The following is a 55,093-nucleotide window of genomic DNA, read 5'->3' as shown; positions in this document are numbered from 1 at the left end:
GAAGCGCAGTTGGGCTTCCCGGCAGTCATCCAGCAGGCGCTGCCGCAACTGGCGCGCAGCCGGGCCGCCGGGGCCGGGGAGCAGAACGCCCGCCTCGATGCCCTGCTGGCGATCATGACCCAGTTGGCCGACACCTGCGTGCTCTACCGCGCCGGCATGGCCGGGCTGACCCGCATGCAGAGCGGCGCCCGCGCGGTGCTAGCCGCTGGCGGCTGCGCCAGCCTCGACGGTCGCCGCCTGTTGCGTGATCTGGAGCGCGACATGCTGCACCTGCGCGCCTCGCCTGGTGGCGCTGCCGATCTGCTCGCTGCCACCCTGTTCCTCGACCGCCTGCAGCATGGCCTGCCGGCGCAGCTTGGGAGTCTGTGAAATGGAAACCCTGTCTTTTCAATTCCCCGCCGGGCAACCGGCCAAGGGCCGCGCGCTGGTGGGCTGTGTCGGCTCCGGCGACCTGGAAGTGCTGCTCGAACCCGGCCAGGCTGGCACCTTGGCGATCCAGGTGGTGACCTCGGTGAACGGCAGCGCACCGCGCTGGCAGCAACTGTTCGAGCGCATGTTCCGCGAACAGCAACTGCCTGCGTTGAACATCGCCATTCATGATTTCGGTGCCACGCCGGGCGTGGTGCGCCTACGCCTGGAGCAAGGCCTGGAGGAACTGAACCATGGCTGAGCAAAACATTGCGCGCCTGCTGGCGCAGCGCAGCTTCACTGAACTCGGTGCCCGCGAGCGTGCTCGGGCATTGCTCGATGCCGGCAGCTTTCGCGAGCTGCTCGACCCCTTCGCCCGGCTGATGTCGCCCTGGCTGCCCAAGCAGGGCATCGTGCCTCAGGCCGATGACGGCGTGGTGGTGGCCAAGGGGCTGATCGACGGCGCGCCTGCGGTGGTCATCGCCATCGAAGGGGCGTTTCAGGGCGGCAGCCTCGGCGAAGTGGGCGGGGCGAAGATCGCAGGCAGCTTGGAGCTGGCAGCCGAGGACAACCGCCAGGGCACGCCGACCCGCGCCGTGCTGCTGCTGGAAACCGGCGGTGTACGCCTGCAGGAAGCCAACCTGGGCCTGGCGGCGATTGCCGAGATCCAGGCGGCCATCGTCGAGCTGCGCCAGTACCAGCCGGTGATCGGTCTGGTCGCCGGCCCGGTCGGCTGCTTCGGCGGCATGTCCATCGCCGCCGGGCTGTGCAGCTACCTGCTGGTCACCCGCGAAGCACGCCTGGGGCTCAACGGCCCGCAGGTGATCGAGCAGGAGGCCGGGCTGGACGAATACGACTCGCGCGACCGTCCCTTTATCTGGAGCCTGACCGGCGGTGAGCAGCGCCACGCCAGCGGTCTGGTCGATGGCTACGTGAGTGATGACGTCGAGGCCATTCGCCGCGAGCTGCATGGGTTGTTTGCCAAGGGCAAACCGACCCAGGAACGCAGCCGTCGTCACGCCTGGTTCCTCGAGCGCCTGCGCGCTGTCGACACCGCCGTCCAGGCCGATGCCGCTGCCGTGCGCAACGCCTACCAGGGAGCATGAACATGACAACTGCACAAGAACAACGCGGCCTGCACTGGTTCCAGGCCCTGGCCGGCGCCGCCCAGCCGCAACCAGGTTTGCCTGCCTCGCTGCGCGTGGCCGATGGCGAACTGGCCGGCCAGGCGGTGCGCTATCTGGCGGTGATCGCCGACGCCAACAACCCATTCCCCCGCGCCCGCAACGGCGAGGTCGGCCTGCTCGAAGGCTGGGGCCTGGCCCAGGCCGTGGATGAAGCCATCGAGGCGGATCGCGATAACCCGCACAAGCGTGCACTGATCGCCATCGTCGACGTGCCGAGCCAGGCCTACGGGCGCCGCGAAGAGGCCTATGGCATCCATCAGGCGCTGGCCGGCGCGGTGGACGCCTATGCCCGTGCCCGCCTGGCCGGCCATGCGGTAATCGGCCTACTGGTCGGCAAGGCCATGTCCGGCGCCTTTCTCGCTCACGGCTACCAGGCCAACCGCCTGATCGCCCTGCGCGATGCCGGGGTGATGGTGCATGCCATGGGCAAGGCCGCCGCCGCGCGCATCACCCTGCGCAGCGTCGACGAGTTGGAGGCACTGGCCGCCACGGTGCCACCGATGGCCTACGACCTGGACAACTACGCCTCGCTCGGCTTGCTGGCGGAGATCCTCGATGTGGAGCAGGTGACGCAGCCGACTGCGGCTGACCTGGCCCACGTGCAGGACGCTCTGGGCCGCGCCCTGGCCGATATCGCCGCCAGCCCGCGTGACCTGCGCAACCGCCTGGGCGCCATCAACCGCGCGGCGTCCAGTCAGGTACGTGAGGCCTTGCGCGCGCAGTGGTGAAACGTAGGGCGGGTGAAACCCGCCAACTCTGAATCACGTGAAATGGCGGGTTGCACCCGCCCTACATAGGAAATACCGATGCACCCGACACCCCGTCCACATGATCTGCTCTGGGGCCTGTGCCCCGAGCAACTGCCACAGGAGGCGCCGGCCTGGGCTCGTGCCGCCCTGGGCGGGCATGTGCCGGTGGTGGTGCGCCGTGCGCCGGCCGAGTCCGGCTGGATCGCGGTGGGTATTCGCGGCGCGGCGCGTGAACAACGCCATGCTACCTGGATGCGCCTGGGCGATATCAGCCGTCTGGTCACCCCGCAGGCAGTCGCCCGCGCCGGGCGCTGGCGCAACCATGCGCAGTCGCATTGGCCGGCGCTGCGTGCCCTGAGTGAGCTGGCGCCACGTCTGGACGCCTTGGGCCTGGCCTGGGGCGTGACTGGCAGCCTGGGCTTCGAGCTGGCCAGCGGCATCGCCGCCGCGCATCCGGACAGCGATCTCGATCTGTCGCTGCGCGCGCCGTATCACCTGCCGCGCGAGTGGGCGCGCACTCTGTGCCGCTTGCTGGACGAGGCGCCGGGACGTATCGATCTGCAGCTGGAAACTCCATACGGCGCCGTGGCGCTGCGCGAATGGGCCAGCGAGGCGCCTCGCGTGTTGCTGAAAACCCAGCACGGCCCGCTGCTGGTCAGCGACCCGTGGCAATTGCAGCAGGTGGCGGCGTGAGCACGCTCTGGGCCTTCCCCGGCCAGGGCGCGCAGCAGCCCGGCATGCTCCATGCCTTGCCCGAGGCGTCGGTGGTGCAGGCCTGTATCGAGCAGGCCAGCGCCGCCCTGAATGAAGATGTACGCCGGCTGGATTCGGCCGAGGCGCTGCAAGATACCCGCGCCGTGCAGCTCTGCCTGCTGATCGCTGGCGTCGCCGCCGCGCGCCTGCTGAGCGAGCGCGGCCATCGCCCCGATTATGTGGCTGGCCTATCCATCGGCGCCTATGCCGCCGCCGTGCTGGCCGGCGCGCTGGATTTCGCCGATGCCGTGCGCCTGGTGGCCCTGCGTGGCGAGCTGATGCAGCGCGCCTACCCCAGCGGCTACGGCATGACCGCCATTCTCGGCCTCGATCAGAGCAGCATCGAACGCCTGCTGGGCGAAGCCGAAGGCCCGGTCTACCTGGCCAATATCAATGCCGAAACCCAACTGGTGATCGCCGGTAGCGATACCGCCATGGCGAAGGTCGCCGAACGTGCTCGTGCGCTCGGTGCTGGCGCGGCAAAACGTCTGGCCATGAGCGTGCCGTCGCACTGCGAACTGCTCGATGAGCCGGCCCGCGAGTTGGCTGCCGCCTTCGCCAAGGTCGAGCTGCGCGCGCCGCAGGTGCGCTACCTGAGCGGCAGCTCGGCGCGCCTGATTCGTGATCCCGAAACCCTGCGTGACGACCTGGCTTACAACATGAGCCGCGTCGTCGACTGGCAGGCCACGCTCGTCACCGCCTATGAACGCGGCGTACGTCTGCACCTGGAACTGCCACCCGGCGGCGTACTGACTGGCCTTGCCCGTCGCGTTTTCGAACCCGCCCAGGCCATCGCCTTCAGCGGTGCCCGTCTGGATACACTCGACGCCATGTTGCGTCAGGAGGTAAGCCGCGACCGCTGAGCCGTAGCGTTTACCGAAGCACAAAAACAACAACTTCGATACGTAAGACGAGGACAACAACAATGATTATCTACGGTGTCGCCTTCCTGGCGTTCTGCACCCTGGCGGGCATCTTCATCGGTGAACTGCTGGGCAAACTCATCGGTGTGCCCGCCAACGTCGGCGGCGTCGGCATCGCCATGATGCTGCTGATCTTTCTCGGGAGTTACCTGAACAAGCGCGGCCTGTTCACCGGCAAGTCGGAACAGGGCGTCGAATTCTGGAGTGCCATCTACATCCCCATCGTGGTCGCCATGGCCGCTCAGCAGAACGTCTACGGCGCCCTCAAGGGCGGGCCGATGGCGATTCTCGCCGGCACCGCTGCAGTCGTGATCGGTTTCGCCCTGGTACCGGCACTGAGCCGTATCGGGCAAAAGAAGCCTGAAACCGACGTTGCCCCCTCCCTGACCAAAGCGCCACGGTGATTGCCATGTACGAATCTTTGATGAAGGTCATTACCAGTTACGGCCTGCTCAGCGGCTTCGCCATCATCGGCATCACCATGTGGGTGTCGTACTGGATTTCCGACAAATTCACCAAGGGCCGTCTGCACGGCTCGGCCATCGCCATCCTGCTCGGCTTGCTGCTGTCCTATATCGGCGGTGCCTATACCGGCGGCCAGAAAGGCCTGGTGGACATTCCCCTGTTCGCCGGCGTCGGCCTGCTCGGCGGCGCCATGCTGCGTGACTTCGCCATCGTTGCCACCGGCTTCGGCGTCAGTGTCGAGGAGCTCAAGCGCGCCGGTTTCGCCGGGGTGCTGGCGCTGTTCGTCGGCGTGTTCACGTCCTTCATTGCCGGCGTGGCGGTGGCCATGGCCTTTGGTTACACCGACGTGGTGAGCCTGACCACCATCGGCACCGGCGCGGTGACCTATATCGTTGGCCCGGTCACTGGCGCAGCGATTGGTGCTAGCTCCGATGTGATGGCGTTGTCCATCGCGGCGGGTCTGATCAAAGCGATTCTGGTGATGGTGGCCACCCCCTTCGTCGCCCCCTATATCGGCCTGAACAACCCGCGCAGCGCGGTGATCTTCGGCGGCCTGATGGGCACCTCCAGCGGCGTGGCCGGTGGCCTGGCGGCGACCGATCCCAAACTGGTGCCGTACGGCTGCCTGACGGCTGCGTTCTACACCGCCCTGGGCTGCCTGCTCGGCCCATCCTTGCTCTACTTTCTGATGCGCGGCCTTCTAGGCTGACCTTTCGCCCGCCTTCATGGCGGGCTTTTTATTTGCCCCTCCGGGGCAAAACGGCCTGTGCCAGGCGGCACAGGCCGTGGCCTCATTCAGGCAGTTGGCAGCCTTTCTGACGCAGCGACTCGATTACCCAGCGGCGGTCGTTCTGTCCGGCAGCGATGCGCTCGAGCTGAGCGATTTCAGCGCGGTTCTTGGCATCGGCACGTTCATAGACCCCGGCGACTTCGTCATAGGGCACGCACAGCAGCCCGTCGTCGTCACCGATGATCAGATCGCCTGGCTCGATGACCATGCCGTCGATGGCAATCGGCACATTGATTTCACCTGGGCCGTCCTTGTACGGGCCGCGATGGGTGATCCCGGCGGCGAACATCGGAAAGTCACCGGCACGGATGGCGGCGGCATCACGGATTGCGCCGTTGATGACGATACCCGCGACACCACGCGTGGCAGCGTAGGCCACCATCATTTCGCCGATCAAGGCGTTGCTCAGATCGCCGCCTGCGTCCACCACCACCACATCGCCAGGTTCGGCGATATCCAGGGCGTAGTGCAGCATCAGGTTGTCGCCCGGGCGGGCCTTGACCGTCAGGGCCGGGCCCGCCAGAACGCCGCCGCGATGCATCGGACGCAGGCGTGAGCCTCCGGCAGTCATCCGGTTCATCGAGTCGCTGACGCAGGCGACAGGGACTTGGCGGAAACGCTCGACCCACTCCGCGCTGACCTTGCGAGCGGCGGACAGCACCCTGAATCCGATGGACATGAATTGATACCTCGTGATGATCGTTATTGTGAGTTTATGAAATGACGTTTCATAAATATCACTGTGAGGTATCGGGACACAACATCCGCATAGTCGATTCTGCTGTTTTAAATAAGAGATTCCTGATGTTCATGCGACGGGAATGGGCATGCGTCCACCAATCATCGAGAGTCTAGAGGCTATTATTGAAATGATGTTTCTTTATGATAGTCTGGGATGAACGTCGCCGGGCTGCCTCCCGGAAGCAGACGAACCAACAAGAACAAGGTACGCACCATGAATCGAAGCATCCTGGCAGCGGGCTCGGCGCCAGCCCCCTCAGCCATGCCTCCTGCTGCTGAGCAGGCCATTGAGAGCCCTCCGCTACGCCCCTTTTCGTCGCTCGACGAGCGCCTTGACATCATTGCCAACGAGCCTCTGGCCGTTACCGCTCGACGCGCAGCGTCGCGTCGTGAGCGGTCTGGCGCGTCGCTCTCATGCCTGCCGCAGCGCCCCATCAAGCGCGCACTCTGCGCAGGACACTGACCCCGTTCGATTACAACAAGACGGCTTTACGCGGTTGTCGGGCCCTGCGTGGCGCATCGGCAACTCGTCAGGCCCGGGCCATACAGACGTTGTCACGAGGAACTGATCATGGGATTCGCCAAACGCTATCTGCTTTCCAGTCTGGTATTGATCGGTAGCGCCGCTGCCGGTGTAGCGCATGCCGCCAGCTGGACCGGCTACACCTATTCCGCCGTCTCCACCACTGCCGCCGTGCAGGGCATGGAGCGGATTTCCCAGCGCATCGACAAGGAAACCGATGGTGACCTGAAGATCACCCTGCATCTGGGCAAGACCCTGCAGATTTCCTCCACGGATATCACCCAGGCCGCCGGTGACGGCATCGTCGACTTCGCAGCCGACCTGTTCTTCTCCGGTAACGTGCAGATCGCGCGCATCCTCAACCTGCCGATGCTGATCAATAACGCCGAGGAGTGGGATAAGGCCTACACGGTCATGCAGCCCTACCTCAAGGAGGGCTTCGCCAAGCAGGGCGTGACTTACCTGGGCAGCTATCGATACCCGCAACAGACACTGTTCACCCGCTTCGCGATGTATTCGGTGAACGACCTGGCCGGGCGCAAGATCCGTGTCACCTCGCCAGAGCAGGGTGCTTTCGTCGAAGCCTTCGGTGGCTCGGCCATTACCCTGGCCGGCACCGACGTGCCCAGCGCGCTGGAGCGCGGCGTGATCGACGGCGTACTGACGGCCAGCGCGGGGGGCGCGAAGAACTGGCACGAGTTTCTGCCTAACAACTACCGCTTGCCGGTCAACTACGCCTTCAGTGCGCTGATCGCCAACCAGGATGCCTACGAAGATCTGTCTGACGACACCCGTGACAAGCTCGATGCCATCGTCCGCGATGAAATCGTCAAGATCGATCAGGGCTTCGTCGAAGACGAAGAGGTACAGAAGCAGAACCAGGCCAAGGCCGGGATGAAGATCGTCGAGGTCGATGCCGCGACTATCGCTGCCGCCCAGCAGAAGCTGGCGCCGTTCTGGCGCGAATGGGCCAGGAGCGCAGGCCCGGATTACGAAAAAGTGCTCGGCGAAGTTCTGCAAGCCCTCGGCAAGTAAGCCCCGGAGCCGACGATGAGCGAAGTAGAACTGCATGCAGGCCGGCCGGTTTCGGCGGGCCGCCTATTCGACGCAATGGCGGCGCTGGTGCGTGGCACTACAGGCCTGGCGTTGATTGTGCTGGTGCTGATGGTGTGCGCTGAGATTGTTTCGCGCTCGTTCTTCAACCACTCCTTGAAGGTCGTGGAAGAACTGGCGGGTTATCTCGTCGTCAGCCTCACCCTGTTCGGCGCCAGCCTCAGCCTGCGCAGCAACAGCCTGTTCCAGGTCGGCTTTGTCCTGCATACGCTGCCGGCCGGCCTGCAGCGCATGCTCAACCTGCTGTTCCAACTGGTGGCGCTGGGGGTGTGCGGGGTGTTGATCTGGCAGACCGGCAAGCTGGTGCTGAGTTCCTATGCGCGCGGCAACGTTGCACCGACCACGCTGATGACACCACTATGGATACCGCAGCTACTGGTGCCGCTGGGCCTGTCGATGATCGCCATTTTCATCATCGAACACCTGATCGTCACGTTGTGCGGCAAGAGGGCTGACTGATGGATGCTGCCATTGCTTTCATCGCTTTGCTGGTGCTGATTGTCGGCGGTCTGTGGGTGCAGTTTGCGGTGGGCGCCGCGGCGCTGATCTACCTGTTCCTGCTCAAGGGCGTGGCCGGCTGGAAGGCGCTCGGCCTGGTCAGTTGGGGTTCTGCCAACAGCTTCACCTTGGCGGCCATTCCGCTGTTCATCTTCATGGCCGAGATTCTCCTGGCCAGTGGCCTCAGTGGCCGTCTGTACAACGGCATCGCGCCGTTCGTGAAGCGCCTGCCTGGCGGCCTTCTGCACACTAATATCGTCGGCAGCGGCGTGTTTGCAGCGGTGGCCGGCGGCAGTGCGCCGACCGCGGCGGCCATGTCCACTGTGGCCCTGCCTGCACTCTCCGCTCGAGGCTACGACCGACGCTTGGTGGCAGGCTCGCTGGCTGCCGGTGGCACTCTGGGAATTCTCATCCCACCGTCGATCACCATGATCATCTATGCCACTTTCACCGAAACCTCGATCGCCAAGCTGTTCGCTGCCGGTCTGCTGCCAGGCATCCTGCTCGGCGCCTGCTACAGCCTGTTGATCATGGCTCGTGCACTGATCGACAAGGATCTGGTGCCACGTGATACCCAGCAGCGCTCGCTGCGGGACTACCTGCTGGCGCTGGGCGACGTGTTCCCCTTCGGTCTTTTGATCCTGATGATTCTCGGCAGCATCTACAGCGGCCTGGCTACGCCGACCGAGGCTGGTGCGCTGGGCGTGGTTGGGGCGATGCTGATCGCGGCGCTGTACCGCCGGCTGAATCTGGCCATGCTGCGCTCGGCCATCTCGCGCACTCTGCTGATGAGCGGCAACGTGCTGTTCATCGTGTTCGTCTCGATGATTTTCGCCTATGCCACGGCGCTTTCCGGGGTGGGCGAGAGCCTCGTCGACTGGGTGGCGCATGCCGGGTTGTCCAAGGTCGGCTTGCTGCTGATCCTGATGCTGGTGTTCGCCATTCTCGGCTGTTTCATGGAAGGCCTGGGGATGATCGCGATCATCGTGCCGGTCATCTTCCCGACCCTGATGGCCTTGGGCGTGGATCCCATCTGGTTCGGCATCTTCGTCGTCGTGCTGGTGGAGCTGGGTCAACTGACGCCGCCACTGGGGGTAATTCTATTCGTGGTGGCCGGCTCGGACTCCGAAACCAGGGTGGAGGACGTGGTGATGGGCGTACTGCCGTTCTTCGCCATCATCCTGGCCTTCCTGCTGCTGCTTATAGGCCTGCCCGACATTGCCCTGTGGCTGCCCAATCTGACTGCTGGAGGTTGAATCATGGCATTTCCCCATCCCGATCCGCTGCTGATCGAGGCCGAGGTATTCACCCAGCTACCCGCTTCGCTGCGCCGGCCCGGCGCGCGATCCTACTGGGCGGACAAGAACCGCCGCGGTGCGCCGGTCGATAGCTTCATCGAGGGGCCGTCGTTCGATCTGCAGGGCAACCTGTGGTTCGTCGATATCCCCTTCGGGCGTATCTTTCGCGCCTCGCCAGCCGGTGAGGTCGAGCTGATGGCCGAGTATGACGGCCAGCCCAACGGCCTGAAGATCGACGCCCAGGGGCGCATCTTCATCGCCGACTTCCGCAACGGCATCATGACCCTCGACCCGGCCAGCGGCCGGGTCGAGACCGCGCTCGGTGATGCCGACACCGAAGGCTTCAAGGGCTGCAACGATCTGCACTTTGGCCCTGATGGTGCGCTGTATTTCACCGATCAGGGGCAGACCGGCCTGCAGGATCCCAGTGGCCGTGTCTATCGCTGGTATCCCGACAGCGGCCGCCTGGATTGCCTGATCGACAAGGTGCCGAGCCCCAACGGGCTGGTGCTGGATACGGCCGGCCACACCCTGTATGTCGCGGTGACTCGGGCCAATGCGGTCTGGCGACTGCCACTTTCGCAGAGCCAGCGGGTAGTCAAGGCCGGGCTGTTCCTACAATTTTCTGGCGGCCGTGCCGGCCCAGATGGTCTGTCGCTGACGTGCGACAATGGCGTGGTGGTCTGTCAGACCGGTATGGGCCTGGTGTGGGTGCATGATGCCCTCGGTATTCCGATCGCTGTAGTGCGTTCGCCCAAGGGGCTGGGCACCACCAACTGCGCGTTCGGCGGGGCGCACGGGCGCACCTTGTACATTACCGAATCCGACTCGGGCTCGATTCTGCGCGCCGAGTTGCCGGTGGCCGGACATCCGATGGCCTCGGGCTGGGGGCGTCGTTAGGCAATCGAAGCACGCGTGCACCGCCGCCCTTGGCGTCGGTGCGCTCCTCATTTGTATGCAACTCGCCACAAGTCTGGCGCATCGGGTTGCCGGGACTCGATAATGCCTGGCAAACCGATAACCGTCTGTCGATGAGGATTTCTCGATGATCAAAACACGCCCCCGCCCGGCTGTCAGTGGCGTTGCTTCGGCCGACCGCGTTCTGACCGTGTTGACGGCATTTCAGGTGGGTGATGTTTCCTTGGGGCTGGTTGAGCTGGCCGAGCGTACCGGCTTGAACAAAAGCACCATCATGCGTCTGACGGTGTCGCTGGAAACCTTCGGTCTGATCAATCGCATGGCAGACGGCCGTTACCAGCTCGCCAGCGAAGTGATGCGCCTCAATGCCGTCTATCAGGATGCCCTCGATCTGGAGCGCCATGTCATGCCAGTGCTGCAGGCGCTTACCGATGAGACCGGCGAAACGGCCTCCCTCTATGTGCGCCATGGCGCCTATCGCCTGTGCCAGTATCGGGTCAACTCCCCGCATCGTCTGCGTCTGCACCTGCAGCCCGGTGACATGCGGCCAATGGACAATGCTGCCGGCGCCCAGGCGCTGCGAACCAGCATCGACAAGGCGCGGAGCCTCACCGAGCCGTTCTATTCCAGCGGGGTCACCGACCCTCATGCGGCGGCCATGGCGCTGCCGATCTTCGGTGCGGGTGATGAGATGGTCGGTGCGCTGATGATCTCCGGGCCTGCCAGCCGGCTCACCGCCGAGCGTGCCGGCATTCTGCGCGAGACGTTCTGCAAGTCTGCGTCCGATCTGGCGCGCAGCCTGGGATGCAAGGCCGAGTTCGCCTGGGGCTGAGGCCTGCTGAGCTGTCACGGTGCGTTGGTCAGGCTGGCCGGCCGCGCACCTCATCCGTGGTCGATGATCCATAGGCCTCCAGACTCATGCCATTGCTTTTTTAGAAACGCCATTTCTTTTTTGCAAAAGGCATCGACCTTTCTTGCTGAATATCCGTTCTTTTGTCGAGCTTACGCAGTTTTTGCGAGTTTTCTGGCGTTATTTTTTTATGTAGATTCGTATTTTTGAAATGCCGTTTCTTTATGGTAGTCTTCTTTTAGCTCCGGTGGGGTCGCCCTGCCGTTGGTGAACATAAAAGAACAAGGTACGCACCATGAATCGAAGCATCCTGGTCACAGGCCCGGCGCTGTCGCCATCTGCCATGGCGTTCGCCGTCGAACAGGGCGTCAAGGTCATCCCGACCCGTCCCTATGCGCCGCTCGACGAACTCCTCGCCATCATCGCTGCCGAAAAACCCGGTGCGGCCATCGTTCGTCAGGGCAAGTTCGGCCGTGAGCTGATCGAGGCCGCGCCCGATCTGAAGATCATCGCCAAGCATGGCGTGGGCTACGACACCATCGACATCCAGGCTGCTGCCGAGCGCAATATCCCGGTGACCATCGCCCTGGCTGCCAATGCGCAGTCGGTAGCCGAGCATGCTTTCTCGTTGATGTTCGCCGTGGCCCGTCAGGTGGCCTGGTTGGATGGGCGCATGCGTGCGGGGCACTGGGACAAGGCCACCGCCAAGGGTGTGGAGCTGTCCGGCAAGACCCTGGGCCTGGTCGGTCTGGGTTCGATTGGTGGGATCCTGCTCGATCTGGTAGCGCCACTGAAGATGCAGGTGCGTATCTTCGATCCCTACCTTAAGAACTTGCCCGAGCGTGACAACGTCAGCCGTGAAAGCGACTTCCAGCGCCTGCTCGAAGAGTGCGACGTCATTAGCCTGCACTGTCCGCTGACCGCCGATAACCGCCACCTGATCGGCGCCGAGCAGCTCAAGCGGATGAAGCCCAAGAGCATCCTGGTCAATACGGCGCGTGGTGAACTGATCGACAGCCAGGCGCTGATCACCGCGCTGCGTGCTGGGGAGATCGGCGGGGCCGGGCTGGACACCTTCGAGCAGGAGCCGCCGGCGGCAGACAGTGAGCTGTGGTCGCTGGACAATCTGGTAGCGACCCCGCACGTGGGCGCCAATACCCAGGAGTCGCAGGATCGTGTCGGCTTGCTGGCGGTGCAGCAGATCGTCGCCCACTGGGCTGGCGAGGCACTGGAGCCGCGCTGCGTGGTCAACCGCCACCTGCTGCCGGACGCCTGATACAAGCCGGGCGCCGCCACTGGCGCCCGTTCCCACAATAACAACAAGGGAAAACCCATGACTGTGCTACTTGCCGGCGACATGCTTCGCCAGGGGCTTCGTGCCCTCATGGCCGTGCTGCTGTGGAGTGTCGTATCCATGGCCAGCGCCGCTGATTATCCGAGCCGCGCCATTTCGCTGATCGTGCCTTATGGCGCGGGCGGCACCACGGATATTTCCGCCCGGCGCCTGGCGGCGCTGGCCGAGCCGCTGCTGGGGCAGCCGGTGGTGGTGGAAAACCGTCCTGGTGGCGGTGGCATCAATGCCATGCGCGCGCTGGTGGCGGCCAAACCCGATGGCTACGCGCTGATCGCCACCACCTCGTCGCCTTTGTTCGTGACCCCGGCGCTGCGCCCTGTCGGCTATGACCCGATCGCCGACTTCACCTCGTTGATGAACTATTCCGGCCCCTATCATGGTGTGCTGGTGCGGGCCGACAGTCCTTATCACTCGCTGGATGAGCTGATCCGTGCGGCGGCTTCGGGCAAGCGCCTGACCTACGGCACTGCTGGTGCTCTGAGTGGCCCGCGGCTGACCTTCACCGCGCTGGCACGCAAAACCCATGCAGACCTGCAGCACGTGCCCTTCAGCAGTGCATCCAGCGTGACGGCGGCGTTGCTCGGCGGGCATATCGACATTGCCCTGGTGCCCGCCTATCGCGATATGGTCAGGAGTGAGCGTCTGCGACTACTCGGCGTCCTCGATGACAGTCGCGATCCGGATTTCCCGCAGGTGCAAACCCTGACCGAAGCCGGCTACGCCATCGAGTTCCCCTCCATCGTCGGCCTGATGGTGCCGCGTGGCGTGCCCGCCGAACGCGTCGAGCGTCTGCGTGCGGCGTTCGCCGAAGCGGCAGGCTCGGAGGCTTTCGCTCGAGACATGGACAAGCTCAGCCAGCCGGTGCGAATCATGTCTGGCGCGCAGATGGATGAAGTGATCAAGCGCAATCTGGTGGTCTACCGCAACCTGGCCGAGGAGCTGAAACGATGAGTGCCAAGCTATCCGGCGGCGCGGCTGCCAGCCCACGGCGTTTCGGCCTGCAGAGTATGGCTGTCACATTCCTACTTTTGCTGGCGCTGGTCGGCCTGCTCGCCCTGCAGAGTCAGGTGCTGGTGTTCGACTTCGGTGACAGCGGCCCGGATGCGCGGTTCTTCCCGCGCCTGGTTCTCGGCTTGCTGGCGCTGGCTTGCGGCCTGCGCCTGTGGGTGCGGCGAGGCAGTCTGGAGGATGCGCCCGGTTCGCTGCTGGATTGGGCGCGTGTGCTGCTGATCGGCCTGCTGATCGCCGCTGCTGTGCTGTTCATGGATGCGCTGGGCTTTCTGCTCTGTGCGGCGGCGGTCGGTGTGCTGCTGGCCTGGGTGCTGGGTGAGCGGCGGCTGCTGCTCGGCCTGCTCCTGCCGTTGGCGGTGGCCGCGTTGGTCACGTTTGGTGCGCGCTACGCATTGAACATTCCTCTTCCCTGACTGGCGGAGCCTGCCATGCTTCTCGAAGCCTTTTATGCATTGTTCGATATATGGGTGCTGGTCGCGGCTGTCTGTGGTGTGGTCGTCGGCATCATCATCGGTGCCATTCCGGGTCTTGGCCCGACCATGGCCATCGCCCTGCTGATTCCGGTGACCTTCGGTATGTCGCCAGTTCCGGCGATCATCCTGCTGCTGGGGGTATACCAGGGCGCGATCTTCGGCGGTTCTATCTCCGCCATTCTGCTCGGCGTGCCGGGTACGCCTTCATCGGCCGCGACCGTGATCGACGGTTACCCCATGGCGCGCCAGGGGCGTGCCGGTGAGGCGCTGCGCGTGGCGCTGTATGCCAGCGTGTTCGGCAACCTGTTCAGTTGTATGGTGCTGGTTCTCCTGGCGCAGCCGCTGGCCGCCTTCGCCTTGGACTTCGGCCCGGCGCAGATGGCCGCGCTGATGTTCTTCGCGCTGTCGATCATCGTCCTCTTCGGCGGTGGCTCGAGGCTCGATTCGGCGATCATGGTGCTGGTCGGCATCGCCGCTGGCATCGTAGGTCTCGACCCCATCGAGGGCCTGCCGCGCTTCACCTTCGGCAGCTTCTCAGCCGAGGATGGTCTGCAGTTGATTCCAGTGCTGATCGGCCTGTTTGCCATGTCCGAAGTGCTGCAACAGGTCTTCGACCGTCGTCGTGGCGAGCTGCTGCAGGCCGATCCGGTGGCGGTGGACAGTGGCAAGGTAGGCTTTGTGGCCATGTGGCGGATGCGCAGCACGCTGCTGTTGTCGTCGCTGATCGGTACCTTCGTCGGCATTCTGCCGGGCATCGGCTCCACCGTGCCGGCCTTCGTCAGCTATAACCTGGCGCGCTCGCGTTCGTTACGCAAGGAGGCCTTCGGCAAGGGTGAAGTCGAAGGTGTGGCCGCGCCGGAAGCTGCCAACAACGCCGTGACCGGCGGAGCGCTGGTGCCGACCCTGGCGCTGGGCATTCCCGGTGATGCGGTGACCGCCGTGATCCTCGGTGCCTTCATGTTGCAGGGTCTGACCCCTGGGCCGTTCCTGTTCCGTGACCATGGTGTGGAGGTCTACGCGATCTTCCTGGCGCTGATCCTGCTGTCGATCCCTTGCGTGATCTTCGGCCTGGCCATGTTCCGTGGCGCGGTGCACGTGATCCGTATTCAGGCGCGCCACCTCTATCCGCTGATCGCTATTCTTTCGCTGTTCGGCGCATATTCGGTGAACAACAGCCTGTTCGACGTTGGCGTCATGCTCGCTGCGGGTGGTGTCGGCTTTACCCTGCGCCGTGCCGGTTTCCCGCTGCCGCCGCTGTTGATCGGCCTGATTCTCGGGCAGCCACTGGAGCAGAGCCTGCGCCAGGCGTTGCTGGCAGGAGGTGGCAGTGCCGACATCTTCCTCAATTCGCCCATCGTCCTGGCACTGCTCGGAGTGACCCTGCTGTGCATGCTCGTGGCGGCCTGGCAGCGCCTGCGCCAGGCGCGTCGCGGAGTCTGACCATGCGCCTGCCCGTTGTAGCGCCGATATGTGATTGCCATATCCATGTGTTCTCGCCGACCCGTGACTATACCGAGGCCAGCTATCAGCCGCCGCGCAAGAGCATCGAGGCGTTCCGTCAGGAGGCGCAGGTCGAGGGCATGCACCGCGCAGTGCTAGTGCAGGCGTCGATCGATGGCAGCGACAACGGCCATCTGCTCGAGGTGCTGCTTAGTGTCACGGATATCGAGCTGCGCGGCGTGGTGATGATCGACGAGCACAGCCAGAACCTCGCTGAACTGGCCGCTGCCGGCGTGCGCGCAATCCGCATTCAGGATCGCACTCGCCTCGGTATCAACGACCTGCTGCGGCTGCCGACGCTGGCCGCGCGGGCAGCCGAGCAGGACTGGCATGTCGAGCTGAACACCGAGCCGCAACGCTATGCAGCGCTGCTGGCACTGCTCGGCGAACTGCCGGCAGGGCAGGCGCTGGTGCTTGATCACTGCGGCCATGTCGCCCCGGGGAGTGCCGAGGATCTGGCTGGTCTGAGCCGCCTGCTCGACAGTGGGCGGGTGTGGGTCAAGCTGGCGCCGACCCGAGTCAGCCGCCAGCCCGGTCGCTATGACGATCTTGCTGCGCCACTGCGCTATCTGCTCACGCACTACACCGAACGCTGCCTCTGGGGTAGCGACTGGCCGCACGTGATGACAGCCGAGCCGTTGCCCCGCTCGGCGGACATGCTGGCGTTCCTGCAGCGCGAGCTGGATAGCCGCCAGCTGCAGGCCTGTCTGGTGGACAACCCGGCCCGGCTTTATCGTTTCTAGATTTTAATTAATAGAACGATATTCTTATTTTAGGATTTTGAGGTCTGGGCCGCCTGGATGGGGTCTGGTTTTCTTCCATCCAAAATCTGCTGACTTTTCCGGAATAAAGCATTTAATTAGCGTTATTGCGCTTTTTTTAGTGATCGATGTGCTTTGAAAGGGTTTTCCTGTGGTCGCGGCCGTGACAAAACAGGAATGGCATTATTGAAATGACATTTCTTTATGATAGGCTTCAGCCTATTCGCGGCAGGCCCGGTCTGCCCCTGGTGAAATAGAACAACAAGGTCCGCACCATGAGTCGAAGCATTTCCCTGGCGGGCGCCTGGCTGCAGCCTTGCCCGCTGTCCATTGGCGCTCCTGCGCCGTGCTGTCAGCCCCACTCCTCATGTGTCTGCTGCCTTGCGCCGCAGTCTGCGTCTGCCGCTGCCCGGCTGGCGCCTGTCTCCTGCTATTTGACGATCTGATCGGCCTGCCTGCCGGTCGTCAGAACGGTGTGCCCGGGTTTTACCGAGCCGCCTTTGCGTAGAGAAAAAGGGCCGAGGCAGTCATTGCCACGGCTATCAGGAAGCCCCAACGAGGATCGCCCCATGATCGGCAAAATCACAAGAAAGCTAACGGCCAGTGCCCTGTTCGCTCTGGCCATGTCGACGCTCCCGGCTTACGCGGATGACTATCCGCGGGGCAATATCGATTTCATCGTGCCGTTCCCGCCAGGTGGTGGCACTGACATCTCCGCGCGTCAGCTGACCCAGCAGATCAGCGAAAGCACCGGCTGGACCTTCGTGGTCGAGAACCGTCCGGGCGCTGGCGGCAACATCGGTCTGGCACAGCTGGCCCGGGCCAAGGCCGATGGCCTCAATCTGGCCATCGGTCAGACCTCCAACCTGGCGGTCAATCCGAGCCTGTACAAGGACATCCCTTACGATCCGCTGAAGGACTTCCGCCAGATCGCGGTGATCTCCACCCAGCCCATGGTCATCGTCACCCGCAGCGACTCGCCGATCAAAGACCTGCCCAGCTTTCTCGCCGATGCCAAGGCCGAACCAGGCCGTCTGCTGTTCGGCACACCCGGCTCGGGCACCGTGGCGCATCTGTCGCTGGAGCTGCTGCAAAGCAAGGCCGGCATCGAGCTGACCCACGTGCCGTACCCAGGCATCGCCCAGGCCATCAGTGATGTGATGGGGGGCGTGGTCGACATCTACATCGGCAGCATGCCCAGTGTACTGCCGCACATCCGCTCCGGTTCGCTGCGGCCGCTGGCCGTCACCTCGGCGCAGCGCAGCCCGATCCTGGCGGACGTGCCGACCGTGGCCGAAAGCGGTTTCGCCGGTTTCGAGACCGCCGACTGGAAAGCCGTGGTCGGCCCGGCCGGGCTTTCCGACGAGCGCGTCGCCCAGCTCAACAGGGTGATCAACGAAGCACTGAATTCGGACAAGGTGCGTCAGGCCATGGAAGCTGAAGGCAGCACGGTGCTCAACGAAGACAGCGCCTACTTCACCAACCTGTTGACCCAGGAAATCGAGCGCTGGCACGACGTGATCAAGGTTTCCGGCGCCACCGTCAACTAAGGCTGCAGTTGCCGGGTGCGGTGTGCATCGCGCCCGGCCTCCCGAGGAGTTCGCAATGTCACAGCGTAACTATCAGGACGCGATCAGCGGCCTGCTGATTGCGGTGTTCGGCTTGGTGATCGCGCTCTATGCGGTCAACCATTACAGCATCGGCAGCATTCAGCGCATGGGGCCGGGCATGTTCCCGGTGGCCATGGGCAGCGTTCTTGCTGTGCTCGGCGCGCTGCTGGCCTTGTTCGCCTGGTGGCGTCCGGGTCTGCGTGAGGGTATGGCGGTGCAGTGGCGCCCGGCACTGTTGGTGCTCGGGGCCATCGGTTTCTTCGCCGTCGCGGTGACTTTTTCCGGACTGATCCCGGCCGTGCTCGGCGTGGTGCTGATTTCCGCCATGGCTGACCGCAAGACCCGTGCGAAACAAGCGTTGCTGCTAGCCGTCGCGCTGGCGCTGCTCGCCTACCTGATCTTCCAGCTCGCGCTGGATATGAATTTCGACCTGTTCTGAGAGGTGTCGGCATGTCCTTCGCTGACAATCTGCTGATCGGCATGGAGACCGCCTTCTCCTGGTACAACCTGTTCTACTGCTTCGTCGGGGTGTTCATGGGCACCTTGCTCGGGGTCATCCCGGGCATCGGTGTGTTGGCGGCCATTTCCATGCTGTTCCCGATGACTTTCCACTTGGAGCCTACCGCCGCGCTGATCATGCTCGCCGGGATCTGGTACGGCACCAGCTACGGCGGCAGCACAGCCTCGATCCTGCTCAACGTGCCGGGCACTCCGTCCAGTGCGGTGACCTGCCTTGACGGCTATCCGATGGCGCAGCAAGGACGTGGCGGCGTGGCGCTGTTGATGACCACCGTGGCGTCGTTCTTCGGTGGCTCGTTCGGCATCATCCTGCTGATGAGCTTGGCCTCGACCATCAGCCACTACGCGCTGAGCTTCTCCTCGGCGGAGTATTTCGCGCTGATGCTGCTAGGTCTGGTCGCGGCTTCGAACATTTCCGGCGGCTCGCTGCTCAAGGGCTTGATCATGGTGGCCTTCGGCATCCTGTTCGGCACCGTGGGCAGCGATATCTATACCGGCACGCGGCGTTTCGATTTCGGCGTGCTCGACCTGGCCGACGGCATCAACCTGGTAGCCCTGGCCATGGGCCTGTTTGGCGTGGCCGAGGTGATCGCCAGCATCGGCAAGGTCGATGGGGGGCAGGTCGACCGTAGCTCACTGCGCCTGGCAGCGATGAAGCCCACCCGTGACGACCTCAAGCGCTCCTGGTGGCCGATGCTGCGTGGTTCGAGCATCGGTTCGTTCTTCGGCACCCTGCCAGGCACCGGCCCGTCCATCGCGGCGTTTCTCGCCTATGCTACCGAGCGTCGTCTTGCACGCGAGCCAGAGCGTTTCGGCAAGGGCGCCATCGAGGGTATCGTCGCGCCGGAGTCGGCCAACAACGCTGCCGATCAGACCGCGTTCATCCCTACTCTGGCGCTGGGCATTCCCGGTAGCGCGACCATGGCGCTGATGCTCGGAGCTTTGATGATCCACGGCATAGCCCCTGGCCCGCAGTTGATGGCAGAACAGCCCTCGCTGTTCTGGGGCCTGGTGATCAGCTTCTGGATCGGCAACCTGCTGCTGGTGATCCTCAACGTGCCGCTGATCGGCCTGTGGGTGCGCCTGCTGATGGTGCCGTACCATCTGCTGTTCCCGGCGGTGCTGATGTTCGTCTGCATCGGCACCTACAGCGTCAACCACAGCGCCTTCGACGTGCTGGTGGTGACCCTGTTCGGCGCCTTCGGCTACGCCATGCGCGTGCTTGGCTTCCCCGCCGCACCGCTGCTGCTGGGCTTCGTGCTCGGGCCGATGATGGAGGAGCATTTCCGCCGTGCCATGCTGCTGTCGCGTGGCGACTTCATGACCTTCGTCGAGCGGCCGATCAGCGCCACCGTACTGGCCTTTACCGTGCTGGTGTTGCTGCTTGGCTTGCGCCCGCTGCTAACGACCTTGCGCAAGCCCAAGCCGGCCTGAGTGGCGTTCGGCGAGGTCGTGCCCTGGGGGGGGCATTGTCACCTGGGGTTTGCCCGCTTCATGCCTTCACGACTGCCGGCTGTACATCCGGCACTCGGCCAATAGCGCCAGCAAGTTGGGGTCGCGCTCCTTGGCCTTGAGGAACACCACGCCGATATGCTGCTGCAGGTGGTACTTGGCCTGCAGCGGAATCAGCTTCACCCGGTTCTCGTACACCGCCGCCACTCGCCCTGGCAGCAGGGCGTAGCCGACGCCGGAGCTGACCATGCTCAGCAGGGTGAAGATGTCCTTCACCTGCATCGCCACCTTCGGTTCGAAACCGGCCTGCTGGAATACCCGCGCGCCATCGCGGAAGGTGGCGTAGCCCTGGGTCAGAGTGATGAATGTGGAGTCGCGCAGGTCAGCCAGATCCACCTCGGTGTGCTCGGCGAAGGGCGAGTCGTTGGGCGCGGCGAGAAAGATATCATCGGAGAACAGCGCCAGTTGCTCGCAGTCTGGGTCGCTGACGCTGTCGTCGAGGGCAATCAGGATGGCGTCCAGCTCCATATTCTTCAGCTTGTACAGCAGGTCGACGTTGGAGCCGAGTACCAGGTCGATGTTCAGCTCGCTGCGGCGCAGCTTCAGGCCCATGATCAGTTGCGGTACGGTCTTCACCGTCAGCGAATAGAGCGCGCCGAGCTTGAAACGCTCGGCACCGAAGCCGGCCGCCTCGCGGGTCAGGCGCACCATTTCCTGGGCATCCTGGATCAGTTTCTGTGCTTTCTCTTCCAGCACATAGGCGCTTTCCAGCGGGATCAGGTTGCGCCCCTCGTGCTTGAACAGCGGGCAGCGCAGCGCACTCTCCAGCGAGTGGATGGCGCGGTGCACGCTGACATTGCTGGTCTGCAGCTCGCTGGCGGCACGCGCCAGGTTGCCGCTGCGCATGAAGGCGAGAAAGACCTCCAGTTTTTTCAGCGTCAGTTCTTCATCGATCAGCATCGGCCTGTCCTTTTCCAGCGATGGCCGATTGTGCCGCATCTGCAGGAATGAGCGGTGTATCGACGTGCGACTTTGCGGGCATTCCCAGATAGTGCGGATGACCTTGGCGGAAGAACTGTGCTGTAGTGCGGTGCTTCGTCCCATCTTCACGTGCTCAAGGGAGCTTCCATGCAATTGATCTACGCCGCCGCTTCACCCTTTGCGCGCAAGGTTCGCGTGCTGGCCGCCGAAACCGGCTTGCTGGCGCGCATCGAACTGCTCGATACCGCCGTGCTGCCGACCACGCTGAACGAACGGGTCAACGCGCTCAATCCGCTGGGCAAGATTCCGGTACTGCTGACCGATGACGGTGAGGTGCTCTATGACAGCCGGGTGATCTGCGAATACCTCGATACCCAGCATCAAGGTACGAAGCTACTACCGGATGGTGCCGCGCGCTGGCCGGTACTGCGTCTGGCGGCTCTGGCCGACGGCCTGATGGACGCCGCCCTGCTGGCGCGCTATGAGCGCGGCGTGCGACCAGCCGAACTGCAATGGCCAGCCTGGCTGGACGGCCAACTGGGCAAGGTGCAGCGGGCGCTGGCGGAACTGGAGCGCCAGATCGACCAGCTACACGGCCCGCTCGATCTGGCACAGGTCGGTGTCGCCTGTGCCCTGGGTTACCTGGATTTCCGCTTTGCCGACCTCGATTGGCGTACCACTCATCCTGGCCTGGCAGCATTCCAGCAGGCCTTCGCCCAGCGCCCCTCGATGCAGGCCAGTGCGCCGGTGTGAATCACAGGCTCAAAGACGGAAGCGCGTCAGCAGTGTGCTGAGCGCCACGGCCAGGCGTGAAAGCTCCTGGCTCGCCGCGTTGGTCTGGTCTGCACCGGCAGAGCTCTGCAGCGACAGGTCACGGATATTGACCAGGCTGTGGTCAACTTCTCGCGCCACCTGCGCCTGCTGTTCCGATGCGCTGGCGATGACCAGGTTGCGCTCATTGATGGTGGCGATGGCCTCGGTGATGCTGTCCAGCGCTTCGCCGGCCGATTGGGCCAGTTCCAGGGTTGAGTCGGCGCGCTCCCGGCTGGCGTTCATGGTGGCCACGGCCTGCTCGGTTTCCGTCTGAATGGCGCTGATCATCTGCTCGATCTCACCCGTGGACTGCTGGGTACGCTGGGCCAGCGCGCGGACTTCGTCGGCTACCACGGCAAAGCCACGGCCCTGCTCGCCGGCACGCGCCGCTTCGATGGCGGCGTTGAGCGCCAGCAGGTTGGTCTGGTCGGCGATGGCGCGGATCACGTTGACCACCTGACCGATATTGCGCACGTTGCTCGCAAGCAGGCCGACCTCTTCACCCGCGCTGCCGATGTCCGCCGTCAGCAGGCGGATCGAATCGATCGTCCGGCCGACCTGGGCATGTCCGTGGCGCGCACTTTCATCGGTATCGCGTGTGGCCTGCGAAGTGCTCACGGCGTTGCGTGCGACTTCCTCCACCGCTGCGGTCATCTCGGTCACGGCGGTGACGGCCTGCTCGATCTCGGCATTCTGCTGACACAGGCCACGTCTGCCGTCTTCGGTGACTGCGTGCAGCTCCTCGGACGAGGACGCCAGCAGGCTGGAGGAATCGGCGACCTGTTGCAGGGTATCGCGCAGGTTGTGGCGCATGGTGTCGAGTGCCTGGAGCAACTGCGCCGGTTCATCCGCGCCCTGGGCAGAGAAGTCGTGGCTGAGGTCACCGGCGGAAATGTCCCGTGCGATGCTGATGGCCTGAGCCAGTGGCTGGGTGATGCTACGGGTGAGCAGCACAGCCAGGCCGATGGTACTGACGATGGCGGCTACAAGAGCGATCAGCACCACCTCGTTGGCGTTGCTGTAGGCTGACTTGCTTTCGCTAGCAGCCAGCTTGGCGCCTTTCTCGTTCTGCCTTACCAAGGCCTGCAAGGCGACGACGACGGCATTGGCATGCGCGCTCAAGTCGCCTGCGACCAGTTGTTGAACCTGAGCTTCATCGCCCACGCTCATCGCATTCATGACCTGCATCTGCGTGTTCATGTAGCGTTCGCGCTCTTCCCGAAAACGCTCGTAGACATGCTGCTCTTCGTCTGAATTGATCAGCGCGACATAGGCCTGCTCGGCTTGCTCAAGGAGATGCTTGCACTCTTCTATTTTCGCCTGATCGGCGGCCCGTTGCTGGGCATCGCGGATGATATGAGTGCGCAGAGTCAAGGCGCGGACCCGGGACATGTTCATGCTTATGTCTTCGAGGGCCAGTATGGCCGGCAACCAGTTCGTTGCGACGTCGTCGGACGCGACGTCCATACGCTTCATCTGCGTCAAGGTGATGCCGCCCAGCAGTAATACCAGCACGGCCAGGAGGGCGAAGCTCGCCGCCGCCCGCGTGCCGATCCTGAGTTTTCTCAACAACATACCAACCTCATAAAAGAGCGCCGCGCCATCCGGCACAGCGTGAAGAGCGTGATGATCAAGCGGATACCCGTTGAATGCCGGGCAGGTCGGCGAGGGCGAAGCCTGGACGACCGAACAGATAACCCTGCAGCCATTCGCTGCCGAGGCTTTGGGCGCGTTGCAGGTCTTCTTCGGTTTCGATGCCTTCGACGATCACGCAAGGGGCCAGCGTCTTGCACAGTTCCAGCAGGTACTTGAGGGTGAGTTCGCCCTGCGCATTGGTGCGGGCGCGCTGGATGTAGCTCTGGTCGATCTTGATGATGTCCGGCTGGCTTTGCTGGATGAAAGACAGTGTCCCGAAGCCCGAGCCGAAGTCGTCTACCGCCACCTGGCAACCGCTGTTGCGCAGATGCGTGACCAGCTCGACGGCGCTGTTATGGCAGGGCGGTACGGTGCTTTCGGTGATCTCCACGACCAGGCGCCGGGCAACGGACTGATCGCCAGCCAGCACCTCGAGCGTGCTGTCCCAGTCCTTATCCATGATGGTGCTCAGGGCCGAAATGTTGCAGCCCAGGGTCAGTCCGGGATGAGCCTGCAGCAGGCCGATCATGGTGTTCAGCACACGGTGGTCGAGGGGGCGGATAACGTGCAGGCGTTCGAGCAGCGGGAAGGGGTTGAAGCCCAAGCCGCCGTTTTCATGGCGTAACAGGCTTTCCCGATAGAGGATCCGCTCGGGGTCATGCGTCGCGACTACCGCCTGGAACGCCAGGCAGAAGTGCCCGCGCTGCAGTTCGTCGTAGAACACGTGGGCACGCTGGAGATCGTCCAGTGAGCCAACGGTAATGGGCGGCATGAGCATGGAGCTACGGTTCATGCCGGTTCCCGGCGGCAGATCAGGCGTTTCGCTTGGCCGTACATCATTTTCTTTCCTTTGGTGAGGCCATTGTCGAGTAAAGCAACGACCGCATCGGCGGGAGACAAGCACTCCTGCTAATGGCGGGTTAAACAGGGTGTGGAGAATTGCGATGCCGTTTGCATCGCTAGTGGTCGGTCAGGCTTGCTTCAGAGGCGTGTGGCCTGACTGGACGGGCCGCGCCGGCTGCCGGCGAGAGCGGAGCTCGGTGGTATTATTGACGACGTAAAGCTGACGCCAGGCCTACGGCGGTTATCGTCCCATCGGCGCGCTGCGGTGGGAAGTGTTCCCGGAAACCAATCGCATGTCCGTGGGCACTGGCACTCAGTCATCACGCGCTACCCGACCAACGCACGAGAGAACATCGATGCATTCGATTACCAGCGCCTGCTTTCGCATCCTGATCAAGGCCTTCGTCGGTCAGGGTGCGTTGCCCGAAGAAGGCCTGTCCGGCTTCGCCCAGCTACTCGCGGGAGATGCGCCGACGCCTGTGTTGCAGGTCTATCGCTTGCTGGAGCAGTTGGTGGCCACGAGCGGCGATGCGGACATGGGCTTGCGCGCTTATGAACACTTCCACCCCTGCGTACTGGGAGTGAAGAGTTACGCCATGATGTCCAGCCCGACCCTGGGGCAGGCGTTGCAGCACATGGTCGATTATCACCCGCTGACCAGCGACGGCTCGCACCTCTTTCTCGAGCAGGACGCCGATGGGCTGCGACTGGTCGGGCTTGAGATCGGTGCGGTCGGTGGGCAGGCGCCTCGTGCCTTCATCGACGCCGGTGCGGCGCTGGCACTTGGCGCGGTGCATTGGCTGGCGCCGTTCGAACGGCCCTTGCCGCTGCGACTGGAGCTGACTTATGCGCAGCCCGAAGACACGCGACAGTTGCGCCGGCTGTTCGGCGACAACCTGCGTTTTGGCGCGCCGCGCAACTGCATGACCTTCAGCCTGACCGATGGTGACATCCCCTTGCCTACGGCGGCGGAGGCCTTGCATCCCCTGCACCTGGAGTACGCCAAAACCTGGCTGGACGAGCAGGTTGACGGTTCGCTTGAGGCGCGAGTGCGCCGAGTGCTCAGCGCGCAGCTCAGTCTCGGTATCAGCCCTGGTCTCAGCGAGGTGGCGGATCAGCTCGGCATGAGCAAGCGCAGTCTGCAGCATGGCCTCACGCGTGACGCGGTGAATTTCACGCGCCTGCTCGACGGCGCCCGGCGAAGTCAGGCCGCCAGCTTGCTGCGCAACAGCACGCGCAGCCTGAAGTACATCTCGGCGCAGCTCGGCTTTCGTGATCAGAGCAGCTTCCACAAGGCCTGCATGCGCTGGTTCGGCATGGCGCCGCTGCACTATCGCAGCGAGCCGTAGGGGCGGGCGGTCAGTTCCTGATCGCCATCTCGGGTCGCATTCTCCGGTTGTTGGACGGTAAGCAGGACAAATGTATTGTTGTCACTTATCATACATCCTACAACTGCGCAGGCGGTTGTGAACCCCGGCCCTGCAGCCGGGCCTCATTCATTGTCCCGATGGCGCCTTGCCCGCCATGCACTGACAGGAGAACGCCATGCTGAGTCTGACTGGCCACAATTACATCGGCGGTGAGCGCCGCGCCGCCGGCACCGTCGAGCATAAGAGCCTCGACGCCAGCAGCGGTGAAGCGCTGCCGTACACTTTCATCCAGGCCACGCCGGAAGAAGTCGACGCTGCCGCCCAGGCTGCTGCTGCCGCTTACCCGATCTACCGCAATCTGTCGGCCGTGCGTCGTGCCGAGTTCCTCGAGGCCATCGCCGACGAAATCGACGCCCTCGGTGACGACTTCGTGGCCCTGGTCTGCCGCGAAACCGCCCTGCCTGCTGCCCGCATCCAGGGTGAGCGTGGTCGTACAAGTGGTCAGATGCGCCTGTTCGCCAAGGTGCTGCGTCGTGGTGACTTCTACGGTGCACGGATCGACCGCGCCCTGCCGGATCGCCAGCCGCTGCCGCGCCCGGATCTGCGTCAGTACCAGATCGGCGTCGGCCCGGTCGCCGTGTTCGGTGCCAGCAACTTCCCGCTGGCCTTCTCCACTGCGGGTGGCGATACCGCCTCGGCTCTGGCTGCCGGTTGCCCGGTGGTGTTCAAGGCGCACAGCGGCCACATGGCCACTGCCGAGTGCGTGGCTGACGCAGTGATTCGCGCCGCCGAGAAAACCGGCATGCCCAAGGGCGTGTTCAACATGATCTTCGGCGGTGGCGTCGGCGAGATTCTGGTCAAGCACCCGGCCATCCAGGCTGTCGGCTTCACCGGTTCGCTGAAAGGCGGTCGCGCCCTGTGCGACATGGCCGCTGCCCGTCCGCAGCCGATCCCGGTGTTCGCCGAGATGTCCAGCGTCAACCCGGTGATCGTCCTGCCGGGCGCCCTGAAAGCGCGTGGCGCCACCGTGGCCAAGGAACTGGCGGGTTCAGTGGTACTGGGTTGCGGCCAGTTCTGCACCAACCCGGGCCTGATCATCGGCATTCGCAGCGCAGAGTTCAGCGAGTTCGTCGCCGGCCTGGCCGATGCCATCGGCGCGCAACCGGCGCAGACCATGCTCAACGCCGGCACCCTGCGCAGCTACACCAGCGGCGTCGCGCAGCTCAAAGGCCATGCAAAAGTCAGCCACCTGGCAGGCAACGAGCAGGCCGGCAACCAGGCGCAGCCGCAGCTGTTCAAGGCTGACGTGAGCATGCTGCTCGAAGGCGACCACTTGCTGCAGGAAGAAGTTTTCGGCCCGACCAGCATCGTCGTCGAAGTCGCCGACAGTGCCGAGCTGACCCGTGCCCTGCAGAGCATGCACGGCCAGCTGACCGCGACCCTGATCGCCGAGCGCGAGGACCTGAGCGCCTTCCGCGACCTGCTGCCGCTGCTGGAAGTCAAAGCCGGCCGTGTGCTGCTCAATGGCTACCCGACTGGCGTTGAAGTCTGCGACTCCATGGTGCATGGCGGCCCGTACCCGGCGACTTCCGACGCTCGCGGCACGTCGGTCGGCACCCTGGCGATCCACCGTTTCCTGCGCCCGGTCTGCTACCAGAACTACCCGGACGAGGTACTGCCGGAGGCGCTGCAAAACGCCAACCCGCTGGGTATTCAGCGTCTGGTCGACGGCGTGCACAGCCGTGATGCGCTGAGCTGATCCGAGCGCTGCAACGAAAAATGCCGTGCCCGTGAGGGTGCGGCATTTTTGTTTGGGTGGCATGCAACCATGCTTGGCAACTGCCTGGGCTTTTTCAACCGTCTGAATGACCATCTTGACCACAGCTCCCGGACGCGATTGCTGCGGCAAGTGGCTGGCGGCTACCGTGAAGGTGCTGAAGCTGGGAGTGATTCTGGTCGCGTCTTCAAGTTTGGAAGCAGTAGTCGAGATTGTGGCCTGGCTTGCAGATGCGTACTCTGCTTCGCGGCCATGACGGCCTCGAATGGAAAAGGATTTCATGCTCAACCGTATTTATCGAATCTCTGCGCTGGCCGTTCTGGTGAGCGCACTGCCTGGCTGCGGCACACTGTTCGGGCGATCGTCCGGCGGCTTTTACGGCCCCGATTACTATTCCGGCACTGCCTACGACTTTGGCCTGCTGTTCGGCTCCGATGACGTCAATCGCGGCTACTTCCCCGCCACGCTCTGGTGCTGGGCATCGATAGCCTGCCCGGTGTTGACGGTTTTTTCGATGCCCGTGGATTTCGTCGTCGATACCGCCATGCTGCCCCGTGATATCTACGAGGCAAAACGATGAGTCCTGCCAGTCTGCGAGTATTAAGGGCCGTTCTTCCCGTACTGCTGATCCTGGGGTTTCACGACCTGGCGCTGGCCAGTTTCGAATATGGCAATCGGCGTCTTGCCGCGACTGCAACGGAATTGCTGGCCCAGTTCGTGTTTGCCTTCGTTGCGCTCACCGTCATGGGTGCCATCTTCATGATCATCGGTGATATTCGCCGCTGACTGCGGCGCAGGTTTGGCGAAGATCGCCGCGAGGATGATCATTCCAGGGATCTCTAGCCTGCCTGCAAACGCCCCGGCGCGGATGGTCAACTAGTAGCCTCGATGATGCACAAGACTCCGGTTCGATACCTGGGCCTTGTGCTTTGCGGCTCAATCGCCGCCTCCACCGCCACCATCTCCCCCGCCTCCCGAGTCGAAGCCCCCGTCACCGAACCCAGGGCTGGAATCCTGTCCGCTCAGGCCGTTGCTCCTCCTTTTGCCCGCGCGTGGCTTGGGCCGTGAGCGTTGCCACGAATAGATGGAAAGCACCACGAATGCGATGGCGATCAGCGGCAGAATGTCCATGCGTCCCCTCCGTTGCCGGGCTGCAATACCAAAAGCTCAGAACGCACAGAGTAAGTCGTAACGGACGCACGGAAACGAAAAAGCCCGCACAGTGGCGGGCTTTTAAAATGGCGCACTCGGCGGGATTCGAACCCACGACCCCTGCCTTCGGAGGGCAGTACTCTATCCAGCTGAGCTACGAGTGCGTTGCGGGTCGCAATGATACGCATCTGGGCGCTTAGCGTCCATCGTGCATGGATGTGCATTATTCCGAACGCACTTTACACTTTTGAGCTTGCTCAGAGCCCCCTGAGCAAGTTTTTTGTCATTCTTTCGTCGATTTAGCCCCTTCGGCTATTGCCCTTTACCTGGCGCGCTCCTAGGATTCGTTTGAGATTTCAAACGCAGTGTTCGGTCATCCCGAACCCTTCGCCAATCAGCGGCTCTTAACTCTTTACCAGGCCCATGCCGTGCTGTTCGCGCGGCGTGGTTCGTGTCCATGACTCCACCCCGACGCCTGGGCGTCGGAATCCGAAGGAGACTGCCATGCAACTGAAAGACGCCCAACTGTTCCGCCAGCAGGCTTATATCGACGGCCAGTGGCTGGACGCCGACAGCGGCCAGACCATCGCCGTGAACAACCCGGCGACCGGCGAGATCATCGGCCACGTGCCGAAGATGGGCCGTGCGGAAACCCGCCGTGCCGTCGAAGCCGCCGAGAAGGCGCTGCCGGCCTGGCGTGCGCTGACCGCCAAGGAGCGCGCGAACAAGCTGCGTCGCTGGTTCGAGCTGCTGATGGAGAACCAGGATGACCTGGGCCGCCTGATGACCCTGGAGCAGGGCAAGCCGCTGACCGAAGCCAAGGGCGAGATCGCTTATGCCGCTTCCTTCATCGAGTGGTTCGCCGAGGAAGCCAAGCGCGTCTACGGTGACGTGATTCCGGGTCACCAGCCGGACAAGCGCCTGATCGTGATCAAGCAGCCGATTGGTGTCACCGCGGCCATCACCCCGTGGAACTTCCCCGCTGCGATGATCACCCGCAAGGCCGGCCCGGCCCTGGCTGCCGGCTGCACCATGGTGATCAAGCCGGCCTCGCAGACTCCGTTCTCCGCCCTGGCCCTGGTCGAGCTGGCCGAGCGTGCCGGCATTCCGAAAGGTGTGCTGAGCGTGGTCACCGGCAGCGCCGGCGAAGTGGGTGGCGAGCTGACCAGCAACCCCATCGTGCGCAAGCTGTCCTTCACTGGCTCGACCGAGATCGGTCGCCAGTTGATGGCCGAATGCGCTCAGGACATCAAGAAGGTGTCGCTGGAGCTGGGCGGCAACGCGCCGTTCATCGTCTTCGATGACGCCGATCTGGACGCTGCCGTCGAAGGCGCGCTGATTTCCAAGTACCGCAACAACGGCCAGACCTGCGTCTGCGCCAACCGTATCTATGTGCAGGACGGTGTCTACGACGCCTTCGCCGAGAAGCTGATCGCCGCTGTATCCAAGCTGAAGATCGGTAATGGTCTGGAAGATGGCACCACCACCGGCCCGCTGATCGACAGCAAGGCCGTGGCCAAGGTGCAGGAGCACATCGAGGACGCCGTGGGCAAAGGCGCCAAGCTGGCCCTGGGCGGCAAGCCGCACGCGCTCGGTGGCACCTTCTTCGAGCCGACCATTCTGCTCGACGTACCGAAAACCGCCGCCGTGGCCAAGGAAGAGACCTTCGGCCCGCTGGCGCCGCTGTTCCGCTTCAAGGACGAGGCTGAAGTGATCGCCATGGCCAACGATACCGAGTTCGGCCTGGCCTCCTACTTCTACGCCCGTGACCTGGGCCGCGTGTTCCGCGTGGCCGAAGCGCTGGAGTACGGCATGGTGGGTATCAACACCGGCCTGATCTCCAACGAAGTCGCGCCGTTCGGCGGTGTGAAGGCTTCCGGCCTCGGCCGCGAAGGCTCCAAGTACGGGATCGAGGACTATCTCGAGATCAAGTACATGTGCCTGGGCGGCATCTAGTCGCTGCTGCACTCGGCCGGACGTCGTTGGCGCAAACGGGAAAATGCTCATTGGCTACAGCCAACTCCGCTTTTCCCGCTTGCGCCGCCTAGCCCGGCCATCGCTCGCGACGCGCCTAGCGTTTAACGTAGCGAGCCCGAATTTCCCCCGCCTCCGGCGGCCCGACGCAGTCGATCATCGTATGCTGCGGCGAACCACCTCCAGAGGCATTTCCTTGCAACCGAGCCGCCCGATGACGGCCATGAGGACACCATGAGCAAGACCAACGAATCCCTGCTGCAACGCCGCCAGGCCGCCGTACCGCGCGGTGTCGGCCAGATCCACCCGATCGTCGCCGAGCGCGCCGAGAACGCCACCGTGTGGGACGTCGAAGGCCGCGAGTACATCGACTTCGCCGGCGGCATCGCCGTACTGAACACCGGCCACCTGCATCCGAAGGTGATCGCCGCCGTTCAGGAGCAGCTGACCAAGCTGACCCACACCTGCTTCCAGGTGCTGGCCTACGAGCCCTACATCGAGCTGTGCGAAGAAATCGCCAAGCGCGTACCGGGCGACTTCGCCAAGAAGACCCTGCTGGTCACCTCCGGCTCCGAAGCCGTCGAGAACGCCGTGAAGATCGCCCGTGCCGCCACTGGCCGTGCCGGCGTGATCGCCTTCACCGGCGCCTACCACGGCCGCACCATGATGACCCTGTCGCTGACTGGCAAGGTCGTACCGTACTCCGCCGGCATGGGCCTGATGCCCGCTGGCGTGTACCGCGCCCAGGCGCCATGCCCGCTGCACGGTGTGAGCGAGGACGAGTCCATCGCCAGCATCGAGCGCATCTTCAAGAACGACGCGCAGCCGCAGGACATCGCCGCGATCATCATCGAGCCGGTGCAGGGCGAGGGCGGTTTCTACGTCAACTCCCCGGCCTTCATGCAGCGCCTGCGTGCCCTGTGCGACCAGCACGGTATCCTCCTGATCGCTGACGAAGTGCAGACCGGCGCTGGCCGTACCGGCACCTTCTTCGCCACCGAGCAACTGGGCGTGGTGCCGGATCTGACCACCTTCGCCAAGTCCGTTGGCGGCGGCTTCCCGATCTCCGGCGTATGCGGCAAGGCCGAGATCATGGACAAGATCGCCCCCGGTGGTCTGGGCGGCACCTATGCCGGCAGCCCGATCGCCTGTGCTGCGGCCCTGGCCGTACTCAAGGTGTTCGACGAAGAGAACCTGCTGGCGCGCTCCAACGCCGTCGGCGAGAAGCTCAAAGCCGGCCTGAACAAGATCGCCGAGAGGCACAAGGTGATCGGTGACGTGCGTGGTCTGGGTTCGATGGTCGCCATCGAGCTGTTCGAGGGCGGTGACCACAGCAAGCCGGCTGCGGAGCTGGTCGGCAAGATCGTCGCCAAGGCGCGCGAGAAAGGTCTGATCCTGCTGTCGTGCGGCACCTACTACAACGTCATCCGCTTCCTGATGCCCGTCACCATTCCTGACGCGCAACTGGAAAAAGGCATCGCCATCGTCGCCGAGTGCTTCGACGAACTGGCCTGAGTCGTTCCTGCTGTACCTGCGCCCGTGGCTCACCAGGCCGGGCGCACCTGAGACCCGCCGCGTGCGGGTCTTTTTTTGCCTGCCGGCTGGGGTAGGGCGGGTGAAACCCGCCAGTTCCTTCAAGGCAGATTGCACCCGCCCTACACGACTGCAGCCTGTGGGAGGGGCTTTAGCCGCGACTCAACGAGTCGAGCTGCTGGTTTACGTCATGGCTGGCGCGCTCCATCTGCGCCACGGCCTGCAGGGTGCGCGCCCAATCCTGCTTCTGCGCGGCATGCAGGGCTTCGTGGGCGGCCTCGTGCACCTGGCGATGCGGCGCTTCCAGTTGCTGGTAGCCGCGCGTCTTGCCGTAGCGGGCGATGGTTTCGCCATCCTGATACCAGCGGCCCAGGCGGCAGCTCTGGTGATTGGCCAGCTCGGTATTGCTGTCCTGGCGCTGTAGGCGTTGATAAACCTCGAACTTGAACAGCAGGTGGTCAAGCTTGACCGCTTCGCAGAAGGAGCCCAGGGCAATGCGCTCGATCAGGGCATTCATGTGCTCGCCCAGCTCGACCATTCGATCCAGGGTGCTGGCCGACTGCGATACGTCACCGGATAGCCGTGAGGCCTCGCTGGACAGTTGGCCGATGGCACCGCTGGCGCGCTCGGTTTCCTGATTGATGCTGGCAACGAGCTGGCTGATTTCCTGGGTGGCCTGGTGGGTGCGCTGCGCCAGGGCGCGCACCTCATCGGCGACCACGGCAAAACCACGCCCCTGCTCGCCTGCGCGGGCAGCCTCGATGGCAGCGTTGAGGGCCAGCAGGTTGGTCTGGTCGGAAATGGCCTTGATCAGCTCGACGATACGGCTGATGTCGCTGACCCGTCCTTGCAGCAGCTCGACACTCTGTACGCTCTGCACGCCCTGCTCGGACATACCGCCGAGGGCGCTGGAAAAGCCGGCGAGCAGGGTCGAGGTCTGCAGGAACACGCCCTGGTGCTCACGCTGCTTTTCGACTTCGACACGCAGTTGTTCCGCTTGTGCGACCACGCCATCACGGGTAGCCGAGAGCGAGTCCTGGAAGTTGTTCAGTTCGCCCTGCAGCTGCTCGCGAAAGCGGCTCATGGCGTTGAGTTGATGCTGCTCCTGCTGCGTCTGGCGCAGCAGTTCGCGGGCATCCTCCAGCTCGCGCTGCATGGCCTGCTTCTCGGTGCTCAGGCGTTCGACCTGGCTCTGCAGATCCTGGTATTGCTGGCGCAGTTTACGGTCGAACATGGGGCTCTACTCCGGGCAGGCAACTAGGGATGACGTTGGTCTTTGTATCGGCATTCCATTATTGAACTGAAGGCGGCGCCAAGCATTGACGCCGAGCAGGGGCGCCTACAGAAAAAGGCCCGCGCAAGGCGGGCCAAAGGGTGACAAGCAACAGGAGTTCGGGAACTTACTTGGGCTCGAAGATCACATACACCTTGCGGCAGGCTTCCAGCACTTCCCAGGTGCCGGAGAAACCGGCGGGGATGACGAAGCGGTCGCCGGCGCGTACGGTCTTGGCATTGCCCTCGGCATCGCGCAGTACGGAAACGCCCTGGAGAATCTCGCAGTATTCGTGCTCGGTGTAGTTCACCGTCCACTGGCCCACGGCGCCTTCCCAGATGCCCGTGCTGAACTGGCCACACGGGCTGCTGTAGTGGTTGCGCACGCTCTGCTCGGGATCGCCCTTGAGCACCTTCTCCGGCGCGGGGCGGTAATGTTCGGCGGCCGTGCCGGCCTGGGCGAAGTCGACGATCTGCTCGATGTTCATCGGTCGGTTCCATAGTGGGCGAAGTGGCGTGCCAGGGGCTGCCGCAGGGGTGGAATCGCAGCAGTCTATGTGTGGAAAAACGAACATGACAAGGGTTTTTCTGTTGTTTTTGTCAAAAATATTGAAAACCCCAGCGCCGCTGGTTTAGTGTGGCGAACAGCTTTGGCCAGTGCGTTGGCCTCACCCGATTTTTGCCGGTGCCTGCCCTGTGTGGGCGCACCCAGGCCCACAAGAGAGGATGCCGGAATGACTGATCTGACCCGTGCCGACTGGGAGCAGCGTGCCCAGAACCTGAATATCGAGACCCGTGCCTTCGTGCATGGTGAATACCGTGCGGCTGAGTCCGGCGCCACCTTCGATTGCATCAGTCCGGTCGATGGCCGTGTGCTGGGTCAGGTTGCCAGCTGTGACCTGGCTGACGCCGAGCTGGCAGTCAAGGATGCCCGCGCTACTTTCGAGTCCGGCGTGTGGTCGCGTCTGGCGCCAGTCAAGCGCAAGGAAGTGATGATCCGCTTCGCTGATCTGCTCGACGCCCATGCCGAAGAGCTGGCCCTGCTGGAAACCCTGGACATGGGCAAGCCGATCGGCGATTCGCTGAATATCGACGTGCCGGCTGCCTCGCGTGCCCTGCGCTGGAGCGGCGAAGCCATCGACAAGATCTACGACGAAGTGGCCGCGACCCCGCACGATGAGCTGGGTCTGGTCACCCGTGAGCCGGTGGGCGTGGTCGCTGCCATTGTGCCGTGGAACTTCCCGCTGCTGATGACCTGCTGGAAGCTCGGCCCGGCGCTGTCCACCGGCAACTCGGTGATCCTCAAGCCGTCCGAAAAATCGCCGCTGACCGGCATTCGCATCGCCCAACTGGCCATCGAGGCGGGTATTCCGGCTGGTGTGTTCAACGTGCTGCCGGGCTTCGGCCACACCGTCGGCAAGGCCCTGGCCCTGCACATGGACGTCGACACCCTGGTATTCACCGGTTCGACCAAGATCGCCAAGCAACTGATGATCTACGCTGGCGAGTCGAACATGAAGCGCGTCTGGCTGGAAGCCGGCGGCAAGAGCCCGAACATCGTCTTCGCCGACGCTCCGGATCTCAAGGCCGCTGCCGCTGCTGCGGCCAGCGCCATTGCCTTCAACCAGGGCGAGGTCTGCACCGCCGGCTCGCGCCTGCTGGTGGAGAACTCCATCAAGGATCAGTTCGTGCCGCTGGTGGTCGAGGCCATCAAGGGTTGGAAGCCTGGCCATCCGCTGGATCCGGCCACCAACGTCGGTGCGCTGGTCGACACCACGCAGATGAACAACGTGCTGAGCTACATCCAGGCCGGTCACGAAGACGGTGCCAAGCTGGTGGCCGGCGGCAACCGCGTGCTGGAAGAAACCGGCGGCACTTACGTCGAGCCGACCATCTTCGACGGCGTGAACAACGCCATGCGCATCGCCAAGGAAGAGATCTTCGGCCCGGTGCTGTCGGTGATCGGTTTCGATGACGAGGCCGAAGCCGTGGCCATCGCCAACGACACCATCTATGGCCTGGCGGCTGGCATCTGGACCAGCAACCTGTCCCGCGCCCATCGCGTCGGTCGCGCCGTGCGTGCCGGCAGCGTATGGATCAACCAGTACGATGGCGGTGACATGACCGCGCCGTTCGGCGGCTTCAAGCAGTCCGGTAACGGTCGCGACAAGTCGCTGCATGCCTTCGACAAGTACACCGAGATCAAGGCGACCTGGATCAAGCTCTGAACGGCAGCTTCAGGCTGCAAGCCACAGGCCGCAGGTAACGGCGGCTGAGGTGTGTGGCTGAGCGATCCAACTGCGGCTGGGCTTCCTCGGGAAGTCCGGCCGTTTTGCTTCTGTGAATATGGACTGTAGGCGCCGCGCTAGCGCATGTGCAGCGCCGCTCGGTTGCGCCAGCGGTCGCTAAGCCCGCCATGACAACAAGGAATCTGACCATGCGTTGGGGTACCTATTTCGCCGTTTGCGCGGCGGTCATCAGTATCGGCCTGGCGCTGGGCGTGACCATGCCGCTGGTGTCGCTGCGCCTGGAAAGCTGGGGCTACGATTCCTTCGCCATCGGCGTAATGGCCGCCACGCCTGCGGTGGGCGTACTCCTCGGCGCCTCGCTGGCCGGGCGCCTGGCGGCGCGTTTCGGCACTACCTTGCTGATGCAACTCTGCCTGCTGCTCGGCGCGCTATCGGTGGCCGGGCTGGCACTGCTGCAGAACTACGCGGTGTGGGTCGCCTTGCGTCTGTTCATCGGCGTGGCATTGACCGTGGTGTTCATCCTCGGTGAAAGCTGGATCAACCAGTTGGCCGTAGAAAAGTGGCGCGGGCGCCTGGTGGCGTTGTACGGCACCGGTTACGCGCTCAGCCAACTGAGCGGTCCGCTGCTGCTCAGCGCCCTGGGCACCAGCACCGACCTGGGTTTCTGGACGGGTGTAGGGCTACTGATCGGCGGCTCGCTGATGCTGCTCGGGCGCAGCGGTGCGCCGCAGGTCGATGCCCACAGCGCCTCGGGGCGTGGCCTGCTGACCTTCTGCGGCAAGCTGCCGGCGATTGCCTGGGCGGTGATGCTGTTCGCCGCCTTCGAGGCGATGATGCTGACCCTGCTGCCGATCTATGGCCTGCGTCAGGGTTTCAACCAGGAGGTCGCCCTGCTGATGGCCAGTGTGGTGGTGGTCGGCGATGCCGCGCTGCAACTGCCCATCGGCTGGCTGGCTGACCGCATGTCGCGGCAGACCCTGTTTCGCGGCTGCGGCATCGTGCTGCTGCTGTCCAGCCTGGCGATTCCGTTGCTGCTGCAGACCCCGCTGGTGTGGCCGGTGTTCGTCGCCTTTGGCGCCAGTGCCGGTGGCCTGTTCACTCTGTCATTGATCATGATCGGTGAACGCTACCGCGACGATGAACTGGTGCGGGCCAACGCTCATGTCGCCCAGCTCTGGGGGCTCGGTTGCCTGGTTGGGCCGCTGCTCACCGGTGCCGTCAGTCAGTGGCTGAGCGGCCATGCGCTGCCGCTGATGATGGCGGCAGGCGCGCTGGTGTTCATCGTCCTGGCCGGGCGGCCCGGTGCGTTCAGCGACGCAGTCCCAGATACGCGCGGCTAAGCGCCTCTAGCGCCAGAGCCCCAGGTCTTGGCTCTGATCCAGTTCGCTCTCTACGATCAGCTCGGTGATGCTCGTGCCGATCTGACGAATGGCCGCCTCGAGCTCCGGGCTGCTCGGCTCGGCGTAGTTCAGGCGGATACAGTTGCGGTACTTGCCTGCGGCGGAAAAGATGCTGCCAGGCGCCACCCGCAGTTTGTGTTCGGCCAGGCGCCGGTTCAGGCGCAGGCTGTCGAAGCCTTGCGGCATTTCCACCCAGAGCATGAAACCGCCTTGCGGTTGGCTGACGCGTGTGCCCGGCGGGAAGTAGCGGCTTACCCAGTCGGTCATCTGCTGGCGGCCTCGGGCGTAGAGCTTGCGCATCTGCCGCAGGTGCGGCTGGTAGAAGCCTTCGCGGAGGAACTCGGCAATGGCCAATTGCGGCAACTGGGCGCTCTGCCCGGTGCCCATGTATTTCATGTGCAGCACCTGCTGCAGGTAGCGCCCGGGCGCGATCCAGCCGATGCGCAGGCCCGGCGCCAGGGTTTTGGAGAAGGAGTTGCACAGCAGCACGCGGCCGTCTTCATCGAATGATTTGATGCTGCGTGGGCGCGGGTAGTGATAGGCCAGGTCGCCGTAGATATCGTCCTCGATGATCGCCACATCGAAGCGCTGCGCCAGCGCCAACAAGGCGCGCTTGTTGGCCTCGGGCATGATGTAGCCGAGCGGATTGTTGCAACTTGGGGTGAGCTGGATGGCTTTGATTGGCCATTGCTCCAGCGCCATCTCCAGGGCTTCCAGGCTGATCCCGGTCAGGGGATCGGTGGGCAGCTCCAGTGCCTTGAGGCCAAAGCCCTTGAGCACCTGCATGACGCCGTGGAAGCTCGGCGAATCGACCGCAACGATATCGCCGGGCTGGCAGATGGCACGTAGCGCCGTCGACAGGGCTTCGTGACAGCCGGTGGTGATGACGATGTCCTCGGCGGCCAACTGGCAGCCGGAGTCCAGCGCCAGACGGGAGATTTCCTGGCGCAGGGTGATCTCACCCTCCACCGCACCGTAACTCAGCTCGCGCAGGCTCTGCCGCCTGCTCAGGCGAGACAGACTGCGCAGCAGCGGCTTGAGCGTCGGCGAGCTGATGTCAGGAATACCCCGGCTGAGTTGCAGGGTTTCGCCATAGACCGGCTCGCTGACCAGCTCCAGTACCTGCTCCCACTGCGACACTTCCACCGGTCGCTGCGGCGCGCGGCTGACCTGCGGTAACTCCGGCTGCTGGCGCCCATGGGTGACGAAGTAGCCGGACTTGGGCCGTGGCGTGGCCAGGCCTTGATCCTCCAGTTGGCGATAGGCCTGTTGCACGGTGCTGAGGCTGACACCGTGCTCCTGGCTGAGCGCGCGTACCGAAGGCAGGCGTTCACCCGGACGGAACAGCCCTTGCTCGATACGAGCGGCCAGCTCTTCGGCGAGATTCAGGTAGAGCGTCATGAATGGCCTCGTCGTACTGGGCGTGACCAGTACAGATTGCGCTGAAAACGGGAATTCAGATGGGAATTCGGCAAATCTGTATGGATTTAATAGAGGTTTTTTGAATCTGTCATGGCTTTTCGGATAGGCGCATTCTGGTTTCCCATGAGCGCCATCAGGAGAACAGGGCCATGCGCATCATCGACGAGGTAGCGAGAGGAGCAGGAGGCGCTGTTTCAGCAGTGACCCCGGCAGACAGCGGTCAGCAAGCCAGCGAGAGCCATCGCTGGGCGAACTTCTGGCGCCGCTTGCACACCAGTCGAGAGCTGCGCCACCTGACTGACGAGGCCCTGGCCGATGTCGGCCTGACCCGCGCCGAGGCAAATCGCGAAGCCTATCTGCCATTCTGGAAGATGCTCTAGCACCGTAGGGTGGGTTAGCAGCGCTGAGCGCCGTTCCAGCAGCCACACACTGGTTCGTGCGCTGCGTAACCCACCAGTCGGCCTCTCAGGCAATGCCGACAACTCCCCGCTTAGAGCACTTCCTTCAACCGATGCCAGAGCATACCCAGCGCCAGCAAGGGCGAGCGCAGGTACTGGCCGCCGGGGAAGGTCATGTGCGGCACCTTGGCGAACAGCTCGAAGCCGCCGCCCATCTGGCCGGCGATGGCTTCGCCGAGCAGCTTGCCGGCCAGGTGGGTGGCGTTCACCCCATGGCCGGAATAGGCCTGGGCGTAGAACACATTGGGTTGATCCTGAAGCCGGCCGATCTGCGGCAGGCGGTTGGCGCCAATGCCGATCATGCCGCCCCACTGATAGTCGATGCGTACGTTGGCCAGTTGCGGGAACACCTTGAGCATCTTCGGCCGCATATAGCCGGCGATGTCTGCCGGGTCGCGCCCGGAGTAATGGCAGGCACCGCCGAACAGCAGGCGGCGGTCGGCGGAGAGACGGTAGTAATCCACCGTCACGCGCTGGTCGCACAGCGCCATATTCTGCGGGATCAGTTGCCGTGCCTGCTCTTCGGACAGCGGCTCGGTGGCGATGATGTAGCTGCCGGCCGGCAACACCTTGCCGCCCAACTGCGAATTCAGCCCGTTGAGGTAGGCATTGCAGGCCAGCACCAATGTCGTGGCGCGCACCTGTCCGCCTGCCGTGTGTACGCGCACCTCGTTACCGTAGTCGATGCGGGTGACGGCCGAGTCCTCGAACAGTTGCACGCCCAGCGACTGCGCCGCCGCCGCCTCACCGAGCGCCAGGTTGAGCGGGTGCAGGTGCCCGGAGCCGCTGTCGATCATGGCGCCATGGTAGTTGTTCGAGCCAACCACCTCATGCACGCGCTCCTTGTGGATCAGGCGTAGCTCGTGGCGATAGCCGAGGCTTTCCAGCTCGGCCTTGTCGGCGGCGAAATCATCCATATGGGCGGGCTTGTTGGCCAGGTCGCAATAACCCCAGCTCAGGTCGCAGTCGATCTGGAATTTGGCGACGCGCTCGCGCACGATCTCCACGGCCTCCAGGCCCATCAGCTTGAACTGGCGCACGCCTTCTGCGCCGACCACCGACTCGAACTGCTCGACGCCATGGCCGACGCCGCGAATCAACTGCCCGCCGTTGCGCCCGCTGGCGCCCCAACCGATCTTGTGCGCTTCCAGCAGCGCCACCGAGAAGCCTTTCTGGGCCAGCTCGATGGCCGTGTTCAGGCCGCTGAAGCCGCCACCAACCACGCACACGTCCACCTTCAGCTCGCCCTGCAGCGGCGGGTAGGCCAACTGGCGATTGACGCTGGCGGCATAGTAGGACGCGGCATGCTGAGGCTGGTGAACGCGGGCGTTCATGTGCGAAATCCTGAATTGGTGTGTGGAAAATTCAACGCAGCATAAGCGCGTGATCGTTATCACGCCAAGAGATGGGCAGAAAAAAGCAGGCTGCGCCCGCTCATGTTGCTCTGGTCTATCGCCGCTGAAGCGCCTCCCACACCGCTCCGTGGGAGGGGCTTTAGCCGCGACTTAAGGAATGACATCGGGGCGCCTGGCAGTAAACTGGTCGCCATCACTTCAGGATGCCCGACGATGAGCTGCACCGACCGCAAGATCGACCACCTGCGCCGGCAGATTCCGCGCTTCGACTGCGTGCCGGGCTGCCACGACTGCTGCGGGCCAGTCACGGCATCGTCCGAAGAGCTGGCGCGCCTGCCGGTGAAAAGCGATGCCGAACACGATGCGGCCCTGGCCGAGTACAACTGCGTGCACCTGGGGCCGAACGGCTGTGAGGTGTATGACCAGCGCCCGCTGATCTGCCGCCTGTTCGGCACCACGCCGAACCTGCCATGCCCGCATGGCCGTGGGCCGGAGCAACCGATCGAGCCGGCAGTGGAGCGTCAGGTGCACCGGCTGATCGCCACGACGCGGCAACGCCTGGTGTAGAACGCAGCGGCATCGCCTACGCGCACGGCATGCGCTTCACTCTGGAACCGGCAGCGCCAGCGATTCCTTCACCTCTTCCATGACGATATAGCTCTTCGACTCGCGCACGTGCGGCAGCTTGAGCAGGATGTCGCCGAGCAGCTTGCGGTAGCTGGCCATCTCGTTGATGCGCGCCTTCACCAGGTAGTCGAAGTCACCGGACACCAGGTGGCACTCCAGCACGTGCGGTAGCTTGAGCACGGCGCGGCGGAACTCCTCGAAGGTGTCGCCGGACTTGTAGTCCAGGCTGATCTCGACGAACACCAGCAGGTTGGCCTTGAGGTTCTGCGGGTTGAGGCGGGCGTGGTAGCCCATGATGATGCCTTCGCGCTCCAGGCGGCGTACGCGCTCGGTGCAGGGCGTGGTCGACAGGCCCACGCGCTCGCCCAGTTCGGTGAAGCTGATGCGCCCATCCTCCTGCAGGATACGGAGGATGTTGCGGTCTATCTTGTCCAGTTCACGACGGCTTTGATGCTGGGTTCTCATGGTGAATCCGCCTCTGTAAAACGGCTTTTTGCCAAGAATTCTCGCCAAATATAGCTATGTATATGGTGAAAAGCACTGCATGGCTCTTTCTATACTGCGCCCATCTACAACAGTGGCCTGTAACGCACGTGCCTTGGGCGCGGCGGGGAGAAAAACATGCGTGTTCTGGTTCTCGGCAGCGGTGTGATTGGTACCGCCAGTGCTTACTACCTCGCCCGTCAAGGCTTCGAGGTGGTGGTGGTCGACCGCCAGGATGGCCCGGCCTTGGAAACCAGCTTTGCCAACGCTGGCCAGGTTTCCCCCGGCTACGCGTCGCCCTGGGCCGCTCCGGGCGTGCCGCTGAAAGCCATCAAGTGGCTGCTGCAAAAGCACGCGCCGCTGGCGATCAAGGCCACCGGTGACGTCGACCAGTACCTGTGGATGGCGCAGATGCTGCGCAACTGCACCGCCAGCCGCTATGCGATCAACAAGGAGCGTATGGTGCGTCTGTCCGAGTACAGCCGCGACTGCCTCGACGAGCTGCGTGCCGAGACCGGTATCAGCTATGAAGGTCGCCAGCTCGGCACCACCCAGCTGTTCCGTACCCAGGCCCAGGTCGATGCCGCTGCCAAGGACATCGCCGTGCTGGAAGCCTCCGGCGTACCGTTCGAACTACTCGACCGCGACGGCATCGCCCGCGTCGAACCGGCGCTGGCTGGCGTCAAGCACAAGCTGGCCGGCGCTCTGCGCCTGCCCAACGACCAGACCGGCGACTGCCAGATGTTCACCACCAAGCTGGCGGACATGGCCAAGGCGCTCGGCGTCGAGTTCCGTTTCGGCCAGAACATCCAGCGTCTGGATGCTGTGGGCGACCGTATCAACGGTGTATGGATCGACGGCAAGCTGGAAACCGCTGATCGCTACGTGCTCGCTCTCGGCAGCTACAGCCCGCAACTGCTCAAGCCGCTGGGTATTCGTGCTCCGGTGTATCCGCTCAAGGGCTACTCGCTGACCGTGCCGATCACCAACCCGGACATGGCGCCGACCTCGACCATTCTCGACGAGACCTACAAGGTCGCCATCACCCGCTTCGACGGTCGCATCCGCGTCGGCGGTATGGCCGAGATCGCCGGTTTCGACCTGTCGCTCAATCCGCGTCGTCGCGAAACCCTGGAGATGATCACCTCCGACCTCTACCCGGAAGGCGGTGATCTGCAGCGCGCCGATTTCTGGACTGGCCTGCGCCCGGCCACGCCCGACGGTACCCCGATCGTCGGCGCCACCGCCTACCGCAACCTGTTCCTTAACACCGGTCACGGCACCCTGGGTTGGACCATGGCCTGCGGTTCCGGTCGTCTGCTGGCCGACCTGATGGCCAACAAGCGCCCGCAGATTAGCGCTGATGGCCTGGATATCTCGCGTTACTCGCGCAAGGCTCGCGAAGTGCACAGCGCACCGCAGCCGCTGCGCACCTGATAGGCTGCGCGGCCCGGAAATTCAAAGGAGATTCGCAGCATGTCGATCCAGCGCCTGCATGTGGCCAAACGCTACAGCGAAGTGGTGATCCACAACGGCACGATTTACCTCGCCGGCCAGTTGGCCGACGACTTCGACGGTGACATCCGCGAGCAGACCCGCCAGACCCTGGCCAACATCGACAAGATGCTGGCCGAGGGTGGCAGCGACAAGAGCAAGATCCTTTCGTTGACCATCTTCCTCAAGGACATGGCCGACTACGATGGTCTCAACGCCGAGTACGACGCCTGGGTTGCCGACGGCCATGCGCCGGCCCGCGCCTGTGTCGAGGCGAAGATGTACAAGCCTGAAGTACTGGTGGAAATGTGCGTGGTGGCGGCCGTCTGAGGCGACCACCATTGGGACAGTTTTTTACGGCCCGCCATCCTTGGCGGCCGCCCTTACGGGCCGTCGCTGGGCGACGTCAAAAATTGTTCCAGACAATTTTTTGTGTTGGCTTCTCGCCCGGCTTCCCCTGCCGGGCTTTTTTTATAGCGTGTGGCCCGGATGGCATCCGGGCTGCGAAACCAGCGAAGCAGTGAGAAATAACGAACCATGCGCCCTGCCCGTGCCCTGATCGACCTCGATGCCCTGCGTCACAACTACCGAATGGCCCGCGAGCTGAGCGGCGCGCGCGCCCTGGCCGTGGTCAAGGCCGATGCCTACGGGCATGGCGCGGTACGTTGCGCGCAGGCGCTACAGGGTGAGACCGACGGTTTTGCCGTGGCCTGCATCGAAGAAGCGCTGGTGCTGCGTGAGGCGGGTATCAGCGCACCGATCCTGCTGCTCGAAGGCTTCTTCGAGGCCGATGAGCTGGCGCTGATCGACCAGCATGAGCTGTGGTGCGTGGTACATGCTCAGTGGCAGATCGAGGCCATCGAACAGGCGCAACTGCTCAAGCCGCTGACTGTCTGGCTCAAGCTGGATTCCGGCATGCACCGTGTCGGTCTGCATCCGGCCGAGTACCAGGCTGCCTACCGCCGCCTGCTGGCCAGCGGCAAGGTCAGCAAGATCGTATTGATGAGCCACTTCGCCCGCGCTGACGAACTCGACTGCGGTCGTACCGCCGAGCAACTGGCAGTATTCCAGCAAGCACGCGAGGGACTCGCCGCCGAGGTCAGCCTGCGCAACTCGCCGGCCTTGCTGGGCTGGCCCCAGGTACCCAGCGACTGGGTGCGCCCTGGCATCATGCTGTATGGCGCCACTCCGTTCGAAGAGGCGCAGGAACAGGCCGCGTGCCTGCAGCCGGTGATGACCCTGGAATCGAAGGTCATCAGCGTGCGTGAACTGCCAGCGGGTGAGCCGGTGGGCTATGGCGCGCGCTTCATCGCCGAGCGGCCGACCCGCGTCGGCGTGGTCGCCATGGGCTATGCCGATGGTTATCCACGGCATGCGCCAACCGGCACGCCGGTGGCGGTGGACGGCCAACTGACGCGTCTGATCGGGCGTGTGTCGATGGACATGCTCACCGTCGACCTCACCGATCTGCCGCAGGCGGGCCTGGGCAGCCGCGTCGAGCTTTGGGGCAAGCAGGTGTTGGCCAGCGATGTCGCCACGGCGGCGGGCAGCATTCCCTACCAGATCTTCTGCAACCTGCGGCGGGTGCCGCTGCAGTACACGGGCGGCTGATTTCGCCGCCTGTAGGAGAGTCTGCACGCAGGCGTTGTAAATTCCGAACGCTATGCCATGATACGGACACTTTTCCGCATCCACCCCTTTAGGGAGGGTAACAGCATTGGACGTCGGCGTTCGCCTGCAATCGATTCGTAAGCTCAAAGGTCTATCCCAGCGTGAACTCGCCAAGCGTGCGGGCGTCACCAACAGCACCATCTCGATGATCGAGAAGAACAGCGTCAGTCCCTCGATCAGCTCGCTGAAAAAGGTGCTCAGCGGCATTCCCATGTCCCTGGTGGAATTCTTCTCCCTCGATCTGGAGCAGGAGAATCAGACCCAGGTGGTCTACCGGGCAGCCGAGCTTACCGATATCTGCAGCGGCGCCATCACCATGAAGCTGATCGGCAAGGCGCATCCGAGCCGGGCCATCGCCTTTCTCGACGAAACCTATCCAGCGGGTTCCGACACCGGCGACGACATGTACGCGCACGAGGGCGAGGAAGCCGGCATGCTGGTCGAGGGCCGCCTGGAGCTGACCGTCGGCAACGAGGTGTTCGTGCTGGAGCCGGGCGACAGCTACTACTTCGAGAGCAGCAAGCCGCACCGTTTCCGCAATCCCTTCGATGTACCGGCACGCCTGATCAGTGCCACCTCGCCGGCGAACTTCTAAGCTCGCTCCTTTTGCCTGATTGCAACCGGCTCGATCCGTTAACGGGTCGAGCCTGCATCAGCGGCCCAAGCGCTAGAATGGCGCCCTCATTCAATGGACAGAACCGGCCCCGCGCCGGTACGGCAAGGAGCCTGCAGCATGGCAGCCAGCAACAAGTGGTTGATTTCTTCGCTCGCCTATTACCTCGACTTTTTCACCGTCCCGCTGCTGATCATGGTGGCGTTGCTGATCGGGCCCGTTCTGTTCTGGCAGATGGTGGCCGGCGTATTGATCTGGAGCTTCGTCGAATACGCCATGCATCGTTTCCTCTTCCATTCGTTGTATCGCCGGGAACACTGGACGCATCACGTCGATGTGCTGGCGTTGATCGGCATTTCCAGCTGGAAGACCAGCGCGGCGTTCCTGGCGTTGGTGGTGCTTTTCCAGGCTCTGGGCATGGCCTCGCTGATCGCTGGCGTCATGCTGGGCTATCTGGCCTATATCAGCGTGCATTACGTCATGCACCGCCCTGAGCATCCGCTCTATCGCTTCATCCCCGGCCTGGTGCGCAACCACGACCTGCACCATCAGCGCGGAGTGGAAAAGAACTTCGGCGTCTCTTCTCCGCTCTGGGATCACATCCTGGGCACCTACGTGGCGGTAAGTCATGCCGAGCTGTCCGAGGGTGTGGGCAGCAAGGCCCGCTAAGCCTGCCTCTGTGCGCAGAAGTCTGCGACAATCTGGATTGTTTCGGCCTGACCGGCTAACCGTTATACTGTCGCCCGCTCGCGAAACCGTGGCCGCGGGCGTGACTAGCCACGAAGAGGGTGTACCGTGAATCTGATGAAGAAAATGCTGGCAGTACCGACTGCCGTATTGGCCCTGTGGGCAGTGACTGCTCAGGCCACGACCGATGAAGCCATCGCCGAACGCCTCAAGCCGGTCGGTGAAGTGTGTGTCATGGGCCAGGAGTGCAAGGGCGTCGGTACTGTCGCCGCAACTGCTGGCGGTGGCGCGCGCACCCCGGATGACATCATCGCCAAGCACTGCAACGCTTGCCATGGCACCGGTGTGCTGGGCGCGCCGAAGATCGGCGATACCGCAGCCTGGAAAGACCGCGCCGACCACCAGGGCGGCCTCGACGGCATCCTGGCCAAGGCCATTTCCGGCATCAACGCCATGCCGCCGAAAGGCACCTGCGCCGATTGCTCGGAAGACGAGCTGCGTGGCGCGATCAAGAAGATGTCCGGCCTGTAAGACCGACGCTTCCGAGAAGAGCCGCCCCATGGGCGGCTTTTTTGTGCGCGCCGTTCGGCAGTGTGTGGCTCGATTGTTTAGCAGGCTGCAATCCGAACGTCTGTAAAATTCGATTTAACGCATCTCTGGGCCTGTGCGACGCTGCCTAGCCATGAGTTCCCCAGCCTGTCGTGCCATGCCCCAGCAGCACCGTGCCCCCGCGCGGCGTCGTTTGCTGGAACGACTCAATCCGCTGCTGACCATCATCCTCGCCTTCTGGGCCTTGTGGCATTGCCGCCACGCCCGCCCGCCGGATGTCGTCCCCGCCCGCTGAATACCGATGGCTGCGCCATGCCCGCAGCCGCTGATACCCGTTTGTCTGCCTGTGCAACCTGTTCGAGATCGAGCGGGCCGTGCGGACATTGAGCGCCCAACTGGCGCAAGCGAGCGCAACATGACGACTTTCGCCCCCGTGCAGGAAGCTCAGGACTTCCTGACGAATAATCCCGATATCGAGCTGATCGAGCTGTTCATCCTCGACGCCAATGGCGTACCGCGCGGCAAGCTGCTGCACCGCGAGGAATTGCTGGCGCTGTACCAGAGTGGCCGACCGCTGCCGAGCACCATGCTCGGCCTGACCATCCAGGGCGAGGATGTCGAGGACTCCGGCCTGGTCTGGGAGGTGGGCGATATCGACTGCCGCGCCTACCCGTTGCCCGGCAGCCTGGTGCGCCTGCCCTGGCGGCAGATGCCCACCGCTGCCGTGCAGGTGTCGATGCACCCCAGCGAAGGTCTTCCAGCCACGCCCGCTGATCCACGCCAGTTGCTGATCCGCGTGATCGAGCAGCTCGAGGCCGAGGGGTATCATCCGGTGATGGCCTGCGAGCTGGAGTTCTACCTGCTCGACCAGAAGCGTGATGCCGAAGGCCGACCGCAGCCAGCGCTGGACGCCGATGGCGGCCGCCCACGACAGACCCAGGTCTACGGCCTGCGCGAACTGGAGCAGATCGAGCCGTTTCTGCGCGATCTCTATGCCGCGTGCAAGGCGCAGGGCATTCCCGCGCGCACGGCGATTTCCGAATACGCCCCCGGCCAGGTGGAAATCACCCTTGAGCATGGCCCGGTGCTGGCGGCGATGGATCAGGCGGTGCGCTACAAGCGCCTGGTCAAGGGCGTGGCGCACCGCCACGGCATGCAGGCCTGCTTCATGGCCAAGCCGTTCGATCACCTGGCCGGCACCGGCATGCACATGCACGTCAGCCTGGCCGATGCGCAGGGCAACAACCTCTTTGCCAGCGAAGATCCGGCCGGTACGCCGCTGCTGCGCGAGGCTGTAGGCGGCATGCTCGCCAGCCTGCTCGATTCGCTGCTGCTGTTCTGCCCCAACGCCAACTCCTACCGGCGCTTCCAGGCCAACAGCTACGCGCCGCTGGCGCCGACCTGGGGTGTGGACAACCGCACCGTCAGCCTGCGCGTGCCGGGTGGCCCGGCCAATACCCGGCATGTCGAGCACCGCATCTGCGGCGCCGACGCCAATCCTTACCTGGCGGCAGCGGCGATCCTTGCCGGGATTCACCGGGGTATTCGTGATCACCTCGACCCCGGCGCGCCAATCGAAGGCAATGGCTACGCCCAGGCCACCGAGTACCTGCCGACCCAGTGGTCGGCGGCGATCCAGGCGCTGGAGCAGTCCAGTTGGGCGCGCGATGCCTTCGGTGCCGATTTCCTCAAGGTGTATCTGGCGGTCAAGCGTGCCGAGTATCGCCAGTTCATGGGCGAGGTCGGTGAGCAGGACTGGCGCTGGTACCTGAGCAACGCCTGATGGCCCTGATTTGCAGAAGTCGCGGCTGAAGCCCCTCCCACGGGACACCCATACCTCCCGTTCCGTGGGAGGGGCTTTAGCCGCGACAATAGATTTATCGGTGCAAACGCACCCCAAGGACATGCAATGAACACGATCAAGCAACCCGCCAAACCCGCCGCCGAGCGCGCGCCGTCCTACTACTCGGCCTCGCTCAATTTCGAGAGCGACTACCCGACCCTGCAGGGCAGTGTCACCGTCGACGTGGCCATCATCGGTGGCGGCTTCACCGGCATTGCCACGGCGGTTGAGCTGGCCGAGCGCGGCCTCAAGGTGGCCGTGGTGGAAACCAACAAGGTCGGCTGGGGCGCCAGCGGGCGCAACGGCGGCCAGGTCACCGGCAGCCTGTCCGGCGACGAGGCCATGCGCAAGCAGATGCGCAACACGCTGGGCGACGAGGTGGACGACTTCATCTGGCACCTGCGCTGGCGCGGCCACGAAATCATCAAGAGCCGCGTGGCCAAGTACGGCATCGACTGCGACCTCAAGTACGGCCATCTGCATACGGCGATGAAAGCCAGCCATATGGACGAGCTCAAGGCGACCTACGACGAAGCGCTGCGCCGGGGCATGGAAGCCGATGTCACCCTGCTCGACGCTGCTGGCGTGCGTGCGCAACTGGGCAGCGACCTGTACTGCGGCGCGCTGAAGAACACCCGTAACATGCACCTGCACCCGCTCAACCTGTGCCTCGGCGAGGCCAAGGCCGCCGAGAGCCTGGGCGCGCTGATCTTCGAGCACTCCGAAGTGCTGGATATCGTCCACGGCCCGCGTCCGGCGGTGGTCACCACGGGCGGGCGCATCGAGGCCAAGCAGGTGCTGCTGGCCGGTGACGTCTACCACAAGCTGGAGCGGCGCAAGCTCAAGGGCATGATCTTCCCGGCCATGGGTGGCATCGTCACCACCGCGCCGCTGGGCGCCGAGCTGATCGAGGCGATCAACCCACATGACCTCGCGGTGTACGACTGCCGCTTCGTGCTCGACTACTACCGCCTGACCGGCGATGGTCGCCTGCTGTTCGGCGGCGGTGCCAACTACTCCGGGCGTGACTCACGCGACATCGCCGGCGAGCTGCGCCCGTGCATCGAGCGCACCTTCCCACAGCTCAAGGGCGTGCAGATCGATTTCCAGTGGAGCTGCGCCATGGGCATCGTGATGAACCGCATCCCGCAACTGGGCAAGCTCTCGTCCAACGTCTGGTACTGCCAGGGCTACTCCGGCCACGGCGTGGCGACCACCCACATCATGGGCGAGATCATGGCCAAGGCCATCACCGGTGACCTGGAACAGTACGACACCTTCGCCGCCTGCAAACACATCAAGGTGCCGCTCGGCGACCAGCTCGGCAACCCGATGCTGGCCGCCGGCATGTGGTACTACCAGATGCTCGAGAAGCTGCGCTGACCACCGGCATTAGCCACCCTGCGCCTGCAAAAACAACGCAAACAGCTCCGACTGCGACTTGATCCCCAGCTTGCTGTAGACGTGCTTGCGGTGCACCTTCACGGTCTCCGCCGAGATGGCCAGTTTGCGCGCCACTTCCTTGCTGGAGTGGCCGCTGAGCATCAATCGCACTACTTCCAGTTCGCGCCCGGTCAGCGCCGTTTCCACTTGCCGGGCCATCTGTTCCAGGCGTTCCTGCCAGGGCGGCGGGGCGCTGGGTTCGCCCGGTTCCGGTTCGAACGCCAGGCGCTGGCGCATCAGCGCGGTGACCCAGGGCTGCACCAGGCTGAGCAGGGCGATCTGTTCCGGGCGGAAGGCCTGGCGCGAGCCCAGCGACAGGCACAGGGTGCGCTCGCCGGGCAGCGGCAGGTTGATCTGCACTTCGTCGGCCACCACGTTGAGGCTGAAGTAACGGCGGAAGTAGTCGGTCTGCTCGAAGCACTCGGGCGCCACGTCAGCCAGACGCACCAGGCCGTCGCGGCGGCCTTCGCGGCTGGCGATGTAGAAGGGGTCGAGCAGGTACAGGCCGCGCAGGTAATCCTGGAACAGCAGGTCGGGCTCGCCGTCGTCGCCGGCGCATTCGGCCAGCACCTGCGGCCTTCCCTCGCTGAAGATCAGCGCCACCCAGCTGTCGTGCGCCACGTATTGCCCCAGCGTGCGCACCAGGGCGCGCCAGAAGTGCGGGCTGGGCAGAGCGTCGATGAGTTCGCCTACGCTGCGGTGAAAGGCGATGTCGTGCAAGGTCATGGTCATGCCTCTACCCCCTGGGGGTTACCCCACGTGCGTGATTTCGCCCGGGCGACCCTGTCTCCATACTCGAACCCTGGCGGATGGCTGCCGGCATTCTGGTTAGCCGCCGCGCGCCGTGCAACAACAAGAATCGGAGCCCTGTCATGCAAGTCGAACTCGTCCAGCTCGCTGGCCGTGATGGCGATACCGCCTACAACCTCGCTGCCGCGCTGGAGGCCATCGCCGGTTGCGCGGCGGGCACCCGTCTGGTGGTGTTCCCGGAAACCTATCTGACCGGCTTCCCCACTGCCGAGAACATCGCCGCCCTGGCCGAGCCGCTGGATGGCACGAGCCTGCAGGCGATCCGCCGCGCTGCTGGTGAACGCGGCCTGGCCGTGGCCATCGGCATCGCCGAAAACGACAACGGCCATTTCTACAACACCACGGTGCTGCTCGACGGTGATGACCTCGTGCTCAAGTATCGCAAGACCCACCTGTGGGCATCGGATCGCGGCGTGTTCGAGCCGGGCGACCGTTATGCCACGGCGCTGCTCGATGACGTGCGCGTCGGCCTGCTGGTGTGCTTCGACATCGAATTCCCGGAAAGCGCCCGCGCCCTGGGCGAGCTGGGCGCCGAGCTGCTGATCGTCACCAACGGCAACATGGATCCCTACGGGCCGACCCACCGCACCGCGATCATGGCGCGGGCCATGGAGAACCAGGCCTATGCGGTGATGACCAATCGCGTCGGCGAAGGCGATGGCGGTCTGGTGTTCGCCGGTGGCAGCGCGGTGGTCGACCCCTCCGGCACCCTGCTGCTGGAGGCCGGTCGCGAGCCGTGTCGGCAGACCATCGAGCTGGACTTCCAGCGCCTGGCCGAAGCGCGTCGCGACTACCGCTACCTGGATGAGCGGCGCATGCCGATGCCCGGCCAGCGTGTCGAGCACGACAGCGGTTTACGTGAGCTGCTGATCCCCTGAGTTCTCTTATCGACGGGCGCCATCGATGCGCCCGCAGTGGCTCGTGCCGCGCGTTTTTTGCCGACTTCGGCTCTGCCATAACAATTTAAAAAACGGGAGTAGCAAGTAATGGCTCGTCTGCAACGATCCCTCTCACTGGGGGCGGTGGTGCTCTTCGGCATCGCCTACATGACACCCATCATCGTTCTTGGCACCTTCGGCATCCTCGCCGAGATCAGTCGTGGCGCGGTGCCCGCCGCATACGTCGCCGCCTCGCTGGCGATGCTCTTCACCGCCCTCAGTTACGCGCGCATGGCCGCGTTGTTCCCGGTGGCCGGCTCGGCCTACAGCTACGTGCGCCGCAGCATCAACGATCACCTGGGCTTCATCGCCGGCTGGTCGGTGCTGCTCGACTACCTGTTCCTGCCCATGGCCATCTGGCTGATCGGCGCGGCCTACCTGTATTCAGCCTTCCCCGAGGTGCCGCAGGCGCTGTGGGTGCTGGCCTTCATCCTGGTCACCAGCCTGATCAACGTGATCGGCTTGCGCCTGGCCAAGGGCATCAACGGCGTGCTGATGCTGGTGCAGTTCCTCGTGCTGCTGGCCTTCGTGGCACTCTGCGTGCACTACGTAGTGGGCGATGCGAGCCAGCCTTTGTGGTCGCTCGAACCCTTCATTGGCGAGGGCATGAACGTTTCGCTGGTGATGGCCGGCGCGGCAGTGGCCTGCTACTCCTTCCTCGGCTTCGATGCGGTCAGCACCCTGACCGAGGAAACCCATGAGCCGCAGCGCACCATCCCGCGGGCGATCCTGCTGATCACCCTGATCGGCGGGCTGATCTTCGTGGTCACCGCCTACTTCGTGCAGCTGGCGCACCCGTCCACCGTCTTCGAAAGCAGCGATGCGGCGGCCTACGAGATTGCCCGCAATATCGGCGGCGATCTGTTCGTGTCGTTCTTCCTCATCGGCCTGATCGTCGGCCAGTTCACCTCGGGCCTGTCGGCCCAGGCCAGCGCCTCGCGCCTGATGTACGCCATGGGCCGCGACGGTGTGCTGCCGCGTGCCCTGCTAGGCACCCTGAGCCCGCGCTTCGGCACCCCGGTGGGCGCCATCGTGGTCTGCGCGGTGGTGGCCTTGCTGGCGCTGAAGCTGGACGTCACCACCTCGACCTCTTTCATCAACTTCGGCGCTTTCCTCGCCTTCAGCCTGGTCAACCTCTCGGTGATCGTGCACTTCGCTCGCCAGCCGCAGGCGCGTGGGCCGCTGCAGGTGCTGCGCTACCTGCTGTGCCCGGCGCTCGGCCTGCTGGCGACGCTGTGGTTGATGATCAGCCTGGATCGCCTGGCGATCATGCTCGGCTGCGCCTGGCTGGTGATCGGTGGCCTGTACCTGGCCTGGCTCACCGGAGGCTTCCGTCGCCGTCCGCCGGAGCTGCAGTTCGATGATGCCGATGCCTGAGTTGCGTGGCCGGACCTGATTCGCGCTCGGCGACGAAGGTCACCGGCTTCGAGCCATCGGCATTGAGCTGAAGGATGCGCTTGGGCCGGCCCTGCTCGTCGAAGAACACCTGGCCGAGCCCCGCGCCATTCCAAAGCCGCTCACCCGAGCGGCTGCGATCCGGGATCATTGGGCTGACGCGCATGCGCCGGCGCTTGGTCAGCCAGTTGAGCGGCGACCAGGGCGCGTAGAGCCAGCGATTGAGGCGGTCGAACCAGTCCAGCAGCTTGGCCGGGAATTCGTTCTTGATGCCGCTGCTGGTGATCTGCCAGATGGTCGGGCTGGCGCGACGGTGGCGGATGCGCACGCGGTAAACGAAGGAGTAGTGCACGTCGCCGGAAAGGATGACGAAGTCCCCCGGTGTGCGTGAGTGGCGGAAGATGTTCAGCATCACGCTGGCCGCGCCGCGATGGGCCATCCAGTTCTCCGCATCGACCATCAGCGGGTGGCCGGCGAGGGTGAAGAGTTTCTGGATGCCTTCGATCAGCTTCACGCCGAACATCGGCGCGGGCGAGACGATGATGCAGCTGGGGTGATCGAGCAGCGCCTGCTGGAAGTCGCACAGCGCCTCCCAATCCATCAGCCCCGAGGGCCTGGACAGGTGCCCCTCGCTGCGCCAGCGCCGGGTGCGGGTGTCGAGCACCAGCAAGGCCGGCGTAGTGGGCAGCACGTAATGCCAGTGCTCGAAGTGCAGCAGGGTGTCGATCAGTTCGTCCTGCGCCTTGGCATGCAGATGGTTGTCCTGTCGCTGCTTTAACAGCCTGGAGCAGGCTTGCAGCGGCTCCTCGAAGGCATCCGGATGGTTGCCCCAGCCCTGGCACAGCAGATAGGCGAGCAGGGCGTTGCCGATGATGCGTTTGGAGAAGGGGTGACCGTAGGCGGTCTGCTCCCAGCGCGCGGACAGGTTCCAGTCATCGGTGACGTCGTGGTCGTCGAAGATCATCAGCGTTGGCAGGTGGGCGAATACCCGGGCGACCTGACCAAGGCTTTGGCGGAAGGCGTCTATGCGCTGACGCTCGTCGGCGTAGCGTTGCTGCTGCGCGTCATCCAGCGGCGGCTGGCTTTCCTCGATCAGCGTCCAGGGCACCGGCGACCAGACCAGCAGGTACATGGCGATCATCTCGGCGAAGGTCACCAGGTGATTGTCGGCGCTGCTGCTGGTGAAGATGGGTTTCTCCACACCGCCGAAGAACTTGTCGCGCAGGGTCTGGTTGCTCTTCAGCGCGGGCAGCAGCTCGGCGCGCTGGTAGTAGCCGACCGGGGTGGCGTAGAGCGCCTGGCTGTCCTCGACCACGGCGCCTTCGAGCCACTCGTCGAACAGGCCGAGGCGGGCGATCAACTGGTGAATGGCGCAGAGCATCGGCCCCGCAACGTCGTCGACATAGACCTGGTCGCCGCTCATCAGCAGCAACGCCGGGCGCTGCGTGGCGTCGTGGGGCTCGGCCAGCAGGCGGTCGGCGCAGAGCAGGCCGTCGGCCGCCGGATGATGCGGTTTGCGGCAGGAGCCATGGAGCAACTGGTCGACCCGTGAGCGCAGGACGAAGTCGGCGTGTTCGGCGCCGTCGTAGAGCAGGTGCGGCGCCCAGTCGGCCAGGCCACGTGCGGCGTTGTCCTCGACGATCTGCAGGTCGTAAGCGATGCGCACGTCCTGCGGCAGGGCCTGCTGCAGCGGCAGGTCGATCAGGTGCAGCACGGCATGGCGCCCCGGCGGCAGGCGCTGGCAGTGTTCATCGAGCATCAGGCTGCGCGGCGCTTCGCCTTCGGGCCGCAGCCAAAGCTGCAGGCTCAGTTCGCGGCTGGCCACCAGCCACAACACCAGGCGGCCGGGCTCCAGGCGCCGCAGCAGCGGGCCGGCGAGGACATCGGGAAAGGGCATGTGCGGGTGGTCGGTCATCGAAGCGCTAGATCCGGAGGCAAAAAGACTGACATTCGACAGTGGCAGGAGGCCAGCGGTTCAGCAGGCGGCCTGGCGTAGGCGCTGCAGGTCGAGGATCTCGATCTCGCCGTAGGTCAGGCGCACGATGCCCTGGGCTTCCAGCTCCTTGAGGATCTGGTTGGTGGTCTGGCGTGACAGCGACAGCATCAGCGCGAGCTGCTCCTGGGCCAGGTGCAGCACCTGGCGCGGTTCGCCTTCGCCGTAGTTCTCGGCGATCAGCAGCAGGCGCCGGGCCAGGCGTGGCGCGGCGGGCAGCAGGCTCATGTCTTCCAGGGCGAGGAACGCCAGGCGCAGCTTGTGGCTCATCAGCAGGGCGAAGTCGCGCCAATGCTGCGGTTGGCGTTCGAGCAGGGCGAGCAGCTCGGTCTGCGGCAACAGCAGCAGGGTGCTGGCGCTCTCGGCGAAGGCATCGTGGGTGCGCGGCAGGTTATCGAACAGGGAGATCTCGCCGAA

56 protein-coding genes, 1 tRNA gene and 1 pseudogene (2 of these 58 running past the window's edge) are annotated in these 55,093 nt (G+C 64.1%); 42 read left to right on the top strand and 16 right to left on the bottom strand.

The window, feature by feature from the left end; translation table 11 throughout:
• The 8 genes from ACODS1_RS12920 to madM all read left to right on the top strand — a co-directional run.
• On the top strand, positions 1-369 hold the end of the coding sequence (locus tag ACODS1_RS12920) for a triphosphoribosyl-dephospho-CoA synthase (protein WP_489085968.1). The gene continues 510 nt to the left of window position 1, outside the view; 369 of the gene's 879 nt are visible here — the last part of the coding sequence; its start codon lies off the left edge, out of view; the stop codon is at positions 367-369.
• 1 nt (position 370) lies between these two features.
• Positions 371-670, top strand: a complete 300-nt coding sequence (locus ACODS1_RS12915) for a malonate decarboxylase subunit delta (protein WP_489085967.1) — start codon at positions 371-373, stop codon at positions 668-670.
• Complete coding sequence (locus tag ACODS1_RS12910) at positions 663-1,514, top strand: biotin-independent malonate decarboxylase subunit beta (RefSeq protein ID WP_489085966.1); 852 nt, start codon at positions 663-665, stop codon at positions 1,512-1,514. The genes ACODS1_RS12915 and ACODS1_RS12910 overlap by 8 nt, the downstream gene beginning before the upstream one ends.
• Positions 1,515-1,516: 2 nt before the next feature.
• Complete coding sequence (gene mdcE / locus ACODS1_RS12905) at positions 1,517-2,323, top strand: biotin-independent malonate decarboxylase subunit gamma (protein ID WP_489085965.1); 807 nt, start codon at positions 1,517-1,519, stop codon at positions 2,321-2,323.
• Between the two features lie 78 nt (positions 2,324-2,401).
• Positions 2,402-3,037, top strand: coding sequence for a malonate decarboxylase holo-ACP synthase (locus tag ACODS1_RS12900; RefSeq protein WP_489085964.1), 636 nt, complete (start codon positions 2,402-2,404; stop codon positions 3,035-3,037).
• Positions 3,034-3,960, top strand: a complete 927-nt coding sequence (gene mdcH, locus ACODS1_RS12895; protein ID WP_489085963.1) for a malonate decarboxylase subunit epsilon — start codon at positions 3,034-3,036, stop codon at positions 3,958-3,960. Before ACODS1_RS12900 ends, mdcH begins: the two co-directional genes overlap by 4 nt.
• Before the next feature lie 62 nt (positions 3,961-4,022).
• Entirely contained in the window at positions 4,023-4,424 is a 402-nt protein-coding gene (madL, locus tag ACODS1_RS12890; RefSeq protein ID WP_322979565.1) for a malonate transporter subunit MadL, read from the top strand.
• 5 nt (positions 4,425-4,429) lie between these two features.
• Complete coding sequence (madM, locus tag ACODS1_RS12885) at positions 4,430-5,194, top strand: malonate transporter subunit MadM (RefSeq protein WP_322979564.1); 765 nt, start codon at positions 4,430-4,432, stop codon at positions 5,192-5,194.
• An 82-nt stretch (positions 5,195-5,276) separates the two neighbouring features.
• On the opposite strand, the gene ACODS1_RS12880 is transcribed toward madM, so the two are convergent.
• Positions 5,277-5,954, bottom strand: coding sequence for an RraA family protein (locus ACODS1_RS12880; RefSeq protein WP_489085962.1), 678 nt, complete (start codon positions 5,952-5,954; stop codon positions 5,277-5,279).
• Positions 5,955-6,587: 633 nt separating this feature from the next.
• Between ACODS1_RS12880 and dctP the strand changes: the two genes are divergently transcribed.
• The 13 genes from dctP to ACODS1_RS12815 all read left to right on the top strand — a co-directional run bounded on the left by dctP (position 6,588) and on the right by ACODS1_RS12815 (position 19,878).
• Positions 6,588-7,574, top strand: coding sequence for a TRAP transporter substrate-binding protein DctP (dctP, locus tag ACODS1_RS12875; protein ID WP_489085961.1), 987 nt, complete (start codon positions 6,588-6,590; stop codon positions 7,572-7,574).
• 15 nt (positions 7,575-7,589) lie between these two features.
• Entirely contained in the window at positions 7,590-8,111 is a 522-nt protein-coding gene (locus tag ACODS1_RS12870) for a TRAP transporter small permease (protein WP_489085960.1), read from the top strand.
• Positions 8,111-9,406 (top strand): TRAP transporter large permease, encoded by a 1,296-nt coding sequence (locus ACODS1_RS12865; protein WP_489085959.1) that lies wholly within the window; start codon positions 8,111-8,113, stop codon positions 9,404-9,406. The genes ACODS1_RS12870 and ACODS1_RS12865 overlap by 1 nt, the downstream gene beginning before the upstream one ends.
• 3 nt (positions 9,407-9,409) lie before the next feature.
• Complete coding sequence (locus tag ACODS1_RS12860) at positions 9,410-10,348, top strand: SMP-30/gluconolactonase/LRE family protein (protein WP_489085958.1); 939 nt, start codon at positions 9,410-9,412, stop codon at positions 10,346-10,348.
• 145 nt (positions 10,349-10,493) lie between these two features.
• Entirely contained in the window at positions 10,494-11,198 is a 705-nt protein-coding gene (locus ACODS1_RS12855; protein ID WP_489085957.1) for an IclR family transcriptional regulator, read from the top strand.
• A 313-nt stretch (positions 11,199-11,511) separates the two neighbouring features.
• The gene (locus ACODS1_RS12850; RefSeq protein ID WP_489085956.1) at positions 11,512-12,492 is read left to right on the top strand and encodes a hydroxyacid dehydrogenase; all 981 of its coding nucleotides are present in this window, start codon (positions 11,512-11,514) and stop codon (positions 12,490-12,492) included.
• A gap of 57 nt (positions 12,493-12,549) precedes the next feature.
• Positions 12,550-13,521, top strand: a complete 972-nt coding sequence (locus ACODS1_RS12845) for a tripartite tricarboxylate transporter substrate binding protein (RefSeq protein WP_489085955.1) — start codon at positions 12,550-12,552, stop codon at positions 13,519-13,521.
• Positions 13,518-13,994: a tripartite tricarboxylate transporter TctB family protein gene (locus tag ACODS1_RS12840; RefSeq protein ID WP_489085954.1), complete on the top strand. Its 477-nt coding sequence runs from the start codon at positions 13,518-13,520 to the stop codon at positions 13,992-13,994. Before ACODS1_RS12845 ends, ACODS1_RS12840 begins: the two co-directional genes overlap by 4 nt.
• A gap of 15 nt (positions 13,995-14,009) precedes the next feature.
• On the top strand, positions 14,010-15,494 hold the full coding sequence (locus ACODS1_RS12835) for a tripartite tricarboxylate transporter permease (RefSeq protein ID WP_489085953.1): 1,485 nt from the start codon (positions 14,010-14,012) through the stop codon (positions 15,492-15,494).
• A 2-nt stretch (positions 15,495-15,496) separates the two neighbouring features.
• Positions 15,497-16,297, top strand: a complete 801-nt coding sequence (locus ACODS1_RS12830; RefSeq protein ID WP_489085952.1) for an amidohydrolase family protein — start codon at positions 15,497-15,499, stop codon at positions 16,295-16,297.
• Between the two features lie 587 nt (positions 16,298-16,884).
• Positions 16,885-17,865: a Bug family tripartite tricarboxylate transporter substrate binding protein gene (locus tag ACODS1_RS12825; protein ID WP_489085951.1), complete on the top strand. Its 981-nt coding sequence runs from the start codon at positions 16,885-16,887 to the stop codon at positions 17,863-17,865.
• Between the two features lie 55 nt (positions 17,866-17,920).
• Entirely contained in the window at positions 17,921-18,364 is a 444-nt protein-coding gene (locus ACODS1_RS12820; RefSeq protein ID WP_489085950.1) for a tripartite tricarboxylate transporter TctB family protein, read from the top strand.
• 11 nt (positions 18,365-18,375) lie between these two features.
• Positions 18,376-19,878, top strand: coding sequence for a tripartite tricarboxylate transporter permease (locus ACODS1_RS12815; protein ID WP_489085949.1), 1,503 nt, complete (start codon positions 18,376-18,378; stop codon positions 19,876-19,878).
• A gap of 66 nt (positions 19,879-19,944) precedes the next feature.
• On the opposite strand, the gene ACODS1_RS12810 is transcribed toward ACODS1_RS12815, so the two are convergent.
• Positions 19,945-20,856: a LysR family transcriptional regulator gene (locus ACODS1_RS12810; protein ID WP_489085948.1), complete on the bottom strand. Its 912-nt coding sequence runs from the start codon at positions 20,854-20,856 to the stop codon at positions 19,945-19,947.
• Positions 20,857-21,024: 168 nt separating this feature from the next.
• Here ACODS1_RS12810 and ACODS1_RS12805 point away from each other — a divergent pair, with 168 nt between their 5' ends.
• On the top strand, positions 21,025-21,630 hold the full coding sequence (locus ACODS1_RS12805) for a glutathione S-transferase (RefSeq protein ID WP_489085947.1): 606 nt from the start codon (positions 21,025-21,027) through the stop codon (positions 21,628-21,630).
• A 9-nt stretch (positions 21,631-21,639) separates the two neighbouring features.
• Here the strand turns inward: ACODS1_RS12805 and ACODS1_RS12800 are convergent, their stop codons facing one another.
• Positions 21,640-23,265 (bottom strand): methyl-accepting chemotaxis protein, encoded by a 1,626-nt coding sequence (locus tag ACODS1_RS12800; protein WP_489085946.1) that lies wholly within the window; start codon positions 23,263-23,265, stop codon positions 21,640-21,642.
• Between the two features lie 55 nt (positions 23,266-23,320).
• Positions 23,321-24,118 carry an EAL domain-containing protein gene (locus ACODS1_RS12795; RefSeq protein ID WP_489085945.1) on the bottom strand — a complete coding sequence of 266 codons (798 nt, stop codon included), beginning with the start codon at positions 24,116-24,118 and terminating at the stop codon, positions 23,321-23,323.
• Positions 24,119-24,524: 406 nt separating this feature from the next.
• On the opposite strand from ACODS1_RS12795, the gene ACODS1_RS12790 reads away from it, so the two are divergent.
• The 3 genes from ACODS1_RS12790 to ACODS1_RS12780 all read left to right on the top strand — a co-directional run bounded on the left by ACODS1_RS12790 (position 24,525) and on the right by ACODS1_RS12780 (position 27,895).
• Positions 24,525-25,517 carry an AraC family transcriptional regulator gene (locus ACODS1_RS12790; RefSeq protein WP_489085944.1) on the top strand — a complete coding sequence of 331 codons (993 nt, stop codon included), beginning with the start codon at positions 24,525-24,527 and terminating at the stop codon, positions 25,515-25,517.
• Between the two features lie 196 nt (positions 25,518-25,713).
• Entirely contained in the window at positions 25,714-27,297 is a 1,584-nt protein-coding gene (locus ACODS1_RS12785; protein ID WP_489085943.1) for an aldehyde dehydrogenase (NADP(+)), read from the top strand.
• A gap of 298 nt (positions 27,298-27,595) precedes the next feature.
• The gene (locus ACODS1_RS12780; RefSeq protein WP_489085942.1) at positions 27,596-27,895 is read left to right on the top strand and encodes a YceK/YidQ family lipoprotein; all 300 of its coding nucleotides are present in this window, start codon (positions 27,596-27,598) and stop codon (positions 27,893-27,895) included.
• 20 nt (positions 27,896-27,915) lie between these two features.
• Here the strand turns inward: ACODS1_RS12780 and ACODS1_RS12775 are convergent, their stop codons facing one another.
• From ACODS1_RS12775 to ACODS1_RS12765, 3 genes are all read right to left on the bottom strand, one after another.
• Positions 27,916-28,191 (bottom strand): hypothetical protein, encoded by a 276-nt coding sequence (locus ACODS1_RS12775; protein WP_489085941.1) that lies wholly within the window; start codon positions 28,189-28,191, stop codon positions 27,916-27,918.
• 60 nt (positions 28,192-28,251) lie between these two features.
• Positions 28,252-28,446 (bottom strand): hypothetical protein, encoded by a 195-nt coding sequence (locus ACODS1_RS12770; protein WP_322979555.1) that lies wholly within the window; start codon positions 28,444-28,446, stop codon positions 28,252-28,254.
• Between the two features lie 108 nt (positions 28,447-28,554).
• Positions 28,555-28,631: transfer RNA gene (locus tag ACODS1_RS12765), tRNA-Arg, on the bottom strand.
• Between the two features lie 340 nt (positions 28,632-28,971).
• Here ACODS1_RS12765 and gabD point away from each other — a divergent pair.
• Together gabD and gabT are read left to right on the top strand one after the other, a co-directional pair.
• Positions 28,972-30,423, top strand: a complete 1,452-nt coding sequence (gabD, locus tag ACODS1_RS12760) for an NADP-dependent succinate-semialdehyde dehydrogenase (RefSeq protein WP_322979554.1) — start codon at positions 28,972-28,974, stop codon at positions 30,421-30,423.
• 252 nt (positions 30,424-30,675) lie between these two features.
• The gene (gene gabT, locus ACODS1_RS12755; protein ID WP_489085940.1) at positions 30,676-31,956 is read left to right on the top strand and encodes a 4-aminobutyrate--2-oxoglutarate transaminase; all 1,281 of its coding nucleotides are present in this window, start codon (positions 30,676-30,678) and stop codon (positions 31,954-31,956) included.
• Positions 31,957-32,125: 169 nt separating this feature from the next.
• Here the strand turns inward: gabT and ACODS1_RS12750 are convergent, their stop codons facing one another.
• The 3 genes and pseudogenes from ACODS1_RS12750 to ACODS1_RS12740 all read right to left on the bottom strand — a co-directional run bounded on the left by ACODS1_RS12750 (position 32,126) and on the right by ACODS1_RS12740 (position 33,734).
• Positions 32,126-32,491, bottom strand: a complete 366-nt coding sequence (locus tag ACODS1_RS12750) for a CZB domain-containing protein (RefSeq protein WP_489086001.1) — start codon at positions 32,489-32,491, stop codon at positions 32,126-32,128.
• Between the two features lie 27 nt (positions 32,492-32,518).
• Positions 32,519-32,791 (bottom strand): annotated as a pseudogene (locus tag ACODS1_RS12745) (methyl-accepting chemotaxis protein); the annotation flags it as partial.
• 583 nt (positions 32,792-33,374) lie between these two features.
• Positions 33,375-33,734, bottom strand: coding sequence for a cupin domain-containing protein (locus ACODS1_RS12740; RefSeq protein ID WP_322979552.1), 360 nt, complete (start codon positions 33,732-33,734; stop codon positions 33,375-33,377).
• A 246-nt stretch (positions 33,735-33,980) separates the two neighbouring features.
• Here ACODS1_RS12740 and ACODS1_RS12735 point away from each other — a divergent pair, with 246 nt between their 5' ends.
• Positions 33,981-35,474 carry an aldehyde dehydrogenase gene (locus ACODS1_RS12735; protein ID WP_489085939.1) on the top strand — a complete coding sequence of 498 codons (1,494 nt, stop codon included), beginning with the start codon at positions 33,981-33,983 and terminating at the stop codon, positions 35,472-35,474.
• A gap of 209 nt (positions 35,475-35,683) precedes the next feature.
• On the top strand, positions 35,684-36,835 hold the full coding sequence (locus tag ACODS1_RS12730) for an MFS transporter (RefSeq protein ID WP_489085938.1): 1,152 nt from the start codon (positions 35,684-35,686) through the stop codon (positions 36,833-36,835).
• 6 nt (positions 36,836-36,841) lie between these two features.
• Here ACODS1_RS12730 and ACODS1_RS12725 read toward each other — a convergent pair whose 3' ends face one another.
• Positions 36,842-38,296 carry an aminotransferase-like domain-containing protein gene (locus tag ACODS1_RS12725; RefSeq protein WP_489085937.1) on the bottom strand — a complete coding sequence of 485 codons (1,455 nt, stop codon included), beginning with the start codon at positions 38,294-38,296 and terminating at the stop codon, positions 36,842-36,844.
• 170 nt (positions 38,297-38,466) lie between these two features.
• Between ACODS1_RS12725 and ACODS1_RS12720 the strand changes: the two genes are divergently transcribed.
• Positions 38,467-38,697 (top strand): DUF1127 domain-containing protein, encoded by a 231-nt coding sequence (locus tag ACODS1_RS12720; protein ID WP_489085936.1) that lies wholly within the window; start codon positions 38,467-38,469, stop codon positions 38,695-38,697.
• A gap of 110 nt (positions 38,698-38,807) precedes the next feature.
• On the opposite strand, the gene ACODS1_RS12715 is transcribed toward ACODS1_RS12720, so the two are convergent.
• Positions 38,808-40,109 carry an NAD(P)/FAD-dependent oxidoreductase gene (locus ACODS1_RS12715; protein WP_489085935.1) on the bottom strand — a complete coding sequence of 434 codons (1,302 nt, stop codon included), beginning with the start codon at positions 40,107-40,109 and terminating at the stop codon, positions 38,808-38,810.
• Between the two features lie 234 nt (positions 40,110-40,343).
• Here ACODS1_RS12715 and ACODS1_RS12710 point away from each other — a divergent pair, with 234 nt between their 5' ends.
• Positions 40,344-40,697, top strand: coding sequence for a YkgJ family cysteine cluster protein (locus ACODS1_RS12710; RefSeq protein ID WP_074677774.1), 354 nt, complete (start codon positions 40,344-40,346; stop codon positions 40,695-40,697).
• A gap of 36 nt (positions 40,698-40,733) precedes the next feature.
• Here the strand turns inward: ACODS1_RS12710 and dadR are convergent, their stop codons facing one another.
• Entirely contained in the window at positions 40,734-41,222 is a 489-nt protein-coding gene (dadR, locus tag ACODS1_RS12705; RefSeq protein WP_017678280.1) for a transcriptional regulator DadR, read from the bottom strand.
• Positions 41,223-41,378: 156 nt separating this feature from the next.
• On the opposite strand from dadR, the gene dadA reads away from it, so the two are divergent.
• From dadA to ACODS1_RS12660, 9 genes are all read left to right on the top strand, one after another.
• Positions 41,379-42,677, top strand: coding sequence for a D-amino acid dehydrogenase (dadA, locus tag ACODS1_RS12700; protein WP_489085934.1), 1,299 nt, complete (start codon positions 41,379-41,381; stop codon positions 42,675-42,677).
• Positions 42,678-42,716: 39 nt separating this feature from the next.
• Entirely contained in the window at positions 42,717-43,064 is a 348-nt protein-coding gene (locus ACODS1_RS12695; protein ID WP_013713456.1) for a RidA family protein, read from the top strand.
• Between the two features lie 207 nt (positions 43,065-43,271).
• On the top strand, positions 43,272-44,345 hold the full coding sequence (alr, locus tag ACODS1_RS12690) for an alanine racemase (RefSeq protein ID WP_489085933.1): 1,074 nt from the start codon (positions 43,272-43,274) through the stop codon (positions 44,343-44,345).
• A 106-nt stretch (positions 44,346-44,451) separates the two neighbouring features.
• Complete coding sequence (locus ACODS1_RS12685; protein ID WP_322979544.1) at positions 44,452-45,000, top strand: cupin domain-containing protein; 549 nt, start codon at positions 44,452-44,454, stop codon at positions 44,998-45,000.
• A 138-nt stretch (positions 45,001-45,138) separates the two neighbouring features.
• Positions 45,139-45,687, top strand: coding sequence for a sterol desaturase family protein (locus tag ACODS1_RS12680; protein WP_322979543.1), 549 nt, complete (start codon positions 45,139-45,141; stop codon positions 45,685-45,687).
• A gap of 126 nt (positions 45,688-45,813) precedes the next feature.
• The gene (locus tag ACODS1_RS12675; RefSeq protein ID WP_322979542.1) at positions 45,814-46,236 is read left to right on the top strand and encodes a c-type cytochrome; all 423 of its coding nucleotides are present in this window, start codon (positions 45,814-45,816) and stop codon (positions 46,234-46,236) included.
• A 151-nt stretch (positions 46,237-46,387) separates the two neighbouring features.
• The gene (locus tag ACODS1_RS12670; protein ID WP_489085932.1) at positions 46,388-46,549 is read left to right on the top strand and encodes a hypothetical protein; all 162 of its coding nucleotides are present in this window, start codon (positions 46,388-46,390) and stop codon (positions 46,547-46,549) included.
• 120 nt (positions 46,550-46,669) lie between these two features.
• Positions 46,670-48,037, top strand: a complete 1,368-nt coding sequence (locus ACODS1_RS12665) for a glutamine synthetase family protein (protein ID WP_489085931.1) — start codon at positions 46,670-46,672, stop codon at positions 48,035-48,037.
• 126 nt (positions 48,038-48,163) lie between these two features.
• A complete protein-coding gene (locus tag ACODS1_RS12660) occupies positions 48,164-49,480 on the top strand; it encodes an NAD(P)/FAD-dependent oxidoreductase (RefSeq protein ID WP_489085930.1) in 1,317 nt (438 codons plus the stop codon).
• 9 nt (positions 49,481-49,489) lie between these two features.
• Here ACODS1_RS12660 and ACODS1_RS12655 read toward each other — a convergent pair whose 3' ends face one another.
• Entirely contained in the window at positions 49,490-50,272 is a 783-nt protein-coding gene (locus ACODS1_RS12655; RefSeq protein ID WP_322979539.1) for a helix-turn-helix transcriptional regulator, read from the bottom strand.
• Between the two features lie 140 nt (positions 50,273-50,412).
• Here ACODS1_RS12655 and ACODS1_RS12650 point away from each other — a divergent pair, with 140 nt between their 5' ends.
• Positions 50,413-51,228, top strand: a complete 816-nt coding sequence (locus ACODS1_RS12650; protein ID WP_489085929.1) for a carbon-nitrogen hydrolase family protein — start codon at positions 50,413-50,415, stop codon at positions 51,226-51,228.
• Positions 51,229-51,336: 108 nt separating this feature from the next.
• A complete protein-coding gene (locus ACODS1_RS12645) occupies positions 51,337-52,665 on the top strand; it encodes an APC family permease (protein WP_489085928.1) in 1,329 nt (442 codons plus the stop codon).
• Here ACODS1_RS12645 and ACODS1_RS12640 read toward each other — a convergent pair.
• On the bottom strand, positions 52,607-54,598 hold the full coding sequence (locus ACODS1_RS12640; RefSeq protein ID WP_489085927.1) for a metallophosphoesterase family protein: 1,992 nt from the start codon (positions 54,596-54,598) through the stop codon (positions 52,607-52,609). The two genes, ACODS1_RS12645 and ACODS1_RS12640, sit on opposite strands and share 59 nt — an antisense overlap.
• 60 nt (positions 54,599-54,658) lie before the next feature.
• Positions 54,659-55,093: the 3' portion of a Crp/Fnr family transcriptional regulator gene (locus ACODS1_RS12635; RefSeq protein WP_489085926.1), read on the bottom strand. It continues 249 nt past the right edge of the window; only the last 435 of its 684 coding nucleotides appear in the window; its start codon lies off the right edge, out of view — the gene reads right to left on this strand; its stop codon occupies positions 54,659-54,661.

The organism is Pseudomonas sp. FG29 (assembly GCF_057809355.1).
This window is presented reverse-complemented; position numbering and strand designations above follow the sequence as displayed.

Excerpts from the sequence above, each read along its gene's own strand:
- ACODS1_RS12915 (WP_489085967.1), top strand. The coding sequence starts at position 371 with ATGGAAACCCTGTCTTTTCAATTCCCCGCCGGGCAACCGGCCAAGGGC.
- ACODS1_RS12910 (WP_489085966.1), top strand. The coding sequence starts at position 663 with ATGGCTGAGCAAAACATTGCGCGCCTGCTGGCGCAGCGCAGCTTCACT.
- mdcE (WP_489085965.1), top strand. The coding sequence starts at position 1,517 with ATGACAACTGCACAAGAACAACGCGGCCTGCACTGGTTCCAGGCCCTG.
- ACODS1_RS12900 (WP_489085964.1), top strand. The coding sequence starts at position 2,402 with ATGCACCCGACACCCCGTCCACATGATCTGCTCTGGGGCCTGTGCCCC.
- madL (WP_322979565.1), top strand. The coding sequence starts at position 4,023 with ATGATTATCTACGGTGTCGCCTTCCTGGCGTTCTGCACCCTGGCGGGC.
- madM (WP_322979564.1), top strand. The coding sequence starts at position 4,430 with ATGTACGAATCTTTGATGAAGGTCATTACCAGTTACGGCCTGCTCAGC.
- ACODS1_RS12880 (WP_489085962.1), bottom strand. The coding sequence starts at position 5,954 with ATGTCCATCGGATTCAGGGTGCTGTCCGCCGCTCGCAAGGTCAGCGCG.
- dctP (WP_489085961.1), top strand. The coding sequence starts at position 6,588 with ATGGGATTCGCCAAACGCTATCTGCTTTCCAGTCTGGTATTGATCGGT.
- ACODS1_RS12870 (WP_489085960.1), top strand. The coding sequence starts at position 7,590 with ATGAGCGAAGTAGAACTGCATGCAGGCCGGCCGGTTTCGGCGGGCCGC.
- ACODS1_RS12865 (WP_489085959.1), top strand. The coding sequence starts at position 8,111 with ATGGATGCTGCCATTGCTTTCATCGCTTTGCTGGTGCTGATTGTCGGC.
- ACODS1_RS12860 (WP_489085958.1), top strand. The coding sequence starts at position 9,410 with ATGGCATTTCCCCATCCCGATCCGCTGCTGATCGAGGCCGAGGTATTC.
- ACODS1_RS12855 (WP_489085957.1), top strand. The coding sequence starts at position 10,494 with ATGATCAAAACACGCCCCCGCCCGGCTGTCAGTGGCGTTGCTTCGGCC.
- ACODS1_RS12850 (WP_489085956.1), top strand. The coding sequence starts at position 11,512 with ATGAATCGAAGCATCCTGGTCACAGGCCCGGCGCTGTCGCCATCTGCC.
- ACODS1_RS12845 (WP_489085955.1), top strand. The coding sequence starts at position 12,550 with ATGACTGTGCTACTTGCCGGCGACATGCTTCGCCAGGGGCTTCGTGCC.
- ACODS1_RS12840 (WP_489085954.1), top strand. The coding sequence starts at position 13,518 with ATGAGTGCCAAGCTATCCGGCGGCGCGGCTGCCAGCCCACGGCGTTTC.
- ACODS1_RS12835 (WP_489085953.1), top strand. The coding sequence starts at position 14,010 with ATGCTTCTCGAAGCCTTTTATGCATTGTTCGATATATGGGTGCTGGTC.
- ACODS1_RS12830 (WP_489085952.1), top strand. The coding sequence starts at position 15,497 with ATGCGCCTGCCCGTTGTAGCGCCGATATGTGATTGCCATATCCATGTG.
- ACODS1_RS12825 (WP_489085951.1), top strand. The coding sequence starts at position 16,885 with ATGATCGGCAAAATCACAAGAAAGCTAACGGCCAGTGCCCTGTTCGCT.
- ACODS1_RS12820 (WP_489085950.1), top strand. The coding sequence starts at position 17,921 with ATGTCACAGCGTAACTATCAGGACGCGATCAGCGGCCTGCTGATTGCG.
- ACODS1_RS12815 (WP_489085949.1), top strand. The coding sequence starts at position 18,376 with ATGTCCTTCGCTGACAATCTGCTGATCGGCATGGAGACCGCCTTCTCC.
- ACODS1_RS12810 (WP_489085948.1), bottom strand. The coding sequence starts at position 20,856 with ATGCTGATCGATGAAGAACTGACGCTGAAAAAACTGGAGGTCTTTCTC.
- ACODS1_RS12805 (WP_489085947.1), top strand. The coding sequence starts at position 21,025 with ATGCAATTGATCTACGCCGCCGCTTCACCCTTTGCGCGCAAGGTTCGC.
- ACODS1_RS12800 (WP_489085946.1), bottom strand. The coding sequence starts at position 23,265 with ATGTTGTTGAGAAAACTCAGGATCGGCACGCGGGCGGCGGCGAGCTTC.
- ACODS1_RS12795 (WP_489085945.1), bottom strand. The coding sequence starts at position 24,118 with ATGAACCGTAGCTCCATGCTCATGCCGCCCATTACCGTTGGCTCACTG.
- ACODS1_RS12790 (WP_489085944.1), top strand. The coding sequence starts at position 24,525 with ATGCATTCGATTACCAGCGCCTGCTTTCGCATCCTGATCAAGGCCTTC.
- ACODS1_RS12785 (WP_489085943.1), top strand. The coding sequence starts at position 25,714 with ATGCTGAGTCTGACTGGCCACAATTACATCGGCGGTGAGCGCCGCGCC.
- ACODS1_RS12780 (WP_489085942.1), top strand. The coding sequence starts at position 27,596 with ATGCTCAACCGTATTTATCGAATCTCTGCGCTGGCCGTTCTGGTGAGC.
- ACODS1_RS12770 (WP_322979555.1), bottom strand. The coding sequence starts at position 28,446 with ATGGACATTCTGCCGCTGATCGCCATCGCATTCGTGGTGCTTTCCATC.
- gabD (WP_322979554.1), top strand. The coding sequence starts at position 28,972 with ATGCAACTGAAAGACGCCCAACTGTTCCGCCAGCAGGCTTATATCGAC.
- gabT (WP_489085940.1), top strand. The coding sequence starts at position 30,676 with ATGAGCAAGACCAACGAATCCCTGCTGCAACGCCGCCAGGCCGCCGTA.
- ACODS1_RS12750 (WP_489086001.1), bottom strand. The coding sequence starts at position 32,491 with ATGAATGCCCTGATCGAGCGCATTGCCCTGGGCTCCTTCTGCGAAGCG.
- ACODS1_RS12740 (WP_322979552.1), bottom strand. The coding sequence starts at position 33,734 with ATGAACATCGAGCAGATCGTCGACTTCGCCCAGGCCGGCACGGCCGCC.
- ACODS1_RS12735 (WP_489085939.1), top strand. The coding sequence starts at position 33,981 with ATGACTGATCTGACCCGTGCCGACTGGGAGCAGCGTGCCCAGAACCTG.
- ACODS1_RS12730 (WP_489085938.1), top strand. The coding sequence starts at position 35,684 with ATGCGTTGGGGTACCTATTTCGCCGTTTGCGCGGCGGTCATCAGTATC.
- ACODS1_RS12725 (WP_489085937.1), bottom strand. The coding sequence starts at position 38,296 with ATGACGCTCTACCTGAATCTCGCCGAAGAGCTGGCCGCTCGTATCGAG.
- ACODS1_RS12720 (WP_489085936.1), top strand. The coding sequence starts at position 38,467 with ATGCGCATCATCGACGAGGTAGCGAGAGGAGCAGGAGGCGCTGTTTCA.
- ACODS1_RS12715 (WP_489085935.1), bottom strand. The coding sequence starts at position 40,109 with ATGAACGCCCGCGTTCACCAGCCTCAGCATGCCGCGTCCTACTATGCC.
- ACODS1_RS12710 (WP_074677774.1), top strand. The coding sequence starts at position 40,344 with ATGAGCTGCACCGACCGCAAGATCGACCACCTGCGCCGGCAGATTCCG.
- dadR (WP_017678280.1), bottom strand. The coding sequence starts at position 41,222 with ATGAGAACCCAGCATCAAAGCCGTCGTGAACTGGACAAGATAGACCGC.
- dadA (WP_489085934.1), top strand. The coding sequence starts at position 41,379 with ATGCGTGTTCTGGTTCTCGGCAGCGGTGTGATTGGTACCGCCAGTGCT.
- ACODS1_RS12695 (WP_013713456.1), top strand. The coding sequence starts at position 42,717 with ATGTCGATCCAGCGCCTGCATGTGGCCAAACGCTACAGCGAAGTGGTG.
- alr (WP_489085933.1), top strand. The coding sequence starts at position 43,272 with ATGCGCCCTGCCCGTGCCCTGATCGACCTCGATGCCCTGCGTCACAAC.
- ACODS1_RS12680 (WP_322979543.1), top strand. The coding sequence starts at position 45,139 with ATGGCAGCCAGCAACAAGTGGTTGATTTCTTCGCTCGCCTATTACCTC.
- ACODS1_RS12670 (WP_489085932.1), top strand. The coding sequence starts at position 46,388 with ATGAGTTCCCCAGCCTGTCGTGCCATGCCCCAGCAGCACCGTGCCCCC.
- ACODS1_RS12665 (WP_489085931.1), top strand. The coding sequence starts at position 46,670 with ATGACGACTTTCGCCCCCGTGCAGGAAGCTCAGGACTTCCTGACGAAT.
- ACODS1_RS12660 (WP_489085930.1), top strand. The coding sequence starts at position 48,164 with ATGAACACGATCAAGCAACCCGCCAAACCCGCCGCCGAGCGCGCGCCG.
- ACODS1_RS12655 (WP_322979539.1), bottom strand. The coding sequence starts at position 50,272 with ATGACCATGACCTTGCACGACATCGCCTTTCACCGCAGCGTAGGCGAA.
- ACODS1_RS12650 (WP_489085929.1), top strand. The coding sequence starts at position 50,413 with ATGCAAGTCGAACTCGTCCAGCTCGCTGGCCGTGATGGCGATACCGCC.
- ACODS1_RS12645 (WP_489085928.1), top strand. The coding sequence starts at position 51,337 with ATGGCTCGTCTGCAACGATCCCTCTCACTGGGGGCGGTGGTGCTCTTC.
- ACODS1_RS12640 (WP_489085927.1), bottom strand. The coding sequence starts at position 54,598 with ATGACCGACCACCCGCACATGCCCTTTCCCGATGTCCTCGCCGGCCCG.